This window comes from Streptomyces sp. NPDC029139 (genome assembly GCF_055564335.1).
The window spans coordinates 354,586-410,571 of sequence record NZ_JBVHWN010000002.1; the positions used below are offsets into that span (position 1 = coordinate 354,586).

Annotated in this window: 55 protein-coding genes and 1 riboswitch (1 of these 56 only partly in view); of the genes, 26 read left to right on the forward strand and 29 right to left on the reverse strand. The window is 72.3% G+C overall.

The genetic code is table 11. The features are described 5' to 3' along the window. Positions 1 to 602: 602 nt before the first annotated feature. The 3 genes from ACZ4VW_RS05715 to ACZ4VW_RS05725 all read right to left on the reverse strand — a co-directional run bounded on the left by ACZ4VW_RS05715 (position 603) and on the right by ACZ4VW_RS05725 (position 2,712). Complete coding sequence (locus tag ACZ4VW_RS05715) at positions 603 to 1,010, reverse strand: DUF3040 domain-containing protein (protein WP_467958764.1); 408 nt, start codon at positions 1,008 to 1,010, stop codon at positions 603 to 605. A 304-nt stretch (positions 1,011 to 1,314) separates the two neighbouring features. Beyond that, positions 1,315 to 2,103, reverse strand: coding sequence for a class I SAM-dependent methyltransferase (locus tag ACZ4VW_RS05720; RefSeq protein ID WP_467958766.1), 789 nt, complete (start codon positions 2,101 to 2,103; stop codon positions 1,315 to 1,317). A gap of 78 nt (positions 2,104 to 2,181) precedes the next feature. Further along, complete coding sequence (locus tag ACZ4VW_RS05725) at positions 2,182 to 2,712, reverse strand: SAV_6107 family HEPN domain-containing protein (RefSeq protein ID WP_467958768.1); 531 nt, start codon at positions 2,710 to 2,712, stop codon at positions 2,182 to 2,184. A gap of 166 nt (positions 2,713 to 2,878) precedes the next feature. On the opposite strand from ACZ4VW_RS05725, the gene ACZ4VW_RS05730 reads away from it, so the two are divergent. The 5 genes from ACZ4VW_RS05730 to ACZ4VW_RS05750 all read left to right on the forward strand — a co-directional run bounded on the left by ACZ4VW_RS05730 (position 2,879) and on the right by ACZ4VW_RS05750 (position 8,975). Then, on the forward strand, positions 2,879 to 3,868 hold the full coding sequence (locus tag ACZ4VW_RS05730; RefSeq protein ID WP_467958770.1) for an ATP-binding cassette domain-containing protein: 990 nt from the start codon (positions 2,879 to 2,881) through the stop codon (positions 3,866 to 3,868). Continuing rightward, entirely contained in the window at positions 3,840 to 5,927 is a 2,088-nt protein-coding gene (locus ACZ4VW_RS05735) for a YhgE/Pip family protein (protein ID WP_467958771.1), read from the forward strand. The genes ACZ4VW_RS05730 and ACZ4VW_RS05735 overlap by 29 nt, the downstream gene beginning before the upstream one ends. Positions 5,928 to 5,947: 20 nt before the next feature. Then, entirely contained in the window at positions 5,948 to 6,556 is a 609-nt protein-coding gene (locus tag ACZ4VW_RS05740) for a TetR/AcrR family transcriptional regulator (protein WP_355111025.1), read from the forward strand. 287 nt (positions 6,557 to 6,843) lie between these two features. After that, positions 6,844 to 7,467, forward strand: a complete 624-nt coding sequence (locus ACZ4VW_RS05745; protein WP_467958773.1) for a DUF4126 domain-containing protein — start codon at positions 6,844 to 6,846, stop codon at positions 7,465 to 7,467. Positions 7,468 to 7,541: 74 nt separating this feature from the next. Next, positions 7,542 to 8,975: a phytoene desaturase family protein gene (locus ACZ4VW_RS05750; RefSeq protein WP_467958775.1), complete on the forward strand. Its 1,434-nt coding sequence runs from the start codon at positions 7,542 to 7,544 to the stop codon at positions 8,973 to 8,975. A gap of 75 nt (positions 8,976 to 9,050) precedes the next feature. Here ACZ4VW_RS05750 and ACZ4VW_RS05755 read toward each other — a convergent pair whose 3' ends face one another. The 6 genes from ACZ4VW_RS05755 to ACZ4VW_RS05780 form a co-directional block, all read right to left on the reverse strand. Further along, a complete protein-coding gene (locus tag ACZ4VW_RS05755) occupies positions 9,051 to 9,818 on the reverse strand; it encodes a hypothetical protein (protein WP_467958777.1) in 768 nt (255 codons plus the stop codon). Positions 9,819 to 9,869: 51 nt separating this feature from the next. Then, positions 9,870 to 10,787, reverse strand: a complete 918-nt coding sequence (gene metF, locus ACZ4VW_RS05760; RefSeq protein WP_467958779.1) for a methylenetetrahydrofolate reductase [NAD(P)H] — start codon at positions 10,785 to 10,787, stop codon at positions 9,870 to 9,872. 140 nt (positions 10,788 to 10,927) lie between these two features. After that, positions 10,928 to 11,578 carry a thiamine phosphate synthase gene (gene thiE, locus ACZ4VW_RS05765; protein WP_467958781.1) on the reverse strand — a complete coding sequence of 217 codons (651 nt, stop codon included), beginning with the start codon at positions 11,576 to 11,578 and terminating at the stop codon, positions 10,928 to 10,930. 86 nt (positions 11,579 to 11,664) lie between these two features. After that, positions 11,665 to 12,030 (reverse strand): Rv2175c family DNA-binding protein, encoded by a 366-nt coding sequence (locus ACZ4VW_RS05770; RefSeq protein WP_467958783.1) that lies wholly within the window; start codon positions 12,028 to 12,030, stop codon positions 11,665 to 11,667. 115 nt (positions 12,031 to 12,145) lie between these two features. After that, positions 12,146 to 13,360 carry an NAD(P)/FAD-dependent oxidoreductase gene (locus tag ACZ4VW_RS05775; RefSeq protein ID WP_467958784.1) on the reverse strand — a complete coding sequence of 405 codons (1,215 nt, stop codon included), beginning with the start codon at positions 13,358 to 13,360 and terminating at the stop codon, positions 12,146 to 12,148. 23 nt (positions 13,361 to 13,383) lie between these two features. Then, positions 13,384 to 13,779: an avidin-fold protein gene (locus ACZ4VW_RS05780; protein ID WP_467958786.1), complete on the reverse strand. Its 396-nt coding sequence runs from the start codon at positions 13,777 to 13,779 to the stop codon at positions 13,384 to 13,386. 54 nt (positions 13,780 to 13,833) lie between these two features. Further along, a riboswitch (TPP riboswitch) is annotated at positions 13,834 to 13,946 on the forward strand. Between ACZ4VW_RS05780 and thiO the strand changes: the two genes are divergently transcribed. From thiO to ACZ4VW_RS05810, 6 genes are all read left to right on the forward strand, one after another. After that, on the forward strand, positions 13,944 to 15,116 hold the full coding sequence (gene thiO, locus ACZ4VW_RS05785; protein WP_467958788.1) for a glycine oxidase ThiO: 1,173 nt from the start codon (positions 13,944 to 13,946) through the stop codon (positions 15,114 to 15,116). (Overlaps the previous riboswitch by 3 nt.) Beyond that, a complete protein-coding gene (thiS, locus tag ACZ4VW_RS05790) occupies positions 15,113 to 15,313 on the forward strand; it encodes a sulfur carrier protein ThiS (RefSeq protein WP_467958790.1) in 201 nt (66 codons plus the stop codon). The genes thiO and thiS overlap by 4 nt, the downstream gene beginning before the upstream one ends. A 5-nt stretch (positions 15,314 to 15,318) precedes the next feature. After that, positions 15,319 to 16,113: a thiazole synthase gene (locus ACZ4VW_RS05795; protein WP_467958792.1), complete on the forward strand. Its 795-nt coding sequence runs from the start codon at positions 15,319 to 15,321 to the stop codon at positions 16,111 to 16,113. Positions 16,114 to 16,229: 116 nt separating this feature from the next. Next, a complete protein-coding gene (pknB, locus tag ACZ4VW_RS05800; RefSeq protein ID WP_467958794.1) occupies positions 16,230 to 18,155 on the forward strand; it encodes a Stk1 family PASTA domain-containing Ser/Thr kinase in 1,926 nt (641 codons plus the stop codon). A 6-nt stretch (positions 18,156 to 18,161) separates the two neighbouring features. Further along, positions 18,162 to 19,013 carry a deoxyribonuclease IV gene (locus ACZ4VW_RS05805; RefSeq protein ID WP_467958796.1) on the forward strand — a complete coding sequence of 284 codons (852 nt, stop codon included), beginning with the start codon at positions 18,162 to 18,164 and terminating at the stop codon, positions 19,011 to 19,013. Between the two features lie 78 nt (positions 19,014 to 19,091). After that, positions 19,092 to 19,640 (forward strand): DUF4396 domain-containing protein, encoded by a 549-nt coding sequence (locus ACZ4VW_RS05810; RefSeq protein WP_467958798.1) that lies wholly within the window; start codon positions 19,092 to 19,094, stop codon positions 19,638 to 19,640. 37 nt (positions 19,641 to 19,677) lie between these two features. Here the strand turns inward: ACZ4VW_RS05810 and ACZ4VW_RS05815 are convergent, their stop codons facing one another. Further along, on the reverse strand, positions 19,678 to 20,310 hold the full coding sequence (locus ACZ4VW_RS05815) for a sulfite oxidase-like oxidoreductase (protein ID WP_467958800.1): 633 nt from the start codon (positions 20,308 to 20,310) through the stop codon (positions 19,678 to 19,680). A 175-nt stretch (positions 20,311 to 20,485) separates the two neighbouring features. Between ACZ4VW_RS05815 and bfr the strand changes: the two genes are divergently transcribed. Further along, on the forward strand, positions 20,486 to 20,962 hold the full coding sequence (bfr, locus tag ACZ4VW_RS05820) for a bacterioferritin (protein WP_355109222.1): 477 nt from the start codon (positions 20,486 to 20,488) through the stop codon (positions 20,960 to 20,962). Between the two features lie 8 nt (positions 20,963 to 20,970). Here the strand turns inward: bfr and ACZ4VW_RS05825 are convergent, their stop codons facing one another. Both ACZ4VW_RS05825 and ACZ4VW_RS05830 read right to left on the reverse strand, forming a co-directional pair. After that, on the reverse strand, positions 20,971 to 21,216 hold the full coding sequence (locus tag ACZ4VW_RS05825; protein WP_355109220.1) for a (2Fe-2S)-binding protein: 246 nt from the start codon (positions 21,214 to 21,216) through the stop codon (positions 20,971 to 20,973). A gap of 137 nt (positions 21,217 to 21,353) precedes the next feature. Beyond that, on the reverse strand, positions 21,354 to 22,703 hold the full coding sequence (locus tag ACZ4VW_RS05830; RefSeq protein WP_467958803.1) for a class II 3-deoxy-7-phosphoheptulonate synthase: 1,350 nt from the start codon (positions 22,701 to 22,703) through the stop codon (positions 21,354 to 21,356). A gap of 171 nt (positions 22,704 to 22,874) precedes the next feature. Between ACZ4VW_RS05830 and ACZ4VW_RS05835 the strand changes: the two genes are divergently transcribed. From ACZ4VW_RS05835 to ACZ4VW_RS05845, 3 genes are all read left to right on the forward strand, one after another. Continuing rightward, the gene (locus tag ACZ4VW_RS05835; protein ID WP_467959577.1) at positions 22,875 to 25,676 is read left to right on the forward strand and encodes an N-acetylmuramoyl-L-alanine amidase; all 2,802 of its coding nucleotides are present in this window, start codon (positions 22,875 to 22,877) and stop codon (positions 25,674 to 25,676) included. A 99-nt stretch (positions 25,677 to 25,775) separates the two neighbouring features. Then, positions 25,776 to 25,874, forward strand: coding sequence for a trp operon leader peptide (locus tag ACZ4VW_RS05840; RefSeq protein WP_467958805.1), 99 nt, complete (start codon positions 25,776 to 25,778; stop codon positions 25,872 to 25,874). Positions 25,875 to 25,956: 82 nt separating this feature from the next. Next, positions 25,957 to 27,825, forward strand: coding sequence for an anthranilate synthase family protein (locus tag ACZ4VW_RS05845; protein WP_467958806.1), 1,869 nt, complete (start codon positions 25,957 to 25,959; stop codon positions 27,823 to 27,825). 61 nt (positions 27,826 to 27,886) lie between these two features. Here ACZ4VW_RS05845 and ACZ4VW_RS05850 read toward each other — a convergent pair whose 3' ends face one another. From ACZ4VW_RS05850 to ACZ4VW_RS05870, 5 genes are all read right to left on the reverse strand, one after another. Beyond that, positions 27,887 to 28,885 carry a 2-hydroxyacid dehydrogenase gene (locus ACZ4VW_RS05850; RefSeq protein WP_467958808.1) on the reverse strand — a complete coding sequence of 333 codons (999 nt, stop codon included), beginning with the start codon at positions 28,883 to 28,885 and terminating at the stop codon, positions 27,887 to 27,889. Between the two features lie 77 nt (positions 28,886 to 28,962). Beyond that, positions 28,963 to 29,949: an ATP-dependent 6-phosphofructokinase gene (locus tag ACZ4VW_RS05855; protein WP_467958809.1), complete on the reverse strand. Its 987-nt coding sequence runs from the start codon at positions 29,947 to 29,949 to the stop codon at positions 28,963 to 28,965. A 114-nt stretch (positions 29,950 to 30,063) separates the two neighbouring features. Further along, entirely contained in the window at positions 30,064 to 30,750 is a 687-nt protein-coding gene (locus ACZ4VW_RS05860) for a response regulator (RefSeq protein WP_467958811.1), read from the reverse strand. Further along, on the reverse strand, positions 30,747 to 31,958 hold the full coding sequence (macS, locus tag ACZ4VW_RS05865) for a MacS family sensor histidine kinase (protein WP_467958813.1): 1,212 nt from the start codon (positions 31,956 to 31,958) through the stop codon (positions 30,747 to 30,749). The genes ACZ4VW_RS05860 and macS overlap by 4 nt, the downstream gene beginning before the upstream one ends. 35 nt (positions 31,959 to 31,993) lie before the next feature. Further along, entirely contained in the window at positions 31,994 to 32,725 is a 732-nt protein-coding gene (locus ACZ4VW_RS05870; protein WP_467958815.1) for a lysophospholipid acyltransferase family protein, read from the reverse strand. A gap of 199 nt (positions 32,726 to 32,924) precedes the next feature. Here ACZ4VW_RS05870 and ACZ4VW_RS05875 point away from each other — a divergent pair, with 199 nt between their 5' ends. Beyond that, positions 32,925 to 33,707, forward strand: a complete 783-nt coding sequence (locus ACZ4VW_RS05875; protein ID WP_467958817.1) for an alpha/beta hydrolase — start codon at positions 32,925 to 32,927, stop codon at positions 33,705 to 33,707. Beyond that, positions 33,700 to 34,356, forward strand: a complete 657-nt coding sequence (locus tag ACZ4VW_RS05880) for a hypothetical protein (RefSeq protein WP_467958819.1) — start codon at positions 33,700 to 33,702, stop codon at positions 34,354 to 34,356. Before ACZ4VW_RS05875 ends, ACZ4VW_RS05880 begins: the two co-directional genes overlap by 8 nt. A gap of 238 nt (positions 34,357 to 34,594) precedes the next feature. Here the strand turns inward: ACZ4VW_RS05880 and ACZ4VW_RS05885 are convergent, their stop codons facing one another. The 6 genes from ACZ4VW_RS05885 to ACZ4VW_RS05910 all read right to left on the reverse strand — a co-directional run bounded on the left by ACZ4VW_RS05885 (position 34,595) and on the right by ACZ4VW_RS05910 (position 39,475). Next, entirely contained in the window at positions 34,595 to 35,338 is a 744-nt protein-coding gene (locus ACZ4VW_RS05885; protein ID WP_467958821.1) for an endonuclease/exonuclease/phosphatase family protein, read from the reverse strand. A 168-nt stretch (positions 35,339 to 35,506) separates the two neighbouring features. After that, a complete protein-coding gene (locus tag ACZ4VW_RS05890; protein WP_467958823.1) occupies positions 35,507 to 36,448 on the reverse strand; it encodes an ROK family glucokinase in 942 nt (313 codons plus the stop codon). 66 nt (positions 36,449 to 36,514) lie between these two features. Next, the gene (locus ACZ4VW_RS05895; RefSeq protein ID WP_467958825.1) at positions 36,515 to 36,949 is read right to left on the reverse strand and encodes a DUF5304 domain-containing protein; all 435 of its coding nucleotides are present in this window, start codon (positions 36,947 to 36,949) and stop codon (positions 36,515 to 36,517) included. 41 nt (positions 36,950 to 36,990) lie between these two features. Continuing rightward, entirely contained in the window at positions 36,991 to 38,106 is a 1,116-nt protein-coding gene (locus tag ACZ4VW_RS05900; protein WP_467958827.1) for an ArsA family ATPase, read from the reverse strand. 66 nt (positions 38,107 to 38,172) lie between these two features. Further along, the gene (locus ACZ4VW_RS05905) at positions 38,173 to 38,616 is read right to left on the reverse strand and encodes an SRPBCC family protein (protein WP_467958829.1); all 444 of its coding nucleotides are present in this window, start codon (positions 38,614 to 38,616) and stop codon (positions 38,173 to 38,175) included. 91 nt (positions 38,617 to 38,707) lie between these two features. Beyond that, positions 38,708 to 39,475 carry a metallophosphoesterase family protein gene (locus tag ACZ4VW_RS05910; RefSeq protein WP_467958831.1) on the reverse strand — a complete coding sequence of 256 codons (768 nt, stop codon included), beginning with the start codon at positions 39,473 to 39,475 and terminating at the stop codon, positions 38,708 to 38,710. A 258-nt stretch (positions 39,476 to 39,733) separates the two neighbouring features. On the opposite strand from ACZ4VW_RS05910, the gene ACZ4VW_RS05915 reads away from it, so the two are divergent. Then, positions 39,734 to 41,530, forward strand: coding sequence for an AMP-dependent synthetase/ligase (locus ACZ4VW_RS05915; protein ID WP_467958832.1), 1,797 nt, complete (start codon positions 39,734 to 39,736; stop codon positions 41,528 to 41,530). 169 nt (positions 41,531 to 41,699) lie between these two features. Here ACZ4VW_RS05915 and ACZ4VW_RS05920 read toward each other — a convergent pair whose 3' ends face one another. Then, complete coding sequence (locus ACZ4VW_RS05920; protein ID WP_467958834.1) at positions 41,700 to 42,842, reverse strand: glycosyltransferase family 4 protein; 1,143 nt, start codon at positions 42,840 to 42,842, stop codon at positions 41,700 to 41,702. Between the two features lie 89 nt (positions 42,843 to 42,931). On the opposite strand from ACZ4VW_RS05920, the gene ACZ4VW_RS05925 reads away from it, so the two are divergent. Then, a complete protein-coding gene (locus ACZ4VW_RS05925; protein WP_467958836.1) occupies positions 42,932 to 44,194 on the forward strand; it encodes a glycosyltransferase 87 family protein in 1,263 nt (420 codons plus the stop codon). A gap of 42 nt (positions 44,195 to 44,236) precedes the next feature. On the opposite strand, the gene ACZ4VW_RS05930 is transcribed toward ACZ4VW_RS05925, so the two are convergent. From ACZ4VW_RS05930 to ACZ4VW_RS05950, 5 genes are all read right to left on the reverse strand, one after another. Continuing rightward, positions 44,237 to 45,451: a hypothetical protein gene (locus ACZ4VW_RS05930; protein WP_467958838.1), complete on the reverse strand. Its 1,215-nt coding sequence runs from the start codon at positions 45,449 to 45,451 to the stop codon at positions 44,237 to 44,239. Positions 45,452 to 45,491: 40 nt separating this feature from the next. Continuing rightward, positions 45,492 to 46,520 (reverse strand): C40 family peptidase, encoded by a 1,029-nt coding sequence (locus ACZ4VW_RS05935; RefSeq protein ID WP_467958840.1) that lies wholly within the window; start codon positions 46,518 to 46,520, stop codon positions 45,492 to 45,494. A 185-nt stretch (positions 46,521 to 46,705) separates the two neighbouring features. Beyond that, complete coding sequence (locus ACZ4VW_RS05940) at positions 46,706 to 47,734, reverse strand: C40 family peptidase (RefSeq protein ID WP_467958842.1); 1,029 nt, start codon at positions 47,732 to 47,734, stop codon at positions 46,706 to 46,708. Positions 47,735 to 47,990: 256 nt separating this feature from the next. Further along, positions 47,991 to 49,355, reverse strand: a complete 1,365-nt coding sequence (locus ACZ4VW_RS05945; protein ID WP_467958844.1) for an NYN domain-containing protein — start codon at positions 49,353 to 49,355, stop codon at positions 47,991 to 47,993. Between the two features lie 34 nt (positions 49,356 to 49,389). Further along, entirely contained in the window at positions 49,390 to 49,632 is a 243-nt protein-coding gene (locus tag ACZ4VW_RS05950; protein WP_467958846.1) for a hypothetical protein, read from the reverse strand. A gap of 190 nt (positions 49,633 to 49,822) precedes the next feature. Here ACZ4VW_RS05950 and ACZ4VW_RS05955 point away from each other — a divergent pair, with 190 nt between their 5' ends. The 7 genes from ACZ4VW_RS05955 to ACZ4VW_RS05985 all read left to right on the forward strand — a co-directional run. Next, positions 49,823 to 50,572: a rhomboid family intramembrane serine protease gene (locus ACZ4VW_RS05955; protein ID WP_467958848.1), complete on the forward strand. Its 750-nt coding sequence runs from the start codon at positions 49,823 to 49,825 to the stop codon at positions 50,570 to 50,572. Further along, complete coding sequence (locus ACZ4VW_RS05960; RefSeq protein WP_017238849.1) at positions 50,569 to 50,850, forward strand: Lrp/AsnC family transcriptional regulator; 282 nt, start codon at positions 50,569 to 50,571, stop codon at positions 50,848 to 50,850. The genes ACZ4VW_RS05955 and ACZ4VW_RS05960 overlap by 4 nt, the downstream gene beginning before the upstream one ends. Positions 50,851 to 50,939: 89 nt before the next feature. Then, complete coding sequence (locus ACZ4VW_RS05965; protein ID WP_467958851.1) at positions 50,940 to 51,314, forward strand: small hydrophilic protein; 375 nt, start codon at positions 50,940 to 50,942, stop codon at positions 51,312 to 51,314. Then, complete coding sequence (locus ACZ4VW_RS05970) at positions 51,289 to 52,737, forward strand: sensor histidine kinase (protein WP_467958853.1); 1,449 nt, start codon at positions 51,289 to 51,291, stop codon at positions 52,735 to 52,737. Before ACZ4VW_RS05965 ends, ACZ4VW_RS05970 begins: the two co-directional genes overlap by 26 nt. After that, on the forward strand, positions 52,734 to 53,393 hold the full coding sequence (locus ACZ4VW_RS05975) for a response regulator transcription factor (protein WP_467958855.1): 660 nt from the start codon (positions 52,734 to 52,736) through the stop codon (positions 53,391 to 53,393). The genes ACZ4VW_RS05970 and ACZ4VW_RS05975 overlap by 4 nt, the downstream gene beginning before the upstream one ends. A gap of 77 nt (positions 53,394 to 53,470) precedes the next feature. Continuing rightward, positions 53,471 to 54,901 (forward strand): SLC13 family permease, encoded by a 1,431-nt coding sequence (locus tag ACZ4VW_RS05980; protein WP_467959579.1) that lies wholly within the window; start codon positions 53,471 to 53,473, stop codon positions 54,899 to 54,901. After that, positions 54,898 to 55,986: the 5' portion of a glycerate kinase family protein gene (locus ACZ4VW_RS05985; RefSeq protein WP_467958857.1), read on the forward strand. The gene runs 63 nt beyond the window's last position; the window shows 1,089 of its 1,152 coding nt (coding positions 1–1,089); it begins with the start codon at positions 54,898 to 54,900; the stop codon falls past the right edge of the window. The genes ACZ4VW_RS05980 and ACZ4VW_RS05985 overlap by 4 nt, the downstream gene beginning before the upstream one ends.

The window sequence follows — 55,986 nt, forward strand, 5'->3', positions numbered from 1 at the left end:
GGGGTAAAGGGGAACAGGGGGGTGGGGGGGACGGGACACCTCCCGAAGGTTCGGGGGGGGGGCCCCCCCCCCCCCCCCCCCCGGCGACGGGGGGGGGGGGGGGGGGGGGGGGCCCCCCCCCCCCCCCCCACCCCGTGGTCCGACGGTCCGGCGGGGGCGGTGCCTCCGTCCCTTCGCCGCTCGCCCGCGTGGGCAATCGTCCCGCTGGGAGTCCCCTGGGGCGAGGGACGGCCGGGCACACGGGACGGCGCCCGTGCCGGGCCCGGTCTCCCCGTGTCTGCGGTGCCCGCGGGTGCGGCGCCGTCATGGGAAGTGCCCACCCGCTCCGCACCGGCGGAACAGATGCACACCATCAGCTGAGGTACGGCGGGGTCGGCGATGGCCCCAGCGGGACAGTCATCCACAACCAGGTGGGTGGGGTCCGCGGTGCACCGCTCCGGCGGGACCGCGGTGCACCGCTCCGGCGGGATGGGGGTCGCGCCCCGGGCCGGGTGGGCGACCGGGGCAGGTGGGCGGACATACGACGAGCCCCGCGGGCGCGTGGAAGCGCGGGCCGCGGGGCTCGGGGTCGTGGAGAGAGGCCGGCGGGCCTCAGGGCGCCGTCAGTGGCCGCCGCCCTGCTGTTCGTCCCGGCGGCGCTGCCACCGTTCCTCGATCCGGGTCATCATCGAGCGGCGCTGTCGGGCCTGACGGCCACCGGCCGCCGCTCCGCCCTTCGCCTGCTGCTGCTCACCCGGCTTCGGCGCCTTGCGCCATCCGGTGACGGCCAGTACCGCGCAGCCCAGCATGACGAGAAAACCCACCACGCTGATCCAGATCTGCTGAGCGACCATTCCAGCCATGAGGAGCGCGATACCCACCAGGAAGCCGGCTACTGCCTGGTAAACCCGTCGCCGGGTGTACGTACGCAGTCCGCTTCCCTCGAGCGCTGTCGCGAACTTGGGATCTTCGGCGTACAGCGCTCGCTCCATCTGCTCGAGCATTCGCTGCTCGTGCTCCGAGAGCGGCACGGAGTCCTCCTAGTCGTCGGTCGCGGGGGCGACCGGGATGCGGCCCTTTCAGGATAGGCAGGGAATCGCCCCCGTGAAACCCGCCCTCAACGCCAAATCGCCAATCCGGGCCGCCATGCGGTTCGGTTGCTGAGGCGTTGATTCCCCAGCGCCTTCCCTGTCATGCCGGATGGTGTCCCCCGATCATACGGGGCCAACTGCCCGTTCGGGGGGCCTGTGGCGTACTCCATGTGCGGCTGCGTCGCTGATCAGCACGGTGCGGGCAGGTCCGGGGCCGGGCCCCGGGCCTGCGGCCGGGCGGGTGTCAGGCGCGCTTCTCGCCCAGGACGTGCAGCTGGGTGGCGATGGCGTGGAAGGACGGCAGCTCCGCCGCGGCGGCCTCCAGCTTGAGCAGAGCTTCCGCCGCGCCGGGCTCCGTGTCGACCAGGACACCGGGAACGAGGTCGGCGAAGACCCGCACGCCGTGCACCGCGCCGACGTCGAGGCCGGCCGCTCCGGCCAGCTCGGTCAGCTGGTCGGCGGTGAAGCGGCGGGGCACCGGGTCGCCGTCGCCCCAGCGGCCGGACGGGTCGCTCAGGGCCGTGCGGGCCTCGGTGAAGTGCCCGGCCAGCGCACGGGCCAGGATCGCCCCGCCGACACCCGCGGCGAGCAGGCTGAGCGCGCCTCCGGACCGCAGTGCCGCCACCGCGTTCCGTACGCCCTCGGCGGGGTCCTCCACGTACTCCAGGACGCCATGGCAGAGCACCACGTCGTACCCCTCCCGCCCGACGACGTCGAACAGGCCGTGGATGTCGCCCTGGACCCCGCTGACCCGGCCTGCGACGTCGGCCTCGGCGGCCCGGCGCTCCAGCGCGAACAGCGCGTTCGGGCTGGGGTCGACGACGGTGACCCGGTGGCCGAGACGGGCCACCGGCACCGCGAAGTTGCCGGAGCCGCCGCCCGTGTCGAGGACATCGAGGCTGTCCTGCCCGGTGGCCTTGACCCGGCGGTCGAGGGCGTCCTTGAGGACGTCCCACACGACGGCCGTACGAAGGGAGGCGCGCGAGGGACGCGACGACGCCTCTCGACCGAAGACAGGGGAAGGGTCCGACACGGCTGTTGACTCCTCGGTGACGGTGCACGAACGCCTCCACCCTATGGCCTCGGGCGTGTTCCCCGGCTCACACGGCGCTCACCCCGCGGCCTCCTCGGCGCCGGTCTGACGGGGCAACACGGGCTGCAGGACGAGGAGCCGCTCGACCAGGCGAAGGAACATGGCGGCGTCCCGGATCAGGTCGTCGGCGTCCCGGCGGCTCGCGGCGCCGGGTATGCCCGCCTCCGCCCTGGCCCGGCGGGGCGCACCCGAGGCGAACAGGGCGCTCCACTCGGTCAGCTCGGGCGCTATCTCGGGGAGTACCTCCCAGGCGCTCCGGATGCGTGCGCGTTTGCGCGGATTGGTCTCCGGGCGGCCCCGGGCGGCGAGCACCGCGGCGGCCGTGCGCAGGGCGGCGAGGTGGGCGGTGGCGTACCGCTCGTTGGGGACGTCGTGTCCGGCGGCCTCGTCGAGGCCGGCGCGGGCCTGGGCGAGCAGGTCGAGTGCGGCGGGCGGCGCTGAGGAGCGGCGCAGCACCGGATGGACGTCGGACGGGGGTCCGGACAGTGCGGGGGCAGGGCGGCCGGCGGCGCGGCGCCGGGATGCGGCTGCTGCGGAGGAGCTGGTCATGACGAGCCTCCTGTCGTCGTGTGACGGCTCTGTGTCCGTATGTGTCCATCGTGAAGGGCACCACTGACAATCGCGCTGACCTGCGTCTTTGCCCTCATCGCCACCCAGAGGTAAGTTTTTGCACTGACTGGTCAGTTCAAAAACTGGGGAAAGTGGGGGTGGACCGGTGGAAGCGAATCCGGTGGAGCCGCACGGCGCAGCAGTCGTCGCGGACGGATTCGGGCTGAAGGGGCCGCGCGGTTGGGCCTTCCGCGGGGTCGGCTTCCGGGCCGAGCCCGGCTCGCTCGTCGCGATCGAGGGGCCCTCCGGCTCGGGCCGTACCTGTCTGCTGCTCGCCCTGACCGGTCGGATGAAACCCCGGGAGGGCCATGCCGAGGTCGCCGGCCTCCGGCTGCCCCGCAAGATGGCCGCCGTGCGCCGCATCAGCGCGCTCGGCCCGGTTCCCGGCGTCAGCGATCTCGACCCGGCGTTCACGGTCGCCGAACATCTGCGGGAGCGCGCCCTGCTCCAGCGCCGCTACGACGGAACGATCCGCGCCCTCCTGCGCCCGCCCGCCGAGCGGGCCGCCGCCACGGAGGCCCGGATCGAGGCGGCCCTGAAGGCATCCGGGCTCGACCTGGGCACCCTGCCGAAGGCGGGGCGGACCTCCGTACGGGACCTGGAGCGGCTCGAGGCCCTGCGCCTGTCGATCGCCCTCGCCCTGATCGGCCGGCCCCGGCTGCTGGCGCTCGACGACACCGACCTCAAGCTCTCGGACGCCGACCGGACCGAGGCCTGGGCACTGCTGCGCTCGATCGCCGACGCGGGTACCACCGTGCTCGCCGTCTGCGCCGAGGCCCCGGCGGACGTCCTGAAGGTCACCACGGAACCCCGCGAGCCCGGGGACGGGACCGGGGACGGGACCGAGGGCGGGACGGACCGTACGGACGCGACCGAGGGCGCCACGGACCGTACGGACGCGACCGAGGGCGCCACGGACGGGCCCGAGGACGACGTCCAGGACGAGACCCGGGACGAGACCCAGCCCGAGACCCAGGCCGAGACCCAGCCCGACGCCCGGCACGAGACCGACACCGAGGTCGACGCCGAGATCGACACCGAGGACACCACCGAGGAGGGGGCAGCCGATGCGCTCGCCGAAACTGGCCGCGCTTGAGCTGAAGCGGTTCGGCAGGGGGAAGCTGCCGCGGGCCGCGCTCGTCGCGATCCTGCTGCTGCCGCTGCTGTACGGCGCGCTGTACCTGTGGTCCTTCTGGGACCCGTACAGCAGGCTCGACCGGATACCCGTCGCCCTGGTCAACGAGGACAGGGGCGCCACCGCCGACGGCAAGAAGATCAACGCCGGTGACGAGATCACCGAGGGTCTGCTGGACAGCAAGGTCTTCCAGTGGCACCAGGTGAGCGACGCCGAGGCGCGCAAGGGCGTGGAGGACGGGACCTACTACCTCTCGCTGACCATGCCGGGCGACTTCAGCGCGCGCATCGCCTCCAGCTCCGGCGACGCCCCCGAGACGGGCGCTCTCCGGGTCCGCACGAACGACGCCAACAACTACATCGTCGGACAGATCTCCCGGACGGTCTTCTCCGAGGTCCGCACCGCCGCCTCCACCAAGTCCTCGCGCGGTTTCCTGGACAAGATCTTCATCTCCTTCTCCGACATCCACGACGCGACCGCCGAGGCCGCCAAGGGCGCCGGGGAGCTCAAGGACGGCGTGGACAAGGCGAAGAAGGGCTCCAAGAACCTCGCCGACGGCCTGAAGGACGCCAAGAAGGGCAGCGGCGACCTCGCCACCGGTCTCAAGAAGCTCGACAAGGGCGCGGGCGATCTGGAGTCCGGCTCCCGGCAGGTCGCGAACGGCACCCAGGAACTGGCCGACAAGGTCAACGGAACGGCCTCCAAGATCCGTCCGTACCTGAAGAACAACGGCAAGACGATCGGGGACACCGCCCGGCTCGTCGCCCACTCCGCCGCCGCCGTGCGGCACGATCTCGAGGACGTCGTCCGGCGCGCCCCCCTCGCCCGGACCGCCGCGCACCTGGCCGACGACAAGCTGGACGCGCTCCACAAGAAGCAGTGCGTGGACGATCCGCTGCCCGACCCCCAGACCTGCCCGGCCCTCAAGGAGGCCAAGGTCACGGCGGACGACGTCGCGAAGATCGCCGACGATCTGCACGAGCTGGCCAAGGGCAGCGACGGCGACCTGAAGAAGCTCGACGGGCAGCTCGCCACCCTGCAGAAGCAGGCCGAGGACCTGGCGAAGGCCGCCCCGCACCTCGACGAGGACCTCGACTCCGCCGTCAAGAAGATCAACAAGCTCAACACGGGTGCCCAGAAGGTCGCCAAGGGCGCCGACGCGCTGCACACCGGCCTCACCAGCGCCAGGACCGGGTCCACCAGCCTGGACACGGGTGTCGGCAAGCTGAAGAAGGGCGCCGGGGAGCTCGACGGCGGTCTGTTCAGGCTGGCCGACGGCTCCGGCGACCTGGCCACCGGACTGCACGACGGTGTCGCCAAGATCCCCGACTACGACGAGCGGGAGCGCGACCGGCGTACGGAGGTCATGGCCGACCCGGTCGAGCTGGCCTCCCAGTCGCTCCACAAGGCGCCCAACTACGGCACCGGTTTCGCCCCGTACTTCATCCCGCTCTCCCTCTGGGTCGGCGCGATGGTGGCGTACATGCTGATCCAGCCGCTCAACCGGCGCGCCCTCGCCGCCGGCGCCTCCGCCTGGCGGATCGCGCTGGCCGGCTGGCTTCCGGTCGCGGCCATCGGGCTGCTGCAGGTCGCCGCGCTGATGTCCGTCCTGCACTGGGGTCTCGGGCTGCAGATGACCAGGGCGGCCGGGACGGTCGGCTTCCTCGCCCTGGTGACCTGTTGCTTCGCCGCGATCATCCAGTGGCTGAACGCCCGCTTCGGCGCGGCCGGCCGGATCCTGGTGCTCGCCGTGCTCATGCTCCAGCTGACGTCGGCGGGCGGCACCTACCCCGTTCAGACCAGTCCCGGTTTCTTCAACGCGATCCACCCCTTCCTGCCGATGAGCTACGTGGTCGAGTCGCTGCGCCGGCTGATCACGGGCGGCGGGATCGGGCCGGTCTGGCAGGCGGTCGCGGTGCTGACGGCGTTCACCGTGGGCGCGCTGGCGCTGACGGCCGTCTCGGCCCGGCGCAAGCAGGTGTGGACCCTGGACCGGCTCCACCCGGAACTGAGTCTCTGAGACCTGTGAGAATCGAGTCCATGGACAGCAGCAGCACCAGACGCCAGGCCACGCGCGCGAAGCTCTACGAGGCCGCCGTCACTCTCATCGCCGAGCAGGGCTTCTCGGCGACGACGGTGGACGAGATCGCCGAGCGCGCGGGCGTCGCCAAGGGGACGGTCTACTACAACTTCAAGAGCAAGACCGAGCTCTTCGAGGAGCTGCTGCGGCACGGAGTCGCCCTGCTGACCGCCTCCCTGAGGACGGCCGCCGAGGAGACGGCGGAGCGGGGCGGGAGCCGGGTCGACGCGCTGGACGCGATGATCCGGGCGGGTCTGGTCTTCATCGACCGCTATCCGGCCTTCACACAGCTGTACGTGGCCGAGCTCTGGCGCACGAACAGGGCCTGGAACGAGACCCTCCTGGTCGTCCGTCAGCAGGCGGTCGCCGTGGTGGAGGGCGTGCTGCGGGAGGGCGTCGAGGCGGGCGAGCTGAGCGAGGAGATCGACATCCAGCTCACCGCGGCCGCGCTGGTCGGCATGGTGCTGGTGGCCGCTCTGGACTGGCAGGCCTTCCAGCGGGAGCGCTCGATCGACGACGTGCACAGCGCGCTCTCGCGGCTGCTGCACGGCCGCGTGGGCGGCTGCTGACCGACCGCGTGGAAATGCGCCGGACGGCGAGGCTCGATCCCCCCGAGCCTCGCCGTCCGGCGTTTCTGCATCCCCCGTGGTCCCCCGTTCCCCCGTGGTCCCCCGTCCCCCGTGCACCCCCGTGCCGGCCGGCGCACGACCCCGTTCCGCCGCCCCGTGCCGGCGGTCCGGAGCCGCGCCCCTTCCGTTGCCCCTACTCTTCCGTCTCCGCAGGTCGAAGCCCATCCGCATCTCTACTCATCTCATGGTCTAGGTACGGGTACTCAGACGTGGATACGATCGCGGGCGTGTCCGTACTCCCCCTGGTCTTCACCAGCGGCTGGGCGAGCGGGATCAACGCGTACGCGGTGATCCTGCTGTTCGGCGTCTTCGGCGCGACCGGCCTGACCGACGAGGTCCCCGAGTCGCTGCAGCGCACCGATGTCCTGATCGTCGCCGGGGTGCTGTTCCTGTGCGAGGCGGTGGCGGACAAGATCCCCTATGTCGACTCCGTCTGGGACTCCGTCCACACGGTGATCCGGCCGGTGTCGGGCGCCGTCGTGGCCGCCCTGCTCGCCGGGCAGTCCGGTTCCCTGCCGGAGCTCGCGGCGGGCGCGGTGGGCGGCTCGACCGCCCTGATGAGCCACTTCGTGAAGGCCGGGACGAGGATGGCGATCAACACCTCGCCGGAGCCGTTCTCGAACGTCGCCATGAGCGTCGCCGAGGATCTCGCGGTCGCCGGGATCATCACGTTCGCCGTCTTCAACCCGGTGGCGGCGGCGGTCATCGCGGCCGTGCTCCTCGTGCTGGGCCTGGTGATACTGGGCTTCCTCGCCCATCGCATCCGCCGCTTCCTGCGCCGCAGGGCGCAGCGCCGGGAGGAGAAGCGGCTGGCCACCTCGGAGGCCCGGACGCGGGTCCGGCCCGACTGACCGGGCCACCGGACCGGGCCACCGGACCGGGCCACCGGACCGGGCTGTCGGTGACGGCGGATAGGGTCGCTGACATGGCACGGATTGTGGTGATCGGCGCGGGCATGGGCGCCATGGCGGCGGCCGCCCGGCTGGCCGTGGCGGGCCACCGGGTGACGGTGTACGAGCGCGGTGGGACGCACGGCGGTGCGGTGCGCCGCTTCGAGCGGGACGGGTTCGCCTTCGACACCGGTCCGGGCCTGCTGCACCTGCCCGCGGTCTACCGGGATCTGTTCGTCAAGACCGGCAAGGAGCCGTTGGAGGACCGCGTCGAGCTGACGCAGGTCGACCCGGCGAGCCGGCACGTCTTCGCCGACGGTGCGCGGGTCGACCTGCCGAACGCCTCGCGCGCCGGCACGGTCTCCGCCCTGGACGCGGCCCTCGGCGGGGGCGCGGGTGAACGCTGGGGCGACTTCATGGTCCGGGCCCGGGATGCCTGGGACCGCACGCGTCGCCCCCTCCTGGAGGAGCCGCAGCCGGCGGACCCGTCCGCTCTGGGCCGCGAGCCCTACCCGGCCCTGAAGGCGGGTCTCCTGCGGCGGCCCTCGACGACCCTCTCCCGGGTCGGCGCGCGGGAACTGCGCGACCCCCGCCTCGTCGCGCTCCTCGACTCGTACGCCTGGGCGTACGGCTTCGACCCCGCCACGGCTCCGGCGGCGGCCGCCGTCCTGCCGTACATGGAGCAGACCTTCGGCACCTGGTACGTGAGCGGCGGCATCCGGGCGCTGGCGGACGCGGTGTACGAGCGGTGCCTGAAGCGGCGGGTGGAGTTCGTCTTCGACTCCGCGGTCACCGACGTCCTCGAGAAGGACGGCAGGGCGAGCGGGATCGCGCTGGAGGGTGGCGAGGACGTCGAGGCGGACCACGTGGTGGCGGGGGCCCCCGTGCCCTCGCTCTACCGCGAGCACATCGTCGGCTGGGACGATCAGGACGAGTGGCCGCGCCATCAGCCGGCGGGGACCGGCCGGGTGACGGTCTGTCTGGCCCTGCGCGGGGCGCGGGAGGCGGACGCGGCACACCGCACCGTGGTGCACGGCTCGGGCGACCGGCCGACGGTGACGGTGCTGCGGCCGGACGATCCGGCCCTGCGGCCCGACGGCGCGCACGAGTCGGTGACCGTCACCTCGACCGTGGCGACGACGGGCACGGAGGACTGGGAGAAGACCGCCGAGCGGATGATCGCCCAGGCGGAGACCGCCGTCCCCGGGCTGCGCGAGCGCCTGCTCTGGCAGGAGGTCCGCACCCCGGACGACACGCTGCGGGAGACCGGCGCGGCGGAGGTGCCCGGGCCCGCCCTCGCGGGCGCCCGCGGCCGGTTCCTTCCGGCCGCCAACCTCTCCCCCCTCACCGGCCTCCACTTCGTCGGCGGTTGGTCCCACCCGGGTGGCGGGCTCGCCCACGCCGGGATGTCGGGCGCGCTGGTCGCCGGCCTGATCGTGGAGGGCCCGGACTTCCGCGGCTCACGCTAGCCGGACCGGCGGCGGGCCGGGTGGGGCGGGCGCGTGCCAGGCGTCGCGGGCCGGGTGAGGCCTTCGCGACACGTCCTAGTAGCGGTACTGCTGGTCGTTCCCGCCGTGGCCGTACTGGTCCTGGCCCGGCTGCTCGCCGTCCCGCTGCTGGGGGACCCACACGCCGCCGGGCGGGGTGTCGTAGCTGTACGCGGGCGCGTAGGGGTCGGCATAGGGCTGCTGGCCGACCGTGCTGTAGTCGTACGTGTACTGCTGCCCGTCGGTGCTCGGGCCGATGTACGGGTCGGAGTACGCGGCGTACTGCTGCTGCCCCGGGTCGTAGTCGTAGGCGGGCTGCTGCTCGTACCCCTGCGCGTAGCCGTCGTAGCCGCCGTACGCCGGCTGCGGTTCGGGCTGGGCGTGGGAGTGCGCGTACGAGGAGTCGTAGACGGCGTACTGGCCGGTCTCGTCCGGCATCGGCTGCGGCTCGTAGACCGCGGTGGTCTCGGCCGCCGGGGGCTCCGCGTGCTCGTAGGAGAGCTCGCTGACCTCCAGCGTCGGACCGGTCTCGGCCGGCGCGGCGGACCTGCGGCGACGGCTCGCGCCCGGGCTGCCGCCGATGGCCCAGCCGGTGGAGAAGCCACGGCGGAAGGACAGGGTCACATAGGTCTGGCCGACCGCGAAGGCGACCGCCCCCGCGATGATCACCGCGACCGAGGGCATCAGGACACCCAGGACCACGCCGAGGAAACCGCCGAAGGCCAGCAGCCGCCAGCGGAGGCGCGCCTTGTACTGCAGGAGCACCTCACCCAGCAGCCACAACGCCACCACACCGAACGCGATGTAGAGGACCGTCCACCCCATGCCCGCCCCTCTCCTACGGCCACCGCCGCGGGTCTGGGGCGGGTACGCCGGTCACGACTGCACGTGCAGTCCGAGATTCTCGTAGATCTCCAGCGTCGCGGTGGAGTTGTTCAGCGTGATGAAGTGCAGTCCGGGGACACCCTCGGAGAGCAGACGCGCGCAGAACTCCGTCGCGAACTCGATGCCAATGGAGCGTACAGCGGCCGCGTCGTCCTTGACGGCGAGGATCCGTTCTTTCACGTCCGCCGGGAAGAGCGCGTTGCTCAGCTGGGGCAGCCGGTCGAGGGTCCGCACGTTCACAACGGGCATGACTTCGGGGATGATCGGCGTCTCGCAGCCGGCCTTCGCCACGCTGTCGCGCATCCGGAGGTAGTTGTCCGGATCGAAGAACATCTGGGTGATGGCGTAGTCGGCGCCGGCCCGGCACTTGTCCACGAAGTGACGGATGTCCGTGTCCCAGTCGGTGGAGCGGGGGTGCATCTCGGGGAAGGCCGCGACGCCCACGCAGAAGTCGCCGGACTCCTTGATCAGCCGGACCAGGTCGGCGGCGTACCGCACTCCCTCGGGGTGCTCGATCCACTCGCCCAGCGGGTCGCCCGGCGGGTCGCCGCGCAGGGCCAGCATGTTCCGGATGCCCGCGTCGGCGTACTGGCCGAGGACGTTGCGCAGCTCGGCGATGGAGTGGTCGACCGCGGTGAGGTGCGCCACGGGGGTGAGCGTGGTGTCGCCGGCGATCTTCTGGGTCGCCTTGACCGTCCCGCCACGGGTCGAGCCGCCGGCGCCGTAGGTCACCGAGACGAAGCTCGGCCCGACCGCCTCGACTCTGCGCAGGGCGTTCCACAGGCTCCGCTCGCCCTTCTCGGTCCGGGGCGCGAAGAACTCGAAGGAGTACGAGGGCTTGCCGGAGGCGAGGATGTCGCGGACCGTGCGTGCACGGTCCGAGCGGGTGGAAGCGGTGCCGAGTGCCATACGGGCAGGTTAGACGCGGGTCTTCGGCCGACGAAGCGGCGTCCGAGGAATGGACATGTTTTTGGACAACGTCCAACGGGCCGCCGCGGCCTTCGGAGGTTGCGCCGAAGAGGGCCCGATCCGGGCGATGTCCTGGAAGATCACGCCGAGCGCTCGCGGACCCGCTTCGCGAGGCGGGCGGCCGCCGCGGCCGGGTCGTCGGCCTCGGTGATCGCCCGGACGACCACGATCCGGCGCGCGCCCGCGTCCAGGACCTCGTCGAGGGTGGTCTCGTCGATCCCGCCGATGGCGAACCACGGCCGGTCCTGCTCCAGGGCGGCCGTGTACCGGACGAGGTCCAGTCCGGGCGCGTACCGGCCCGGCTTGGTCGGGGTGGGCCAGCAGGGGCCCGTGCAGAAGTAGTCCACGCCCGGCTCGGCGACCGCCGCGTCCACCTCGGACTCGGCGTGGCAGGAACGGCCGATCAGCACCTCGTCGCCGAGGATCGCGCGGGCGGCGGGCACGGGCAGGTCGCCCTGGCCCAGGTGCAGCACGTCGGAGCCGATGGCGTGGGCGACGTCGGCCCGGTCGTTCACGGCGAGCAGCGTGCCGTGCCGGCGGCAGGCGTCGGCGAACACGGCGAGGTGCTCCAGCTCCTCGCCGGCCTCCATGCCCTTGTCGCGGAGCTGCACGATGTCCACGCCGGAGGAGAGCACGGCGTCGAGGAAGGCGGGCAGGTCTCCCTGGCGCCTGCGGGCGTCCGTGCACAGGTAGAGCCGGGCGTCGGCGAGCTGCTCCCGAGGCGTGGACATGGTGCTTCCCCCCGTTGGGTGCCGTGGCTTCGTGGGGCCGGGCGGACCGGTCCCCACGGAGCCACGTGAGTGGTGTCTTCGGTACGTCAGACGGCGAGCGCCTGGGCGCGGCGCTTCACCTCCGTGCCGCGATTCTCGCTGAGGGCCTGCGCGGGCGTGCCCGGCAGGGTCGGGTCGGGAGTGAAGAGCCACTCCAGCATCTCTTCGTCGCTGAAGCCGTCGTCCTTCAGGAGGGTCAGGGTCCCGGAGAGGCCCTTGACCACCTTGTCGCCGTCGATGAAGGCGGCCGGCACCTGAAGCGCCTTGTTCTCACCACGGCGTACGGCGATGAGCTGGCCCTCCTTGACCAGCTGCCGCACGCGCGTCACCTCGACATCGAGCATTTCCGCGATGTCGGGGAGGTAGAGCCAGGCGGGGACGAGAGCATCGATTCTTGCGTCAATCTCGGTCACATGGCCAAGCCTGCCATCCCGGACCGACAGTCGGTAGTCGAGCCCGCCCCGGCCCGCGGGAACCGGCTGGGGGGGGCGGGGCGAAAGCCGCCTGGCCCGCGACGCCCGGCACGACCTAGCCGACCGCCGCCTTCAGGGGGACGGAGGGGTCGGCGGCCCGCGCCGCGTCGACGCGGGCACCGGCCTCGATCAGCTTGCGGCCCTGGGCCAGGTCGCGGGGGCGCCCGACCGCGAGCAGGGCCACCAGGACGCCGTCGCGGAGCCAGAGCGCGGACCAGGAGGGTCCGGTCGGGTCGCCGCGCCGGAGCAGCTCCGTGTCGCCCGCGTGGTGGCCCGCGTACTGCACGAAGCGGCCGAACTGCTCGGACCAGAAGTACGGCACCGGGTCGTACGGCCGGGGGACCTCGCCGATGATCTCGGCGGCGACGGTGCGCGGGCCCTGCAGCGCGTTGTCCCAGTGGTGGACGAGGAGCCGCCGGCCGTAGCGGGCGGAGGGGAACGAGGCGCAGTCTCCGACGGCGTACACGTCGGGCAGGGAGGTGCGCAGCCGGTCGTCGGCGGTGACGGAGCCGTCGGCGTCGAGGGCGATGCCGGAGCCGGCGAGCCAGCCGGTGGCGGGCCGGGCGCCGATGCCGACGACGACCGCGTCGGCCGGGAGCCGCCGGCCGTCGGTGAGGACGACGGTGCCGGGTTCGACGGCGGCCACGCGCGCGTGGGTGAGGAGTTCGGCGCCGCTCTCCTCGTACCACTGCGCCATGGGGGCGGTGACCTCGGCGGGGAGCGCGCCGGCGAGCGGCCGGTCGGCGGCCTCGACGACGGTGACGGCGCACCCGGCCTCGCGCGCGGCGGTGGCGAATTCGGCGCCGATCCAGCCGGCGCCGACCACGACGATGTCGTGGCGCAGCTCCAGGACGGGCTTGAGGCGGGCGGCGTCGTCGAGGGTGCGCAGCAGATGGACGCCGGGCACGCCCTCGGTGCCGGGCAGGGTGACCGGCTCGGCGCCGGTGGCGAGGACCAGGACGTCGTACGGGACGGGTCCGGCCTCGGTGTCGAGCGCGTGGTCCCCGGCGCGCAGGCCGGTGACGTCGAGACCGAGGCGCAGCTCGATGGCGAGCGCCTCGAAGTCGACGTCGAAGGCGGAGTCCTCGGCCTTGCCGAGGAGGACCGCCTTGGAGAGGGGCGGCCGGTCGTAGGGCTGGTGCGGCTCGGCCCCGATGAGGGTGACCGGCCCGCCGAAGCCCTGTTCGCGCAGGGCGACGGCGGTCTGCACCCCTGCCATGCCGGCGCCCACGATCACGACCCGCTGCTGTGCCTGCTTCTGCTCGCTCACCCGATCACCTTACTGACGCTCCATCAGAAAGGCAGCTGCTCGACCACACTGGTGCCGGCGCCTTCCTGGGACTCCCATGCCCAGCTCTCCTCCAGCCGAACGCGCCCGTCCGCAAGCTCCACCACGGTCGAGACACAATGCCCGGAAGAAGTGGTTCCGTCCTGCTTCAACTGGACGTACCGGAAGTCGAGCCGGTCCCCCGCGCGCGTGCCGACGAGGTTCCCCCGGACCACGTCCCCGCCGGCGTACTCGGCCCAGATCCGGCCGTCCTCCTCGTGGTACGTGAACCGGGTGCGTGTGCCGACCTGGCCGGGGGCCTGGTCGGCGACGGGGGCGAGGACCAGTCCGTCGAGGGATCGACAGGACGGGGTGGAGCCCGGCGGTCGAGCGTGGTCCCGGGAGGCGGGAGGGACGGCCACTGCGGAGGCTCCCTTACTGGGCGTCGGGGGCGGGGGTTAGTCTGACCGTCAACGTAGAGCACTCGCGGGAGCCCGGACGCACCGGGCTGAGAGGGAGGCTGGCCGGCCTCCGACCGTACGAACCTGATCCGGGTCATGCCGGCGAAGGGAGGGGCTGGACGCCCATGTCGCGTACATGCAGCACTTCTGACGTCCTCGTCATCGGGGGCGGCATCATCGGTCTGGTCACGGCCTGGCGGGCCGCGCAGCGCGGACTGCGCACCGCCGTCGTGGACCCCGACCCGGGCGGCGGGGCCGCCCGCGTGGCGGCCGGGATGCTGGCCGCCGTCACCGAGCTCCACTACGGCGAGGAGACCCTGCTCGCCCTCAACCTCGCCTCCGCGCGCCGCTATCCGGACTTCGTCGCGGAGCTCCGGGACACCACGGGACAGGACGTGGGCTACCGCGCCTGCGGCACGCTCGCCGTCGCGCTCGACGCCGACGACCGGGCGCACCTGCGTGAGCTGCACGCCCTGCAGACCCGCTGCGGCCTGGAGTCGGAGTGGCTGAGCGGGCGCGAGTGCCGCCGGCTGGAGCCGATGCTGGCGCCGGGGGTGCGCGGCGGGCTGCGGGTCGACGGCGACCACCAGGTGGACCCGCGCCGGCTCGCGGCCGCGCTGGTCACCGCCTGCGAGCGGGCCGGGGTGGTCTTCCACCGGGCCTCGGCCGAGCGGCTGACGGTGGTACGGGACCGGGCGGCGGGCGCGGTGCTGGCCGACGGCCGCGAGGCGGCCGCGGACCAGGTCGTCCTGGCCGCGGGCAGCCTCAGCGGCCGGCTCGCCGGTGTACCGGCGGACGTCCTGCCGCCCGTACGCCCCGTCAAGGGGCAGGTGCTGCGGCTGACCGTGCCGCGGGCGTACGCGCCGTTCCTGTCCAGGACCGTCCGGGCCGTCGTGCGCGGCAGCCACGTCTATCTGGTGCCGCGCGAGAACGGCGAGCTGGTGGTCGGCGCGACCAGCGAGGAGCTGGGCTGGGACACCACCGTCACGGCGGGCGGGGTCTACGAGCTGCTGCGCGACGCCCACGAGCTCGTGCCGGGCATCACGGAGCTGCCGCTCACCGAGACGCTCGCGGGTCTGCGGCCGGCTTCGCCCGACAACGCCCCGCTGCTCGGCCCGACCGCGCTGCCCGGCCTCCGGCTGGCCACCGGCCACTACCGCAACGGGGTCCTGCTCACCCCCGTCACCGGCGATGTGATGGCCGAGCTCCTCACCACCGGCGCGCTGCCGGACGAGGCCCGCCCCTTCACCCCCCGCCGCTTCTCCCCCGTTCCCGTACGTCAGGAGCAGCCCGCATGAACGTCTCCGTCAACGGCGAGGCGCGCGTCCTCACCGCCCCCATGACCCTCGACGCCCTCGTCGCCACGCTCTCCGCCGCGCCGTCGGGTGTGGCCGCGGCCGTGAACGAGACCGTCGTGCCGCGCGGCCAGTGGTCCGCGACCGTCCTCGGCGAGGGCGACCGGGTCGAGGTCCTCACCGCGGTGCAGGGAGGTTGAGCGCGATGTCCGACGACACGTTTCTTCTCGGCGGTACGGAGTTCTCCTCGCGCCTGATCATGGGGACGGGCGGGGCTCCCAGCCTGGACGTGCTCGAGCGCTCGCTGATCGCCAGCGGTACGGAGCTGACGACCGTGGCGATGCGGCGTCTGGACCCGACGGTGCAGGGTTCGGTCCTCTCCGTCCTGAACCGGCTCTCCATCCGGGTGCTGCCGAACACGGCGGGCTGTTTCACGGCGGGCGAGGCCGTACTGACGGCGCGCCTCGCCCGGGAGGCGCTGGGCACCGAGTGGATCAAGCTGGAGGTGGTCGCCGACGAGCGGACCCTGCTGCCGGACCCGATCGAGCTGCTCGACGCGGCGGAGACACTGGTGGACGACGGTTTCACGGTCCTGCCCTACACCAACGACGATCCGGTCCTGGCGAGGAAGCTGGAGGACGTGGGATGCGCGGCGATCATGCCGCTCGGCTCCCCGATCGGCTCGGGGCTCGGGATCCGCAACCCGCACAACTTTCAGCTGATCGTCGAGCGGGCCGGGGTGCCGGTGATCCTGGACGCGGGGGCGGGCACGGCGTCGGACGCGGCGCTGGCGATGGAGCTGGGGTGCGCGGCGGTGATGCTGGCGTCGGCGGTGACCCGGGCGCAGGAGCCGGTGCTGATGGCGGAGGGCATGCGGCACGCGGTGGAGGCGGGCCGCCTGGCGTGGCGGGCGGGCCGCATCCCGCGCCGCCACTTCGCCGAGGCGTCCTCGCCGACGGAGGGCCGCGCGGCCCTGGATCCGGAGCGCCCGGCGTTCTGACGGGGTGATCTCCGCCACCGCCCCTTCCCCGGGCTGCGGTGCCTCGCGTCACAGGTGGGCTGCAGTCCGGGGCGACCCGGCAGAGGAGGGGTGACCGGGCTCGTAAACTCGGGCCCGTGGACACGACCCTCCAGGACCCCCTCGTCGGGCAGCTGCTCGACGACCGCTACCGCGTCGACGCGCGCATCGCCGTCGGCGGGATGGCCACGGTCTACCGGGCCGTCGACATCCGCCTCGACCGGGTGCTCGCCCTGAAGGTGATGCACCCGGCGCTCGCCGGCGACGTCACCTTCGTGGAGCGGTTCATCCGCGAGGCCAAGTCCGTGGCCCGGCTCTCCCACCCCAATGTCGTGGGGGTCTTCGACCAGGGCGCGGACGGCGCGTACGTCTACCTCGCCATGGAGTACGTCGCCGGGTGCACCCTGCGCGACGTACTGCGCGAACGCGGGGCGCTCCAGCCCCGGGCGGCGCTCGACATCCTGGAGCCGGTCCTCGCCGCGCTGGGCGCCGCGCACAGGGCCGGGTTCGTGCACCGGGACATGAAGCCGGAGAACGTCCTGATAGGGGACGACGGCCGGGTCAAGGTCGCCGACTTCGGGCTCGTACGGGCCGTCGGCTCGGCGACGAACACCACCGGCTCCGTCCTCGGCACCGTGTCGTACCTCGCCCCCGAGCAGATCGAGCACGGCACCGCGGACACCCGCGCCGACGTGTACGCCTGCGGGGTGGTGCTGTACGAGATGCTGACCGGCGGCAAGCCGCACGGCGGGGACACCCCGGCGCAGGTCCTCTACCGGCACCTGAACACCGACGTCCCGGCCCCGTCCGCCGCCGTCCCCGGCCTCGCCCTCGAACTGGACGAGCTGGTGGCGAGCGCGACGGCCCGCAACCCCGACGTCCGGCCGCACGACGCCGTCGCGCTCCTGGCCCTGACCCGGGAGGCCCGCGCGGCGCTCGGGGACGAGCAGCTGGACGCCGTACCGCCGCAGGCCCGCTCGGAGGACCGTACGGGCTCCGAGGACCTGACCAGCGTCATCCCCAGGGTTCTGCCCGCCGGGGCGGGACAGGACCGGGCGCAGCCGGTGCAGCACACGAGCCGGCTGACCGTGCCGCCGCCCGCACCCACGCCGGAGTCCCGGCGCGCCCCGCGCCGCCGCCCCCGCGGCCCCCTGCTCGTCCTCGCCGCCGTCCTGGTCGCCCTCGGGCTCGGCGCGGGTGTCTGGTACATCAACTCCGGCCAGTTCACGCGGGTGCCGGCCGTCCTCGGGCAGACCGAGGCGAAGGCGACGAAGCGGCTCGGCGACGCGGGCCTCGACGTCGGCACGACGAAGCGCGCCTTCAGCGATGTGTACGAGCGGGGCACGGTCATGGCCACGGACCCCGCCTCCGGCGAGCGGATCCGGGGGAACGGCACGGTCACGCTCACGATCTCCCGCGGTCCCGAGATCGTGAAGGTCCCGAAGCTCGAGGGGAAGCCGCTGGCGGAGGCCAAGCGGCTCCTGGCGAAGGAGGGCCTGGCCCCGGGCGTGATCACCACCGCGTTCAGCGAGGACGTCGCGCAGGGCGCCGTGATCGGTTCCGACCCGGAGCCCGGCACCGAGCGCAGCCCGGACTCGGCCGTGGCCCTCGTGGTGAGCAAGGGCGCCCCGATCGACGTCCCGGACGTGGCCGGCACGTCCGTGACCGAGGCGACGAGCACCCTGCGGGAGGCGGGGCTCACCGTGGAGATCGCGACCGAGCGGATCCACTCCCCCCAGGCGGCCGGCACGGTCGCGGCCCAGTCCCTCGCGGAGGGCAGCCGCGCCGCGAAGGGCGACCGGATCGTCCTCACCGTCTCCAAGGGCCCGCGGATGATCGAGGTTCCCGACGTCGTGGGCGAGTCCACGGCGGCCGCGCGCGCCACACTGGAGGGAGCGGGCTTCGAGGTGAAGGTCGAGAAGACCTTCCCCTTCCTCGGCGACACCGTCTCGGGCCAGTCCGTCGACGGCGGCTCCACCGCCCCCGAGGGCTCGACCGTCACCATCACGATCAAGGGACTGTAAGAACTCATGCGCAACCCCGTCGGCGGCCATGTCCCCGTGGCCGGCGGCCTCGCCACGACCGGTCTCGCCTACGCCCGCGAGCTGGGCGCGGAGACCATGCAGGTCTTCGTCGCCAACCCGCGCGGCTGGGCCACCCCCCTCGGCAACCCGGCGCAGGACGAGCTGTTCCGCGCCGCGTGCGAGGCCGAATCCCTGTCGGCCTGGGTCCACGCCCCGTACCTGATCAACTTCGGTTCCCACACCGAGGCGACCGTCGACCGGTCGGTCGATTCGCTGCGGCACTCACTGCGCCGCGGCCGGGAGATCGGGGCGAAGGGCGTGGTCGTCCACACCGGCTCGGCGACGGGTGGCCGCCCGCGGGCGGAGGCGCTGGCGCAGGTACGGGAGCGGATGCGGCCGCTGCTCGACGAGCTGACGCACCCGGACGACCCGTTCCTGCTGCTGGAGTCGACGGCCGGGCAGGGGTTCTCGCTCTGCTCGCGCGCCGAGGACTTCGGCCCGTACTTCGACGCGCTGGACCGCCATCCCAAGCTGGGCATCTGTCTGGACACCTGCCACATCTTCGCGGCGGGTCACGACCTGACCGGCCCGCACGGCATGGCACAGACCCTGGACCGGCTGGTGGAGGTCGTCGGCGAGGGGCGGCTGAGGCTGATCCACGCCAACGACTCCAAGGACGTCGTCGGCGCGCACAAGGACCGGCACGCCAACATCGGGGCGGGCCACATCGGTGAGGACCCCTTCCGGGAGCTCATGAGGCACCACGCCACCGACGGCGTACCACTGATCATCGAGACCCCGGGCGGGAAGGAGGGCCACGTCGCGGACGTGGAGCGGCTGAAGAAGCTCCGGGGGTGAGATTCCCGTTGAGGAATACCCCTGGGGGGTATACGGTTCCTGTGTAGCAGGAACCGCTACCTGACGTTGGGGGCTCCCATGCAGCACGAAGCGCACACCCATCACCACAACCACGCCGAGCACTCCGCCGACCACCACGACCAGCACGCCCACCACGACCAGCACGCCCACGAAGGGCACACCGCCGGCAAGGTCAGCTGGTCCATGGCGATGAAGGCGACACTGCACTGCCTCACCGGATGCGCCATCGGCGAGGTCCTCGGCATGATCATCGGTACGTCGCTGGGCTGGGGCAACGCCCCCACGATGGTGCTCGCCATCGTCCTGGCCTTCTTCTTCGGCTACTCGCTGACCCTGTGGGCGGTCGTCCGCGCCGGCCTCACCCTGAAGGCGGCCATCGGCGTGGCGCTCGCCGCCGACACCCTCTCCATCACCGTGATGGAGGTCGTCGACAACGGGGTCCTGCTGCTGGTGCCGGGCGCCATGGACGCGCACCTGTCGGACGCGCTCTTCTGGGGCGCCCTGGCCTTCGCCTTCCTCGTCGCCTTCCTGGTCACCACACCCGTCAACAAGTGGATGATCGGCCGCGGCAAGGGCCACGCGGTGGTCCACCAGTTCCACCACTGAGCCGGGACGGGCGGTCGGAGCACCGACCGACCGGGAGTCAGAGCTCCGGGCCGTCCCCCGGCTCCTCCTGGTACGAGTACCGCTGCTCCGTCCAGGGATCGCCGATGTTGTGATAGCCGCGCTCCTCCCAGAAGCCGCGGCGATCGGCGGTCATGTACTCCACGCCCCGGACCCACTTGGGCCCCTTCCAGGCGTACAGATGCGGCACCACGAGCCGCAGCGGGAAGCCGTGCTCGGCGGTGAGCAGCTCACCGTCCTTGTGGGTGGCGAAGATCGTGTGCTCGGAGGCGAAATCCGCGAGCCGCATGTTGGCGCTGAAGCCGTACTCGGCCCAGACCATCACATGCGTGACACCGGCGGCCGGCGGGGCCAGCTCCAGGATCGTCCGGGCGGGCACCCCACCCCATTCGGCCCCGAGCATGCTGAATTTCGTGACGCAGTGCAGATCGGCCACGACCGTCGAGAACGGGAGCGCCGAGAACTCCTCGTGGTTCCAGCACCGCTTGTCGCCGTCCGCCGTCGCCCCGAAGACCCGGAACTCCCAGCGGTCGGGCTTGAACTTGGGGACGGGGCCGTAGTGGGTGACCGGCCAGCCGCGCTGCAGCCGCTGCCCCGGCGGAAGATCCGACTGCCCTGCTTCCCGGTGTACCCCGCTCTCCGGCTGACCCATGTCATCCATGGTGACAGACCGCGAGGGGTGGTCATGACCAGCCAACCTCGCACCCGGCGCGGATCGGGGCAACTCCCACTAAGCCTGCACTTACTGGACGCCCCCCATCCGTGGTGCAAGGATGCGGCCATCCTGCCCAGTCACGACATAGACATGCGTGGAAGGAGCCTCTGCGATGCAGGGCGACCCCGAGGTCCTCGAGTTCCTCAACGAGCAGCTGACCGGCGAGCTCACGGCCATCAACCAGTACTGGCTGCACTACCGCATCCAGGACAACAAGGGTTGGACCAAGCTCGCCAAGTACACCCGCGAAGAGTCCATCGATGAGATGAAGCACGCGGACAAGCTCACCGAACGCATCCTGATGCTGGACGGTCTGCCCAACTACCAGCGGCTCTTCCACGTGCGGGTCGGCCAGACGGTCAAGGAGATGTTCGAGGCGGACCGCCAGGTGGAGGTGGAGGCGATCGACCGCCTCAAGCGCGGCATCGAGGTCATGCGCGCCAAGGGCGACATCACCTCGGCGAACCTCTTCGAGGAGATCCTGGCCGACGAGGAGCACCACATCGACTACCTCGACACGCAGCTGGACCTGATCGAGAACCTCGGCGAGGCGCTGTACCTCTCGACGCTGATCGAGCAGCCGAGCTAGTCCGCCGGTTACGCGGCCTCGGAGAGCTCATCGGGGGCCGACGCCAGCGCGGGCATCCCCTGGTCGAGCAGCTCCCGTCGCGGGCAGTTGCCGCGCCCGAGGATGGCCTGGATGCGTCGTACGCACGATCCGCAGTCGGTTCCGGCCTTGCAGGCCGAGGCGATCTGGCGAGGCGTGCAGGCGCCCGCGTCGGCATGCTCCTTGACCTGCTTCTCCGTAACGCCGAAGCACGAGCAGACGTACACGCGGTTCACCTCCCGCCGAGATCGATAAGGCTAACCTAACCTTACCCGGCGCCTACCAGGTGTAAAGCCCTGGAAATGACTGTGGGGCGCGGATCACATGGATCCGCGCCCCACAGCCGTACGAAGCTACGTACTGATCGCGTCCGCTAGTCGCGGTAGAGCTCCGCCACCAGGAACGCCAGGTCCAGCGACTGGCTGCGGTTGAGCCGCGGATCGCAGGCCGTCTCGTAGCGCTGGTGCAGGTCGTCGACGAAGATCTCGTCGCCGCCGCCCACGCACTCGGTGACGTCGTCACCGGTGAGCTCGACGTGGATGCCGCCCGGGTGCGTGCCGAGGCTCTTGTGGACCTCGAAGAAGCCCTTGACCTCGTCGAGCACGTCGTCGAAGCGCCGGGTCTTGTGACCGGAGGCCGCCTCGAAGGTGTTGCCGTGCATCGGGTCCGTCACCCAGGCCACGGTCGCGCCGGAGGCGGTGACCTTCTCGACCAGCTCCGGGAGCTTGTCCCGGACCTTGTCGGCGCCCATGCGGACGATGAAGGTCAGCCGGCCCGGCTCGCGGTCCGGGTCCAGGCGGTCGATGTACGTCAGCGCCTCGTCGACCGAGGTCGTCGGGCCCAGCTTGATGCCGATCGGGTTGGCGATCCGCGACGCGAACTCGATGTGCGCGTGGTCGAGCTGGCGGGTGCGCTCACCGATCCAGACCATGTGGCCGGAGGTGTCGTACAGCTTGCCGGTGCGCGAGTCCGTACGGGTCAGGGCGCCCTCGTAGTCGAGGAGCAGCGCCTCGTGGGAGGCGTAGAACTCGACGGCGCGGAACTCGGCCGGGTCGGTGCCACAGGCCTTCATGAAGTTCAGCGCGTTGTCGATCTCGCGCGCCAGCTGCTCGTAGCGCTGCCCGGAGGGGGACGACTTCACGAAGTCCTGGTTCCAGGCGTGCACCTGGCGCAGGTCGGCGTAGCCGCCGGTGGTGAAGGCGCGCACCAGGTTGAGCGTGGAGGCGGACGCGTTGTACATCCGCTTCAGGCGCTCGGGGTCCGGGATACGGGCCTTCTCGTTGAAGTCGAAGCCGTTGACCGAGTCGCCGCGGTACGTCGGCAGGGTCACGCCGTCGCGGGTCTCGGTCCCCTTGGAGCGGGGCTTGGAGTACTGCCCCGCGATGCGGCCGACCTTGACGACGGGCACGGAGGCCGCGTACGTCAGGACGGCGCTCATCTGGAGCAGCGTCTTGAGCTTGGCACGGATGTGGTCGGCGGACACGGCGTCGAAGGCCTCGGCGCAGTCGCCGCCCTGGAGCAGGAACGCCTCGCCCCGGGCGACGGCTCCCATGCGGGCGCGCAGCTGATCGCACTCGCCCGCGAAGACGAGCGGCGGATACGACTCGAGGTCCGCGATCACATCGCGCAGAGCCTCGGCATCGGGGTACTCGGGCTGCTGCGCCGCGGGAAGGTCTCGCCAGGTGTTGCCACCGGTAGCGGTGGTCTTAGCGTTCACGGTCACAACCACCACATTACGGGGTCCGGCGAACTGTCCAGCGCGACGACCAGGTGCTGAGACGGGTGCCCGAAATGTCTGCGGGTGAGATTCACGCGCCGCAGCGGTGTTACCCTCACGCGCGTTTCAAACATCTGAATCCTCAACCATCTGAGGCTCAACATCACAGGGGTGGGTGTGACCCAAGGGCACCGCAGGGATCGTAAGAAGAAACGGCTGCTGTACGGTGCGGCGGCGGCCGTCGTGGCCACCGCGACGATCGGCACCATCGCCGTGGCCTCGCCCGGCCTCCTGGGCGCCTCGGACGGCAAGGGCGCCGCGGACGTGTCGCTGCAGTCGCAGTTCGCGGAGGCGGCGGACGAGTTCGACGTGCCGCAGAGCGTGCTGATGGCGGTCTCGTACCGTCAGACACGGTGGGAGTCGCACGACGGCGAGCCGAGCGTGACCGGCGCGTACAACGTCATGGGGCTGACGGACGTCGACGCGGAGGACGTGAAGACGCACGTCGACGAGGAGCAGCTCTCCCATTTCAACGGGAGCGGCAAGCCGGAGATCGAGAAGGACTTCGACGCCGCCAAGGTGCGGAGCATCCTCGAGAAGGAGACCGTCGACACCGACGACCCGCGGCTGCACACCCTGGACAAGGCCGCCGAGCTGGTCGACAGCTCCGCCGAGTCCCTGAAGAACGACACCGCGGAGAGCATCCGCGCCGGTGCCGCCCTGCTCGCCGAGTACCAGAAGCAGGCGACCGGCGACCTGCCGGACGACCCGGGCCAGTGGTACCCGGCCGTCGCGCGCTACAGCCAGTCGCCCGACAAGAAGGGCGCCGACCTCTTCGCGAAGCGCGTCTTCGAGTCGATCAAGACCGGTGAGCGGGAGCTCACCCAGGACGGCGAGCAGGTCGTCCTGCCCGCCGACCCGTCGGTCGAGCCGGTCAAGCCCGCGAACGTGCCGCTGGCGGCCAGCTTCGCGAGCACGACGAACACCCCGGTGGCCGAGTGCCCCTCCGGCCTGAACTGCAACTTCGTCCCGTCCAGGACGTCGAGCGACGGCAAGCGCAACTACACCCTCGGCGACCGGCCAAACCAGGGCGTCGACATCCGCCAGATCGTCATCCACGACACCGAGGGCGGCTACGACGGCTCTCTGGCCGCGCTCACCAACCCCGCGGTCCCGGGAAGCGCCCACTATCTGATCCGCGCCTCGGACGGTCTGGTCACCCAGATGGTCGAGAACAAGCACCTGGCGTGGCACGCGGGCAACTGGACCCAGAACATGCACTCCATCGGCGTGGAGCACGAGGGCTACGCCATCAAGGAGGGCAGCTGGTACACCGAGCCGCAGTACGAGTCCTCCGCGGCCCTGGTGAAGTTCCTGGCGGCCAAGTACGGCGTCCCGCTGGACCGTGACCACATCATCGGCCACGACGAGGTGCCGCTGCAGACGGACGCCGGTGTCTCCAAGCTCCACTGGGACGCGGGCCCGTACTGGGACTGGAACCGCTACATGGCCATGCTGGGCGCTCCACAGGGCGACAAGGGCGCCGGCGGCCTGCTCCGGGCCGGCCAGGTGGTCCGCGTGGTGCCGCCGTTCACCACGGCGAACCAGCCGACGCTGACCTACTACGACAGCGCCACCAAGACCAACAAGACCGCCGCGGCCCGGCCGGCGAACTTCGGTTACCTCTACACCTCGCCGTCGACCACGGCGCCGACGCTGACCGACCCGTACTTCTCCGCCCTCTGGTCCCAGGGCTCGAACTACGCGAACAAGGTGCGCGCCGGCGGTACGTACGTCGTCGCCGAGGCCCAGTACGACTGGACCGCCATCTGGTACGCGGGCAAGAAGGCGTGGTTCTTCAACCCTGGCGGCCAGTACACCGCGGTGGTCGGCAACTCCCCCACGACCGTGAAGCTCAAGACGGGGCTGACCTCGGCCAGGATCTACGGGCGCTCCTTCCCGGAGACCGCCGCCTACACCGCGGCCGGACTGACCCCGCCCTCCGACGACGGCGCCCACCTGACGAAGTTCTCCCTCGTGCCGGGCCAGGCCTATGTGAAGGCCGGCCAGGCGGTGAAGGGCGACGACTGGTTCGGCAGCGCCCAGAAGAACGTCATCGGCACCGACCTCTACGTCCCGATCCGCTTCCACCACCGCATGGCCTGGGTGAAGCAGTCCGACATCGTCGAGGCGCCCGGCGCGGCCCCGGTCTCCGCCACCAACCGCTACAACGTCATCGCCCGTGACAGCTCCGGCGCCCTCTGGCAGTACCAGGGCACCGGCAACGCCAACTGGCAGTTCCTGCGCCGCTACAAGATGGCCACCGGGTGGCAGGTCTACAACCTCGTCGCCCCGACGACCGCGCTGCGTGCCGACGGCACCGGGGACGTGGTGGGCCGCGACTCCTCCGGGGTTCTCTGGTACCACCAGGGCAGCGGCAACCCGAACGCGGCGTTCAAGGGACGGCTCAAGGTCGGATCCGGCTGGGGCGGTTACGACAAGATCGTCGGTGTCCGCGACATGAACGGTGACGGCAAGGCCGACCTCCTCGCCCGCGAGAAGTCCGGCGCGCTGTACTTCTCCTGGGGCACCGGCAACCCGTCCGCGGCGTTCAGCGCCCCCGTCCGCGTCGGCAGCGGCTGGCACGTCTACACCATGATCGTCGGAGCCGGCGATCTGACCGGTGACGGCAAGGCCGACCTCCTGGGCCGCGACAGCTCCGGCGTCCTGTGGATGCACAAGGGCACCGGCATCGCCTCCGGGCCGTACGCCGCCCGCGTCAAGGTCGGCACCGGCTGGAACATGCACAACGTCATCCTGGGTCCGAGCGACCTGAACAGTGACGGCAAGGTCGACCTGATGGCCCGGGACACCACGGGCGTCGCGTATCTGTACCTGGGCACGGGCGACCCCACGTCCCCGATCGGCACGCGCGTCAAGATGGGCCCCGGCTGGCAGATATACAACATGATCTTCTGATCCATCGGATCGGATCGATCGTGAGAAGGGGCCCGGCTCGCACCGTCCACGGTGCGGACCGGGCCCCGTTTCCGTGTCCGGCTGGGCTAGAGTGCAGCCATGTTCGCGCAGACGATCCAGAACTGGTGGTGGACCGCTCATCCGGCGGCCCGTCCCGAAGCTCTTCGAGCTGGGGGACACCCCAGTTCGCGCGACTAGTCGAACGCGAAGGCCGCCCCGAGGGGCGGCCTCCTTCGTTTCACGGGCCGTTCCTCTCCCTCACCCGGAAGGAACACGCACCATGGACCTCTCCCGACTCCTGGACCCCTCCTGCCCGCCCTTCGCCCTGCTCCGCAGGCGCACGCCGGGCCGCGATCACGACACCGTCGAGGTGCTGATCGGGGCGGTCCACGAGGCCGAACACCTCGCCGATCTGCCCGTCGGCCCGCTGCCGACGCTCGCCCTCGTGCCGTTCCGGCAGATCCGCGAGCGCGGTTTCGACGTCCGCGACGACGGCACCCCGCTCTCCGTGCTCGTCGCCGAGGAGGCGTACGAACTGCCGCTCGCGGACGCGCTCGCGCAGCTTCCGACGCACGCCGTCCGGGTCGAGGACGGTGGCTTCGACGTGCCGGACGAGGCGTACGCCGAGACCGTGCGGCGGGTCATCGACGAGGAGATCGGCTCCGGCGAGGGCGCCAACTTCGTCATCCGCCGCACCTACACCGGCCGGATCCCGGGCTTCGGACGCGCCGACGCCCTCGCTCTGTTCCGCCGTCTCCTCGCGGGCGAGCGGGGCGCGTACTGGACCTTCGTCGTCCACACCGGGAACCGCACGCTGGTCGGGGCGAGCCCCGAGGTGCATGTGCGGATGTCCGCGGGGACGGTCGTGATGAACCCGATCAGCGGCACGTACCGTTACCCCTCCGGCGCGGCGCCGACCCCCGAGGACCTGCTGACCTTCCTCGCCGACCGCAAGGAGACCGAGGAGCTCTCCATGGTGGTCGACGAGGAGCTGAAGATGATGTGCACGGTCGGCGACATGGGCGGGGTGGTGATCGGTCCGCGGCTCAAGGAGATGGCGCATCTCGCCCACACCGAGTACGAGTTGCGCGGCCGTTCGTCCCTCGACGTACGGGAGGTGCTGCGCGAGACGATGTTCGCGGCCACGGTCACCGGCTCCCCCGTGCAGAACGCCTGCCGGGTCATCGAACGCCATGAGACGGGCGGCCGCGGGTACTACGCGGGCGCGCTGGCCCTGCTCGGCGCGGACGAGGGCGGGGTCCAGACACTGGACTCCCCGATCCTGATCCGGACGGCCGACATCTCCGCCGACGGCGGGCTGCGCGTTCCGGTGGGCGCGACCCTGGTGCGTCACTCCGACCCCGCGGGCGAGGTCGCCGAGACCCATGCCAAGGCGGCGGGGGTGCTGACGGCCCTGGGCGTACGGGAGGGGCGGCCGCGCGAGGCGTCCCCGCGGGCGGCCCGGCTCGCGGACGACCCGCGGGTACGGGCGGCGCTGGACGCACGCCGGGCGGACCTGGCGCCGTTCTGGCTGAAGATGCAGGTACGGTCGGCCGAGCTGACCGGCCACGCGCTGGTGATCGACGCGGAGGACACCTTCACCGCGATGCTCGCGCACCTGCTGCGCTCCTCCGGCCTGGAGGTGTCGGTCGTCCGCTACGACGAGCCGGGTCTGCGGGAACGCGCGCTCGGCCACGACGGCCCGGTGGTGCTCGGCCCCGGGCCGGGTGATCCGGGGGACGCGGCCGATCCCAAGATGCGCTTCCTGCGCGGCCTCACGGCGGAGCTCGTACGGGATCACCGGCACGGTCTTCTCGGCGTCTGCCTCGGCCATGAGCTCATCGCGGCCGAGCTGGGCCTGGAGATCGTCCGCAAGCGCACGCCCTTCCAGGGGGCGCAGGTGCGGATCGACCTCTTCGGGCAGCGGCGGACGGTCGGCTTCTACAACAGCTTCACGGCCCGCTGCGACGAGCGGACCGCCACCGAACTGGCGCTGCACCGGATCGAGGTGAGCCGCGACGAGGAGACGGACGAGGTCCACGCCCTGCGCGGGCCGGGTTTCGCGGGGGTCCAGTTCCACCCGGAGTCGGTCCTGACGATGGACGGCGCGGCCCTGACGGCGGCCCTGCTCGCGGGGGTGCTGGTCTAGGGCGTGTGGCGAAAGGAGCGCCGTCCGCCCGCAGGGCCAGGCGGGACTTTCCGGACATGGCCTAGGGGACGGCCGGCACCAGGACGTTCTCGCTGCGCCGCCCGGCGGTGTAGTCGAGAACGTTCCGGACGGTGGTGTCGATGATCTGGCCGACCGCGTCGACCGTGTAGTACGCCTGGTGGGAGGTGACCACCACGTTGGGGAAGGTCACCAGGCGGGCCAGGGTGTCGTCCTCGACGACCTCCAGGGACTTGTCGAGGAAGAAGAGCCCGGCCTCCGCCTCGTACACGTCGAGGCCGACACCGGTGAAACGGCCGGAGCGGAGCTCGACGACCAGCGCCTCGGTGTCGACGAGGCCGCCGCGGCTGGTGTTCACCAGGATCGCGTCGTCCTTCATCGCCCTGAGGGCGGCGGCGTCGATGAGGTGCCGGGTGGTGGGCAGCAGCGGTACGTGCAGGGTGACCAGGTCGGACTCGGCGAGAAGCTGCTCCTTCTCGACGTACTTCATGCCGAGTCCGACGCAGACGGGGTTCTCGGCGATGTCCCAGCCGAGAAGGTTCATGCCGAAGCCGTGGGCGATCCGGGTGAAGGCCTCGCCGATCTTGCCGGTGCCCAGGACGCCGACGGTGCGGCCGCGCAGGTCGCGTCCCATCAGCCCGTCGAGCCGGAAGTCGAAGTCCCGGGTCCGGTTGGAGGCGCGGACGATCCGCCGGTTGACCGCCGTCGCCAGGGTCCAGGCGAACTCGGCGACGGAGTACGGGGAGTAGGACGAGACCCTGGCGACGGTGAGGCCGAGCCGTGCGGCGACATCGAGGTCGATGTTGTTGAAGCCGGTGGAACGCTGGGCGATCAGCTTCGTGCCGCCGGCGGCGAGGCTTCCCAGGACCTCTCCGCCGAGGTCGGCGTTGACGCTCGTGGAGACGATCTCGTAGCCGGCCGCGATGGGGGCGGTGTCCTCGGTGAGGAACACGTCCAGGCAGCGGACGTCGTGGTGTCCTGCGAAGGCCTTCTCGATCAGCGGCTTCTCGTCGGCCTGCACACCGAATGCCAGGATCTCCACGACGTTCCTCTCGAAAAGGCTCGGAAGAGCGATGCGCCCCGATACGCGCGAATATACGACTCACGCCGTCGGCGTGCTCAGCCGAAGAAGACGCCCGCCTCCGCGTACAGCGCCGGATCGACCGTCTTGAGCCGGGCCGTGGCCTCGGAGATCGGGACACGGACGATGTCGGTGCCGCGCAGGGCGACCATCTTGCCGTGGTCGCCGTCGCGGACGGCGTCGATGGCGTGCAGCCCGAAGCGGGTGGCGAGCCAGCGGTCGAAGGCGCTGGGGGTGCCGCCGCGCTGCACATGGCCGAGGACGGTGGTCCTGGCCTCCTTGCCGGTCCGCCGCTCGATCTCCTGGGCGAGCCACTCCCCCACGCCGCTCACCGCGGCGCCGTCCCGGGGCCTCGCCCCCTCGGCGACCACCACTATCGGGGCGTACGTGGACCGGAAGCGGGAGGTGACCCAGGCGCAGACCTGGTCGAGGTCGAAGCGCTGCTCGGGGACGAGGATGACGTTGGCACCGCCCGCGAGGCCCGAGTGCAGGGCGACCCAGCCGGTGTGGCGGCCCATCACCTCCACCACCAGGACCCGCCGGTGCGACTCGGCCGTCGTGTGGAGCCGGTCGATGGCCTCGGTCGCGATCCCGACGGCGGTGTCGAAGCCGAAGGTCCAGTCGGTGGCGGAGAGGTCGTTGTCGATGGTCTTGGGTACGCCGACACAGGGCACGCCGTACTCCTCGACGAGCCTGGCCGCCGTCCGCAGCGTGTCCGCGCCGCCGATGACGATCAGCGCGTCGAGTTCGTACTTGGCGAGGCTCTCCCTGATCCGGCGGACCCCGTCGGGCGCCGCGAACGGGTCGGTGCGGGAGGAGCCGAGGATGGTGCCGCCGCGCGGCAGGATGCCGCGGACGGCGGGGATGTCGAGGGTCATCGCGTCACCGTCCAGCGGGCCGCGCCAGCCGTCGCGGAAGCCGGTGAACTCGTAGCCGTACTCCTGGACGCCCTTGCGGACGAGGGCGCGGATGACCGCGTTGAGACCGGGGCAGTCACCGCCCCCGGTCAGTACGCCGACGCGCATGGAGCTCTCCTTCGCCGTGGCCGGGATGCGTGACCCACGCTAGTGGGGGCGTGGGCCACTCCGACACGTCAAGGAGAGTGAATCGCCGGGTGTTGCACGGTACGTGAGGAGCCGTCAGGCGTCGTCGAGGCCGCGCTCGATGGCGTACCGGACGAGCTCCACGCGGTTGTGCAGCTGGAGCTTGCCGAGGGTGTTCTGGACGTGGTTCTGCACCGTGCGGTGGGAGATGACCAGGCGCTCGGCGATCTGCTTGTAGCTCAGGCCCTTGGCGACCAGCCGCAGGACCTCGGTCTCGCGCTCGGTCAGCTGCGGGGCCTTGGGCTCGTCGGCGCCGGCCGCCGGGGCGGGCTCGGAGGCGAGCCGGCGGTACTCGCCGAGGACCAGGCCGGCGAGGCCGGGCGTGAAGACGGCGTCGCCGACGGCCGTGCGGCGCACCGCGTCGATCAGCTCGGCCGTGCTGGCGGACTTCAGCAGATAGCCGGTGGCGCCGGACTTGACCGCCTCCAGGACGTCGGCGTGCTCGCCGCTCGCGGAGAGCACCAGGACCCGCAGCCGGGGGTTGGCGCCGACCAGCTCCTTGCAGACCTGGACGCCCGGCTTGGCGGGCAGGTTGAGGTCCAGGACGAGGACGTCCGGGCCGGCGGCCCCGGCACGGCGCACGGCCTGTTCGCCGTCGCCCGCCGTGGCCACCACGTCGAAGCCCGCCTCGGCGAGGTCGCGGGCGACCGCGTCCCGCCACATCGGATGGTCGTCGACGACCATCACCTTGATCTGCTGGTCGGTCCGCTGCTGCTCGCTCATCTCGTTCCTGCCTTCCCCCGTGCGTCCCGCGGGACTTTCAGTTCGACTTCCGTGCCCTGGCCCGGGACCGAGATCAGCTCGGCCGTGCCCCCCAGATCCCGCAGTCTCCCCCGGATGGACAGGGCGACGCCCATCCGGCCCTCGCCCTCCGCCTGGGCGAGCCGCCCCTCCGGGATGCCCGGGCCGTCGTCCCGTACCGTCACGACGACCTCGTCCGGCCAGTCCTCGACGAGGATCCACGCCTGGGCGTCCCCGCCCGCGTGCACCCGGACGTTGTCCAGGGCCGCGCCGACGGCGGCCGCCAGCTCGCGGGCGGCGGCGGGTGCCAGCAGGACCGGGGCGCCCGGGTCCGCGAGCGTGACCTTCGCCCCGGCGCGCGGGGCGAGCAGGGCCCGCAGGTCGACCGGGCAGTCGTCGTCCGGCTCCTCGACGAAGCGGACCACGGCCCCTTCCGACTCGTCCTCGGAGACCAGCGAGGGCCGGGTCATCCCGCCGGCGACCAGGGTGCGGAGGGCGACCTCCTGTTCCCCGGCCATCCGGCCCAGTTCGGCGGCCTCGCCGCCGAGCGCCGTGCCGCGCCGCTGCACCATCGCCAGGACCTGCAGCACGCTGTCGTGGATGTCCCGGGCGAGGCGCTCCCGTTCGCGGGTCGCGGCCTCGATCTCCAGGGCCCGGGCGAGGGTCCGCTCGGAGGCACGGGCGACCTCGACGACGTATCCGATGGCGATGGAGGCCACCCACACCAGCAGGACGTTGTGCAGGGTGTCCCGGGTGGGATGGCCGCGCTCGATGATGTTGGCCACCGCGACCAGCGAGGAGGCGAAGCCGGCCCAGCGCCAGCCGCCCTTGATCGCGTACGCGAGGACTGCTCCGGCGGTCCATATGGTCGGCAGCGTGGGCCCGTCGAACGACTGGGCCTGCTCGTCCGCGAGCGGGGTGAGCAGGATGCCGGTCAGCGCGATCGTCAGGTCGGCGATCAGGAAGCGCTTGGTGCAGCTCGCCGCGTTCGCCACCTTGGGCAGCGTGGCGAGGGTCCAGACGCAGATGAAGGCGAGGAAGACGATGGCCACCCAGGGCCGCTCGTAGCGCTCCCGGCCGGAGACGAAGATCAGGACGGCGTAGATCATCGTTCCGACGCGGTACGCGGTGAGCGCGCGCCACAGCGGCTGCTCGACCGACATCCGCACGACACGCTCGCGCTTGGCCATCTCCCCCACCCCTGGGCGCCTCCTCCGCGAGAGGGTCAGGCGCCGGATTCTTCCCGTGCCGCGATCTCGGCCTTGACGGCCTCCTTGGCGGCCTTCTCGGCCTCCGCGATCTGACGCTTGGCGGCCGTCGCGTAGATGTCGACGTACTCCTGGCCGGACAGCTTCATGATCTCGTACATGACCTCGTCGGTCACCGAGCGCAGGATGAAGCGGTCCCCCTCCATGCCCTGGTAGCGGGTGAAGTCCAGCGGCTTGCCGATCCGGATCCCCGGTCGCATCAGCTTGGGGACGACCTTGCCGGGCGGCTGGATCTTCTCGGTGTCGATCATGGCGACGGGGATGACGGGCGCGCCGGTGGCCAGGGCCACGCGCGCGAGGCCGCCGGGCTTGCCCCGGTAGAGACGGCCGTCGGGCGAACGCGTGCCCTCGGGGTAGATCCCGAAGAGCCCGCCCTTCTCGATGACGTCGATACCGGCCTTGATCGCCGCCTCGCCGGCACCACGGGCACCGGAGCGGTCCACCGGCAGCTGGCCGACGCCCTTGAAGAAGGCGGCGGTGAGCTTGCCCTTCACGCCGGGCGACGTGAAGTACTCGGCCTTGGCGATGAAGGTGACCTTGCGGTCGAGGACGGCGGGCAGGAAGAACGAGTCCGAGAAGGACAGGTGGTTGCTCGCGAGGATCGCCGGCCCCTCGGCGGGAATGTTCTCGAGGCCCTCCACCCAGGGCCTGAAGGCGAGCTTCAGTGACCCTCCGATGGAGAACTTCATTGCGCCGTAGATCAACTCGAATGCCTTCCGTGTGCCGTCGGACAGACCTTATCCCGCCTTTTCGCGCCCGCCGTCGCGGGTGTGGCCGTGTGTGAGGCACCTTCGTGCGAACGGCCCTGGTCGGTGTCGGTCCGGTCGCGTACGGTGAAGGTCCTTCCCCTTGTCGTCGCTTCGTCGAACCCACGAACAGGAGACCCCGGTGCCGGTCCTTCCTGGAGCTGAGCCGTACCGCCACGAGGGCGGAAAGGTCGGCGTCCTTCTCTGTCACGGATTCACCGGTTCCCCGCAGTCGCTGCGCCCCTGGGCCGAGTATCTGGCCGAGCGCGGACTGACGGTGTCGCTGCCACTGCTGCCCGGGCACGGCACGCGCTGGGAGGACATGCAGCTCACGAGCTGGCAGGACTGGTACGCGGAGGTGGACCGGGCTCTGCGGGACCTGCTGGCCACCTGTGAGGACGTCTTCGTCTTCGGTCTGTCGATGGGCGGGGCGCTGTCGCTCCGGCTCGCGGCCCAGCACGGGGACGCGGTGAAGGGCCTCGTCCTGGTGAACCCGGGCAACAAGGTGCACGGCGTCGCCGCCCACGCGCTGCCGGTGGTCCGCCATTTCGTGCGCACGACGAACGGCATCGCCAGCGACATCGCCAAGGAGGGCGTGGCGGAGATCGGCTACGACAAGGTGCCGCTGCACGCGGCGCACTCGCTGCGGCAGTTCTTCCGGGTCGTGGACGCGCAGCTGCCCCAGGTCACGCAGCCGGTGGTCCTGCTGCACAGCCCGCAGGACCACGTCGTCCCGCCGGCCGACTCGGCACGGATCCTGAGCCGGATCTCCTCCACGGACGTGCGGGAGATCCTGCTGGAACAGAGCTACCACGTGGCGACGTTGGACCACGACGCGGAGCGGATCTTCGAGGAGAGCTGGGCGTTCATCGGCCGGCTCGCTCCGGAAGGCGTCGGGGAGAAGGGGAGTACGAGCGGTGGCTGAGCAGCACGACGGGGAGCGCGAGCCGCAGCCCATCGACGAGGAGGCCGCGTGGGCGGCGATCGTCGCGGGGTACGGCGAGGAGCCGGTGGATCCTCCGGGGGCGAGACCCTTCCGGTCGGTGGAGGACCTGGCGCTGCCGGAGCCCGTCGGCGACGACGCGGGGGACGACGACGGTGACGACGACGAGGGTGACGAAGAGGAGGAGGACGAGGACGAAGGGGACGCCGAGGGCGAGGCTCCCCGGAAGCCCGTCCTCGGCGGCTCGGTCGTCTTCGCGCCCGGGGTGAGCGTGGGCGGTGGCCCGCGTGACTACGAGCTGGCGGACCCGGACGCGGAGACGGAGACGACGGAGGCGGGCGCGAAGAAGCCCGGCAAGAAGGCCGAGGACGGCGACGAGGGCCATTTCGTCCCGCCGGAGCCGCCTCCGCTGCCGGAGGCCGACGCGACCACGAAGTTCGCGTGGCTGGGCGTCGTGGGCGGCCCGGTGCTGATGCTCCTCGCGGTGCTGCTCCAGTGGGACATGACCTGGTGGATGACGACGCTGTGCGTGGGCGGCTTCCTCGGCGGCTTCGCGACGCTCGTGGGCCGGATGAAGCACGACGACGACGATGACGGTTTCGACGACCCGGGCCGCGGCGCGGTGGTCTAGGGCGTGTGGCGCAAGGAGCGCCGTCCGTCCGCAGGGCGGGGCCCGCGGCGTCTGGTGCGTGCCCTCGCAAGGCGGAGGATCATCCTCGTACTGGACGTCCTCGGATGACTCCGACAACGCAGCGAGGGGGCGTACCAGGCGTCGCGGGCCAGGCGGGACTTTCGCCACACGCCCCAGGGGCGTCCTGCCGGGCTCGCCGGGGAGGCGAGCCGTGGGGCCGGTCGGCGGACCGGGCCGGTCAGGCCGCCGGGATCCGTACCGCCGCGAGCACGGGCAGATGGTCCGTCGCCGCCCGGAGGTCCGCCGGGTCCAGGTCCGTGGGGACCCCGCAGCCCAGGAACTCGACGCCCTTCGTCGCCAGGACGGCGTCGATGCGCTGGTGCGGGTCGGTGGGGGTCGAGGTGTACTCGCCGCCCCAGGGGCTGACCGCCCAGCCGTCCTGGAGCTCCTTGGTCAGCCGGGTGAAGCTCCGGCCGCCGGGCCGTTCGTTGAGGTCCCCCGCCACGATGGCGTGCGGGGCGTCCATGGCCGCGACCCGGTCGAGGAGCATCCCGGCCTGGGCGTACCGTTCGTCCGCTTGCAAGCTCAGATGGCAGCTGACCAGTCCCACGCGGGCACCCGCGAACCGTACGACGGCGGTCGCGAAGCCGCGCCGGTGCAGCCCGGGGGTGAGCGGCAGGAGGACGTCCTCGGTCCGTTCCACGGTGGCCCTCAGCGAACACATCAGCAGGGGCCCGGCGGCCGTGGCGCCGCCGCTGAGGAGGACCAGCTCGCTCTTGGCGGCGAGCCGGGCGGCGTGCTTGCGCCAGCGGAAGAAGCGCGGGGCTTCCTGGACGAAGACGATGTCGGGGGCGCAGGCCCGGATGACCCGGGCGAGGGCGTCCTCGTCGTCCCGCATCGAGCGGACGTTGTAGGACAGCACCCGGACGACGGCCGAACCGTCCGCCTCGGAGCGTGAGTTGGGCAGCGCGGTGATCGCCATGTCCAGCAAGATACGACAAACCGCCCGCCGGGCCCCAGAGACGCGACGGGCGGACGGAGAACGGTACGGCCGAAGGCCCCGTGAGCCCCGCTCGGGACGGCCCGGACGGACGGAACGCCGTCCCGCGCGCGGGACGGCGTTCGTGTCGTACGGAAAGAGGCGCGGGCGTCAGCCCTGGCGGGCCAGGTCCGCCGCGCCGACCAGACCGGCCTTCCCGCCGAGCTGGGCCGCGAGGACCTGGGCGTGCGGTCGGTACTGGCCGCCGATGAGCCAGCGGCGGAAAGACTTCCGGATCGGGTCGAGCACCAGCTCGCCCTCGTCCGAGACGCCGCCGCCCACGATGAACGCCGAGGGGTCGAAGAGCGACGCCAGGTCCGCGAGGCCGGCGCCCGCCCAGCGGGCCAGCTCGCGGAAGGAGTCCACGGCCACCGGGCAGCCCTGGCGGGCCGCCGCGCTGACGTGCTTGCCCTCGATGCCCCCGGGGGTACCATCGCCGAGAGCGAGGAGGATCTTGGCGTTCTCCGGGGCCGCGTTGGCGCGCTGCTTGGCGTACCGGACGAGGGCGCGCCCGGAGGCGTACTGCTCCCAGCAGCCCTGGCTGCCGCAGCCGCACAGCAGGCCGTCCGGGACGACCCGGATGTGGCCGAACTCGGCCGCGACGCCGAAGCGTCCGCGGCGCAGCTTGTTGCCGATGATGATGCCGCCGCCGAGACCGGTGCCGAGCGTGATGCAGATGACGTCCTCGTGGCCCTGCCCGGCGCCGAACCGGTACTCGCCCCAGGCCGCCGCGTTGGCGTCGTTCTCGACGACGACCGGCAGGCCGACCCGCTGCTCGACCTTGTCCTTCAGCGGCTCGTGCCGCCAGTCGATGTTCGGCGCGAAGAGGACCGTGGCGCGCTTGTCGTCGACGTAGCCCGCGGCACCGATGCCCACGGCCTCGATCTGGTGACCCTTGCCGGCCTCGGACACCGCGGCGCAGATCGCGTCGACGATGCCTTCGGGGGTCGGCGGGGTGGGCACCTTGTGCGTGTCGAGGATGTTGCCCTCCTCGTCGACCACGCCGGCCGCGATCTTCGTGCCGCCGATGTCGACGCCGATGGTGAGTCCCATGTGTCCCTCAGTTTTCGGTCGAGCCCCGCTAGGCCCAACCGTACCCGAGGGGGGCGCCCCTCCCGGTCAGTCCAGGTCGATGTGCTGCCCCGTACCGGGGCCTTCGTCGTCGCGCTTGGGTTCCGGACCCGGTTCCTCGCGGCGGGGGTCCTGGGGCTCGTCCCGGGTCCAGCGCGTCTCGTGGCCCTCGACCGCCGAGCGGTAGGCGGCCAGCAGCTCGTTGCCGGCCGCGGCGAGGTGGTCGAAGACCTGCGGGTTGCGTTCGACGACCGGCTCGACGGCCGCCTTCGCCTGGTTGACGAACTGCTGCAGGGTGCTCTGCGCCGCCATGCCGATCAGCGGGTTGCGCAGGGTGGAGACCTTGTCGGCGACGGCGTCGAAGAGCTTGCGGAACTCCTCGGCGGCCGAGCCGGGCTCCGCGCCGGCGGCGGCGCGACGGCGGGCCTTCTCGGCCTCCAGGTCCTCGGCGCAGGCCTTGGCCCAGGCGTCCGAATCGCTCATGGCGTACTCCTCACGGCTTCTACCGTCGACGGTACACGCCGTCACGGGGTCTTCGGCCAGAGACCGGCGTCCGGGGTGAAGCGGACCCTCAGATCGCCGTCGACGAGCCCGGCGCCGGCGACCGTGCAGCGGCGCAGGGCGGGCGGCAGCGGGACGTTGCGGCGGAACGGGCCGACGGCGAGGAGAAGTTCGTCCCCGCGGCGGACGAGGGAGAGCTCGTCCTTGACGGCGCCGGGCAGGGGGATGTGCCAGACGAGGATGCCGTCGTCGTCCCTGCGGTCCTCGACGGTCCACTCGGGGACCGGCGCGGGACGCGCGTCGACCGCGAGCAGGGCGAGGTCCTCGGGGCCGCGCGGGTCCCGGCCGAGGTGCGGGAGGGCGTGCACGGCCCCGTCGTAGGCGCCGCGGAGCCGGGCGAGGTGCTCGTGCTGCTGGGCGGTGAGCCCGGCGAGCCAGGGGTCGGGAGAGTCGGCGGGGAGCAGCTTGTTGGCGACCACGGTGTCGAGGGAGAGGCGGTGGAGCGCGAGGCCGAGGCGGGCGGTGCGCAGGGCCTCGGTGGCGGCCGGGCCGGGTTCGACGACGAGCCGGACGGTGGTGGTGGGGGCGTCGACGACGGCCTGGACGGCGGCGAGCTCGGCCTCCCAGCGGGCTGTCGTCGCGTACAGCCACTGGGCGGGCATGGGTACGCCGGCGAGCTGGGCCAGCATGGGGCGCAGGGCGCGGGCCGCCTGGCGTTCGGGCGGCAGGAGGCGGCGGAGGTAGCGGCGCAGCTGCTCGGGCAGGGCGAGGAGGGCGAGGGCGTCGGGCAGCGGGGGCAGGTCGACGACGACGAGGTCCCGGTCGTCTGCGGCGGCGTCGCGCAGCGCGCGGAGCAGGGCGAACTGGTGGCTGCCGGGGAGTTCGGTGAGCTCGGCGTCCTCGAAGGGCGCGGCGCCGAGGAGGTCGAGGGCGGCGCCGGAGCGGGCCTGGAGGGCGAGGAACTCGCGGCGGAAGTCGGCGGCGGGGGCGGGGCGGAGGAGGTCCACGCCGGGTGGCCGGTCGGCCTCGCCGGACACGAGGAGGACGCGTCGGCCGGCCTGCGCCTCGGCGAGCGCGGTGGCGGCCGCGACGGTGGTGCGGCCGGCGCCGCCGGTCCCGGTGACGAGCATGATCCCCATGGGCGGGAACGTTACCGCTCCCCCCGGGGCCGAGCCCCGGGCCCTCACCCCGAAGGCCGGGGACCCTTACAGGCCCGACTCCACACGCTTCTTCAGGCCCGCCAGCGCGCGGTCGATGATGACCTTCTCCGCCTTGCGCTTGATCATGCCCAGCATGGGGATCTTGACGTCGACCGTCAGCTGGTACGTCACCTCGGTGCGCTCGCCGCCGCCCGCCGGGGCCAGCCGGTAGGAGCCGTCCAGGGCGCGGAGCATCTGCGACTTGACCAGCGTCCAGCTGACCTCGTTGTCGCCGGTCCAGGTGTACGCGAGGGTGTGGTCGTCCTTGATGGCGCCCGCGTCGAGCAGCAGCCGCACCTTCTCCGCGCGGCCGGCCTCGTCCTTCTCCAGGACCTCGGCCTCCTTCACCTCGCCCGTCCACTCGGGGTAGCGGGCGAAGTCGGCGATCACGCTCATGACGTCGGCCGGCGCTGCCTCGATGGTGATGCTCGAGCTGGTGTGTTCGGCCATCGCTGTGGCTCCTCCACTGTGCGGTCCGGCGAGAACTCGAAAGGCACGAACCGTGCCGACCGAAGGCTATCGCGCCGTCACCGGGGCCCTGTCACCACTCCAGCGCCCAGGGCCGTCCCGTCGCCGCGAAGTGCCCCACGTTCACGCACTCGGTCGCCCCGACCCGCATCCGGCGGGCCAGCGGCTGGTGGACGTGGCCGAAGAGGGCGTAGCGCGGCCGGGTGCGCCGGATGGCGTCGAGCAGGGCGCGGCTGCCGCGCTCGAAGCGGCGCGCGACCGTGTCGTAGGTGAGTTCCGGTACGTCGGGCGGTATGTGGCTGCACAGCACGTCGACCTCGCCGACGGCCTCCACCTTGGCCGCGTACTCCTCGTCGGAGATCTCGTACGGCGTGCGCATGGGGGTGCGCAGGCCGCCGCCGACGAAGCCGAACACCAGCCCGCCGATCTCGATCCGCTCACCGTCCAGGACGGTCGTCCCCGGGCGCGCGTACTCGCCCCACAGTCCCGGGATGTCGACGTTCCCGTACGTCGCGTACGTCGGGGTCGGGAAGGCGGCGAACAGCTCCTCGTACTGGCGGCGCACGGCGGTCTCGATGGCCGTGTCGCGGTCGACGGGCAGCTCGGACCAGAGCCGTCGTCCCAGGTCACGGGCCTCGTCGAAGCGGCGCGCGGTGCGCAGTTCGACGATCAGGTCGGCGTTCTCGACGCCGAAGAGGTCGGGGAAGATGCCGCGGCTGTGGTCGGCGTAGTCGAGGAAGAGCACCAGGTCACCGAGGCAGACCAGGGCGTCCGCGCCGTCCCCCGCCTTGGCGAGGGCGCCGGCGTTCCCGTGCACGTCGCTGACCACGTTGATCCTCATGCGGCTCAGCCTAGGGCGTCGGACCTGCGGTTACTTCCGAGTCCGGAAAGCTGTGGATTACTGTGCGCGAAGCACCGCCACAGCTGTGTGATGCACCGAACATCTGGCCAGGACCCCCTATCGGGAACCGAGTACTGATGGGTAACGTCCGGGCAGTCCAGTTGTGCTCACCCCCCACTGAGCACCTGCCCGATCTTGGACCGCACCGGTGCGTTCACACAGAGCCGTGGCGCCGGCGCCCGATGAGGAGCAGCAGTCTTGCGCGAGTTCAGCCTTCCGGCCCTGTACGAGGTCCCCTCGGACGGCAATCTGACGGATCTCATCCGTCGCAACGCGTCTCAGCACCCAGATGTCGCCGTGATGGGGCGCAAGGTGGCCGGCGTCTGGACGGACGTCACCGCCCAGCAGTTCCTCGCCGAGGTCCGCGGGGCCGCGAAGGGTCTGATCGCCGCCGGGGTGGAGCCGGGTGACCGGGTGGCGCTGCTGTCCAGAACGCGGTACGAGTGGGTGCTCCTCGACTTCGCGATCTGGAGCGCGGGCGCCGTGACGGTGCCGGTGTACGAGACGAGTTCGCCGGAGCAGATCCAGTGGATCCTCGGCGACTCGGGCGCCTCGCTCGTCCTCGTCGAGTCCGCGGCCCACCAGGAGTCGGTGGAGTCGGTACGGGCGAACCTGCCGGCCCTGAAGGGCGTCTGGCAGATCGAGGCCGACGCGGTCGCGCAGCTCACCGCCACGGGCGCGGACGTCTCCGACGACCTGCTCGACGAGCGGATGTCGAGCGCGCACGCCGACGACCCGGCGACGATCGTCTACACCTCGGGCACCACCGGCCGCCCCAAGGGCTGTGTCCTGACGCACCGCGCCTTCTTCGCGGAGTGCGGCAACGTGGTGGAGCGCCTGAAGCCGCTCTTCCGGACCGGCGAGTGCTCGGTCCTGCTCTTCCTGCCCGCCGCCCACGTCTTCGGGCGTCTGGTCGAGGTCGCCTCGGTGATGGCCCCGATCAAGCTGGGCTGTGTGCCGGACATCAAGAACCTCACGGACGAGCTCGCCGCCTTCCGGCCGACGCTGATCCTCGGTGTGCCGAGGGTCTTCGAGAAGGTCTACAACTCGGCCCGCGCGAAGGCGCAGGCGGACGGCAAGGGCAAGATCTTCGACAAGGCGGCGCACACGGCGATCGCGTACAGCCGCGCGATCGGCACGCCGCAGGGCCCGTCCCTGGGCCTGAAGCTCAAGCACAAGGTCTTCGACAAGCTGGTCTTCTCCAAGCTGCGGGCGGTGCTCGGCGGGCGCGGGGAGTTCGCGATCTCGGGCGGCGCGCCGCTGGGTGAGCGCCTCGGTCACTTCTTCCGGGGCATCGGTTTCACGGTCCTGGAGGGCTACGGCCTGACGGAGTCGTGCGCGGCGACCGCGTTCAACCCGTGGGACCGGCAGAAGATCGGCACGGTCGGGCAGCCGCTGCCGGGCTCGGTGGTGCGGATCGCCGACGACGGCGAGGTGCTGCTGCACGGCGAGCACATCTTCACGGGTTACTGGCAGAACGAGACGGCGACCGCGGAGGCGCTGGCCGACGGCTGGTTCCACACCGGCGACATCGGCACGCTGGACGAGGACGGCTACCTCGCCATCACCGGCCGCAAGAAGGAGATCCTGGTGACGGCGGGCGGCAAGAACGTCGCCCCGGCGGTCATCGAGGACCGGATCCGCGCCCACGCGCTGGTCGCGGAGTGCATGGTGGTGGGCGACGGGCGTCCGTTCGTGGGCGCGCTGGTCACCCTGGACGAGGAGTTCCTGGGCCGCTGGGCGAGCGAGCACGGCAAGCCCGCGGGCTCGACGGCGGCGTCGCTGCGCGAGGACGCGGAGCTGCTCGCCGAGGTGCAGCGCGCGGTGGACGACGGCAACGCGGCGGTGTCCAAGGCGGAGTCGGTACGGAAGTTCCGCGTCCTGCCGGCCCAGTTCACCGAGGAGGCGGGCCACATCACGCCGTCGCTGAAGCTGAAGCGCAACGTGGTGGCGAAGGACTTCGCGGACGAGATCGAGGCGATCTACCGCCCGTAGGGCGGTGGGGGCCGCGATCCCCACGACCACCGAGCCGGCCCCGCGGGCGCACACGCCGCCCGCGGGGCCGGCTCGCGTCGCACCCGTGAATCACATGCCACGGCCCCCCGAGGGGGGCGGCCCTGCCCCTCCCCGGCTTCCGGGAAGGGCGGGGGCGGCCGGGGTGGGGCTACAGCAGGTCCTTCAGGCGTTCCGCGAGCAGGTCCCAGCGCCAGCGCTCCTCGACCCAGGCACGGCCGCGCTCGCCCATGCGGGCGCGCAGTTCCGGGTCGAGCAGCAGGGTCGCGATGCGGTCGGCGGACTCTCCCGGGGCGTCGCCGCGCACGACCCAGCCGGTCTCGCCGTCCAGGACCGCGTCCGGCGCGCCGCCCGAGTCGCCCGCGACGACCGGAAGGCCGGTGGCCGAGGCCTCCAGGTAGACGATGCCGAGGCCCTCGACGTCGAGGCCGCCGCGCCGGGTGCGGCAGGGCATGGCGAAGACGTCCCCGGCGCCGTAGTGGGCCGGCAGTTCCTCCCACGGCACCGCGCCGGTGAACCGTACGGAATCGGCCACGCCGGTCGTCGCCGCGAGGCCACGCAGGTCCTTCTCGTAGGGGCCGCCCCCGACGATCAGCAGCACCGCGTCCGGCACCCGCCGCAGGATCTCCGGCATGGCCCTGATCAGGGTGTCCTGGCCCTTGCGCGGGACGAGGCGCGAGACGCACACGACCACGGGGCGGTCGCTGAGCCCGAGCCGTTCCCGTACGGCCTCGCCGCCCGAGCCCGGGTGGAAGGTCTTCTCGTCCACGCCCGGCGGGAGCTGCACCATCCGCCCGGCCGCCGCCGGTGTCAGCGCCGTCGCGATCCGGGAGCGGGTGTACTCGCCGAGGTAGGTGAGGGTGTCGGTGCCCTCGCCGATGCGGCGGAGGAGCTGTCGGGCGGCCGGCAGCTGTGCCCAGCCCGCCTCGTGCCCGTGCGTCGTCGCGACGATCCGCCGCGCGCCCGCCCGGCGCAGCGCCGGGCCCATCAGGCCGAGCGGCGCCGCCGCCCCGAACCACACCGAGGAGCAGTCGTGCTCACGCAGCAGCGCGGTCGCCCGCGCGGTGACCCGAGGAGTGGGCAGCAGCATGGTGGTGCTGTCCCGCACCACCGTGAAAGGCTGCTCCGCGTCGAACGCGGCGGTCGCCTCGATCCCCTCGCGGCTGCGCTTCCAGGTGGAGGCGTAGACCACGATCCGTCCGGGATCGAGACGCAGCGCCATGTTGTGCAGGAACGCCTGGATTCCACCGGGGCGAGGCGGGAAGTCGTTGGTTACGATCAGGGTCTTGTGCATCGACGCCGAATGTACGTGACCTCACCCCCCGCCCGGCAACACACCCTCCGCAGGCGCGGACCGGACCGACAGAATTGGACGAGGTAGGAATGACGGGCGTACTGGGTACGGCTGCCGAGCGCGCGAGAAGAAACCCCGTCCTCCTCTGGGGACTCACCCGGGTCGTCCTGCTCCTCTGTGTCTTCAAGGTCGTCACCGTCCCCGGTCCGGACGTCACGAGCGACATAGAGCACATCTACCAGGGCTGGTTCGAGGTCCTGAAGACCGGCACGTACCCGCTGGACGACGTGACCTGGCAGTACCCGCCGCTGGCCGCCGTGGCCATCCTCTCCCCCGCGCTGCTGCCGTTCCTGGAGTACTCCGCCGCCTTCTTCGTGCTCGCCTTCCTGTGCGACGCGCTCGTCTTCGGGCTGCTGATGTACGCGGGGAAGCGGCGGGGCCGCAGCCCGCACGGCGCGTGGATCTGGCTCGCGGGCGTGCCCCTGCTCGGTCCGACCGCCTATGCCCGGTACGACCTGATGGTCACCGCCGTCGCCGTGGCCGCGCTCCTCGCCGGGCTGTCCCGCCCGCGGGTGCTCGGCGCGCTGGCCGGTCTCGGCGCGATGCTGAAGGTCTGGCCGGCGCTGCTGCTCGTCGGCACCCCGCGCGGCCGTGCCACCTTCCGCTCGTGGTCGACGGCGGCGGGCGCGGCGGCCGGGCTGCTGCTCCTGTGCGTGCTCGCCGCGCCGGGAGCGCTGGCGTTCCTGACGTTCCAGCGCGAGCGGGGACTGGAGCTCGAGTCGCTGGGCGCGATGCTCTTCCATGTGGCGCGGCACCTCGGCTGGGACGGCGAGGCGCGGATGAACTACGGCTCGATCGAGTTCCTGGGCCCGTACGTCTCCACCGTCGCGGGCGCGGCCATGGCCCTGACGATCGCGTCCTTCTGCTGGCTGCTGGTCTGGCGGTTCAAGGCCCGCGTGTTCTCGACCTCGACCCCGGCGGACGCGGCGTTCGTGGCGGTGCTGCTGTTCACCGCGACGAGTCGGGTGATCAGCCCCCAGTACATGATCTGGCTGGTCGGTCTGGCCGCCGTGTGCATGGTCTACCGGTCGAGCAGGATGCGCCGGCCCGCGCATCTGGTGGTGTGGGCGACGGCGGTGACGCAGTTCGAGTTCCCGGTGTGGTTCTCGCACGTGACCGACAGCGATCCGCTGGGCATCGCACTGCTGCTGGTACGGAACGGCCTGCTGGTCGCCGCCTCGGTGTCGGCCTGCCGCGTCCTGTGGCAGCAGACGGTGACGGAGCCGGGGCTCGCTCCGGTGGTGACCCCGGTGCAGCAGCCGGAGCGGGCGAGGAGCCTGCCGGTCGCCTGAGGGCGCGGGCGCCGGTGACGGGTGGTGGCGGCCGGCCCGGTGTCATCCCAGCCGCTCCCCCAGGAAGACGCGCCAGTCCGCCGTGAAGGACTCCGGGGTCGTGCCCAGCACGTCGTGGAGGGCCTTCTCCACCGCGCCCTCACGGCCCGGGTGGGCGCCGACCGCGCGGTAGAAGGCGGTCAGCTTCGCCTCCCCCCAGCGTTCGGCGATCAGCGTGCAGGCCAGCCATCCGCTCTCGTACGCGCGCGCCAGGGCGTCCGCGTCGCCGCCGAAGGTGAAGGCCCGGTCGTCCGGCAGGGCGGCCGGGAGGTCGCCGGCGCGGACCGCTCGGCGCAGTTCGGGGGCCGCCTGGGCGGCCGTGCGGCCGGTCCCCCGGTACGCGACCCAGTCGGCGAAGCCCTCGGACAGCCACACGGGCGTGGCCGCCGAGGTGGCGGCGCGGGTGGCCACGTGCGTCACCTCGTGGGTGAGAACGATCTGGCGGCCGAAGTCGCCGAGGACGCCGTACGCCTCGGGGTTCACGATCACCCGGTCCGCGGGGGCCTTCGGGCCGCCGCCGACCTCGCCCGTGGTGACGGCCGCGATGCCCCGGTACGAGGCCGCCGGGGAGCCGAGGAGCCCTCCCATGGCGTCCAGCGAGGCCGGGACGAGGACGACGACCCGACGGGCCCAGGGCGAGGTCCAGGCCGCCGAGACCGCGGGCACCGCCCGGTCGGCCGCCGCCGCGATCGCCCGGAGGCTCTGCTCCGACTGCCCCACGCCGAGGACGAGACTGCGCCGGCCCCGTACCGCCTCCACCGGGCCCTGCTGCCACAGCTGCTGGGCGGCGTCCTCACCGGGCCGGTCGGCGGTCACGTACCACCGGCCGTCCCGTTCGGTCACGTCCAGCACGCGTCGTGTGGTGACGGGGCCGGGGTCGTAGCCCTCGACCCGGTACGTCAGCTCGGCGCGCACGGTCGCCCGGGCATCGCCCCGCCGCTCGACGGAGGTGACGCGGTAGCCCCAGGAGGCCAGCGGCACCTCGGCCAGCTGGTCGAACTCCTTCAGGGCGGTGGAGGCCAGTGCGGGGTCGAGCGCGACCGCGAAGGCCGCCTCGTCCCGCGTCAGGATCGCCCGGGCCTGCCGGTCGAGCAGCGTCTGGATCTCGCGGGCCGCGGGGTCGGGCGGCTCAGGGGCCGCGCACCCGGTGAAGGCCAGCAGGGCGGCGAGCAGACAGGCCGCGGCCCCGCGCGTCGCTCCCCACCCCTGACCTGCCACGCTCCCGATCGTACGGGCAGACGTGCGGGTGGCCGTACGGTCACACCCGCGTCACCGTCGCGTGGGACATCATCCCGACCGGGTCGTAGCGCACCCGGGCCCCCGGGTAGGGGGCGTGGATCACCTGCCCGTTGCCCGCGTAGATCCCGACGTGGCTGGCGTCGCTGCGGTACGTCACGAGGTCGCCGGGCTGCGCCTGCGAGAGCGGCACCTGCCGTCCCGCGTACCGCTGCGCCGAGGAGGTCCGCGGCAGGCTGATGCCGGCCTGCCGGTACGACCACACCATCAGGCCGGAACAGTCGAAGGCGCGCGGGCCGGTCGCACCCCACACGTAGGGCATGCCGATGGCGCTGCGCGCCGCGACGACCGCCGCGGCGGCGCGGGAGGAGGACGGGTCCAGGTCGGCGGGCGGCGGCGCCTCCTCGTCCAGTCCGCTCCTGCCGGAGCGGGAGGCCCGGGCGTCCCGGTCGAACTCCGCCCGGTCCTGGGCGCTCAGGGACTCCAGCACGCGGCGTGCCTCGGCGAGCTTCCGCTCGACGGTGCGCTTGTGCCGGGCCACCAGCGTCCGGCTGCGCTCCAGTTCGGCGAGGAGGCGGCCCGCCTCGGTCCGCTTCTGGTCCAGCCGGCGCTGCTCGCCCAGGAGCTGCCCGAGCGCCGCGCTCTGCCGGGCGGCCGCCCGGTCGAGGACGGAGGCCCGGTCCAGGTAGGAGTCGGGGTCGGAGGAGAGCAGCAGCGCGAGGGCGGGGTCGATGCCGCCGGAGCGGTACTGGGCGCCGGCGACCGAACCGAGCGCGCCCCGCATGCGGTTGACGCGCTCCTGGCCGCGGGCCAGCCCGTCCTGTGCCTGGGAGACCGACCGGCGCAGGACGTCCGCCCGCTCGTCGGCCTCGTTGTAGCCCTCGGTGGCCCGTTCGGCCTCTTCGAAGAGCCGGTCGACCGTCGCCCTGGTGGCGGCCGCGGGGGCGCCGCCGGGGTCGGCGTTGGCGGGGACGGCGCCGAAGGCCGTGGCGGCGGTGGCCGCGGCGGCGGTCAGGACGGTGACCCTCGCAGGTCGTCGGTGGGACGCCACGTATCGCGCTCCGTTCGGCTGTTACCCAGACTGGCGCGGCAGACAGTAGCCGTTGATCACCGTGGGTCCAACGAAGGCGATGGGCACGCAAAGTGACGCCCCGCCGGAGACCACAGGTCACCGGCGGGGCGTCACCTCAGCGAAGGATGCGACGAACCACCCGATTGGGCGTCACGTCGGCTGCGTCAGATGCGCACACCGAACTGGAAGGTGCCCATGTAGCTCATCGACTCGTAGCGCACCGAGGCACCGGGCTTGGGGGCGTGGAGGATCGTGCCGTTGCCCGCGTACAGGCCCACGTGCGACAGGCTGTTGAAGAAGACCAGATCGCCCGGCTTGAGCTGGCTGCGGCCGATCTTCACGCCGTCGTTCTGCTGGGTGTAGGTGGTGCGCGAGATGCCGACGCCCGCCTGGCGGTAGGCCCACTGTGTCAGACCGGAGCAGTCGTACGAGTTGGGGCCCTCGGCGCCGGAGACGTACGGCTTGCCGATCTGGGTGGCGGCCGCGCTGAGCGCGGCCGCGCCGCGCTGCGACGCCGGCACCTCGTTGCCGAGGTCGACGCGGTCGCCCGCGGCGCGGCTGGCGCGCTGCTCCTCGGCCTGCATCTTGGCGCGCTCGGCGGCGGTGAGGGTGTTGAGCAGCTTCTGGGCCTCGGCGAGCTTGCCCTGGAATGCCTTCTTCTTCTCGCCGAGCGTCTTGCGGACGTCCTCGAGGTCGGCGAGCTTCGTCGTCGCCTCGGCGCGCTGCTGGGCGAGGGTGCGCTGCTTGGCCTGGATCGACTGGAGCACGTCGGCCTGCTTGGCGCCGAGCTGGTCGATCGCGGACGCCTTGTCGAGGTAGGTGTCCGGGTCGGAGGAGAGGAAGAGCTGGATGGCCGGGTCGATGCCACCGGAGCGGTACTGCGCGCTGGCGACCGAACCGATGTTGTCGCGCAGGGTGTTGAGCTCCTGCTGACCGCGGGCCACCTTGTCCTGGAGGGCGCCGATCTCCTTCTGCAGCTTGCCCCGGCGCTCCTCGGCCAGGTTGTACTGCTCCGTGGCCTCCTCGGCCTCGTGGTGCAGCTTGTCGACCTTCGACTTCACGTCGTCGATCTTCGGCTTCGGGGCCGCCTGGGCACCGGTCTGGGTGGAGAGCGCGACGGCCGCGGCGGCGGTCGCGGTGAGCACGGTCACACGGGTGCGGCTCGGCTGCTTGGGACGACGGTGGGACGCCACGAAGGCGAGCTCCTTCTTCCTCGAGCCGCCCAACCAGGCTGCGGCAGGCGGTTCCTCCGCTGTCATCCCCGATGGATGACCAACCGCGCGAAGGTTCGAGGCCTGACCCTAGTGACCAGGTTGTGATCAGTTCAAATCCTCATGAGGAAAATCTCGCCCACGCGGCACTTTATTTACACACACCACACGGGCAGTAGTGGCCACTTGACCGTGCGCCCTCCAGAATTCGGGCATTAAGCGCAGGAGTTACGACTCATTACGAGCTACGCGAAAGCCGCTTGAGCAACAAGGCGGACGTAACCGGGCGCGCCCCCGCCTTGGCCACTCCGTCGGCGACCTCACGGTCGGTGGAGACCACCACGACCGGCCGCCCCGGCGGCTCGGCGCGCACCAGCTGACGGATCAACTCGTCGGCGGTGACGCCCGCCTTGGAGAACAGCACGCGCACCCCGCGCGGCGGGGCGAGCAGGACCGGGGCCGCGAGCTCGGCCCCGTCGAAGACACAGGTGATCTCGGCGCCCGAGCGGGCGGCGAGCGCGGAGAGCCCGCCGAGCAGCCGCAGCCGCTGCTTCTCCAGGGGCATCGTCGGATAGCCGGTCTTGGTGACGTTGTAGCCGTCCACGACGAGATGCGCCTGCGGCAGGGCCAGGAGCTGGTCGAGGAGCGCGGGGTCGGTCTCGGAGAGCGCGCGGGCCGCGATGTCCTTCGGCGACATCCGGCCGGGCTCCACCGCGTCGACGGTGTCGGCGGGACGGACGGAGACGGGCGGCAGGGCCAGTTCGCGGCGCAGCCCGGCCGCGGCGTCCAGGACGGTGTCGAGCAGCAGGCGCAGCCGCATGTCCTCCACGGAGCGCCCCTCGCGGGCGGCCCGGCGGCTTGCCTCCAGGGCCGTCTCGGCCTCGGCGAGCCGGGCCCTGAGCCGCCGGGTCTCGCTCTCGGCGGACGAGACCTGCGCGGCCGACTCGGCCTTGACGGTGTCGATCTCGGCCTGGGCGCGGCGCAGGGCGGCCTCACCGCGCTTCACATCGCTCTGGGCGCTGCGCAGCTTGCGGTGAAGCGATTCGGCTTCCTTGCGGGCCGCCTCCAGATCGGTGCGCAGCTGCTCGGTCTCCGCGCGGCCGCGCTCCTTGGCGGTGGCGATCTCCTCGCGCAGCCGCTCCAGCTCGCGCCGGCCGGCCTCGTCGGCCCGCTCGGCGTCCGCGCGCTGGGCCTCCTCGCCGGCGGCGGCGACCAGCTTGACCCAGCCGGTGGGGCGCAGGACGTAGGCGGCGGCGGCCACGTCGACGGGGTCGGCCGCGGCGGGCGGGGCACCGGACTCCACGGCCCCGGCCAGCACGGGCTGGGCCTCCTTGAACCGTTCGCCGATCCGCTGCCGGAAGAGCGGATCGCTCTCCAGGGCGGCGGCCATGGCATTGCCCGCGAACTTGGCCCGCCGGCTCGCGGTGAACCGCGCGTACTGCCGCAGGGGGGCCGGAAGCTCCGCGACGGTCAGTCCGCCGAAGGCGTCCGAGACCAGCGCGACGACCCGCCGCCGTACACCGTCCGGCAGCGGGCGGTCGAACGTCTCGGCAGCGTCACCTGCCGCGCCGGCCGGTTCATCACCGTGCGCGGGCTGCTCCACGATCCGTCACCCCATTGTCATTCGCACCGCTCCGTCAGGAGTCGGCGCCGGGCCTGTCCACCAGTTCGATCTGGTCCACCGCGTTGCACCAGCGGCAGCGGACCGACTCGATGGTCTCACTGACCACCTCGCGCTCCTCGACCTTCGGTTCGCCCGCGAGGTCCAGATGGACGTACTCGACGACCTTGGAGGAGCGGGTCACGTCGAACCGGGTCAGATTGCCGCAGAGCGTGCAGCGCCAGCGGGTCTCGGCGGTCGGCAGGGGAACCGTCGTCATCGTGCCGTCCTCTTTCATGTGCGTGATGCGAGTGCGGGTGCCGCGGTGCGCCGTCGAACTGCGGAGTACTGCCCGTACCCTACGGCCACGGGGGCACCCCCTGCTCGGGCGGAGCCGAGGTCGGGACGGGCCTCCGGTGTCACGGCGAGGCACTCTGTCCAGTTGAGCCCTGTTACGCCATGATATGTCCATGATCGACGTGCGGCGGATCCACTGGCGGAAGTCGGCCCGGGGTGCGTGGCGGGGCGCGCGGAGCGGACCGGCGGTGACGTACGGCCTGATCGCCGCGTGCTGCTTCACGTTCCTGATCAGCCCGGTCTCCGGCCTCAATCCGGTGTACGGGACCGGGGACGCGGCCCTGGCGGCGCAGAGCGCGTACTTCCACCGCTGGGGAGTCGTACCGGCGGAGCTGATGAGCGGCGAGCCGCACACCCTGCTCACCCCGCTCACCGCCCTCTTCGTCCACGGCAGCTGGCTCCACCTGCTGGGGAACATGCTCTTCCTGTACGTCTTCGGCGCGATGGCCGAGGAGCGGATGGGGGTGGCCGGGTTCGCCCTCTTCTATCTGGGCTGCGGCTACCTGGCCCTGCTCGGCTACGCGGCGGTGCACGCCGACAGCGCACAGACGCTGGTGGGCGCCTCGGGCGCGATCTCGGGGGTCCTGGGGGCGTTCCTGTACCTCTTCCCCCGCTCCCGGGTGACCAGCCTGTTCCCGTTCCTCTTCTTCCTGCCGCTGCGCTTCCCGGCCTGGATCGTGCTCCTCTTCTGGTTCGTGCTCCAGTGGCTGGCCGCCCGCTCGGCGGGGCCCGGCCCGGGGGTCGCCTACCTCGCGCACGTGGTGGGCTTCGCCGTCGGCTTCCTCTACGCCTGGGGCCGCTACCACCATGGGGATAAGGTGAAGGCCCCAGCCGCGGCGACCGAGGGAGAAAGCCAGCCGTGATCACCGCGATCGTGCTCATCAAGACCAGCGTGGACCGCATCCCCGAGATCGCGGAGTCGATCGCCGCGCTCGACAGCGTCAGCGAGGTCTTCTCGGTGACCGGCACGTACGACCTGATCGCCATGGTCCGGGTGCCCCGGCACGACGACCTCGCGGACGTGATCCCCGGCCGGATCAGCAAGATTCCCGGCGTCGAGGCGACGGACACCCACGTCGCGTTCCGTACGTACTCCCAGCACGACCTCGAAGCGGCCTTCGCCATCGGCCTGGAGTCCTGACTCCGCGGCGGAGACGTCCGCGGCGAAGATGAAGGAATCCTCATCCGGGCCTCATCCCGGCGGGCGCCCGCGCCCGTCAGCCTGATCCCATGTCCTTCACCCATCGCATGGCCACGCTCGCCGCCGTCGTCGCCATCCCGCTGGGGATCGCCGCCACGAGCTACGCGCTGACCGACGAGCCCGAGGCACCCCGGGTGCCGCCCGCCGTGGAACTCGGTACGCCCCCGGCCCGCTCCTCTCCCGGCGGTTCCTCTCCGGGCGGCTCCTCTCCCAGCGGCGGGGCCACCCCCGGCGGTTCTCCCACCGGCGCTTCTCCCACCGGCGAGGCCACTCCCAGCGATGCCACTCCGAGCCGTTCGGCCCCGAGCCCCGGTGCCACTCCCCCGGCTCCGCCCTCCGACGCGGTCGTGCCCGGGCCCTCGGCCACCGGCGACGACGATGACGACCTCCGTGAAGAGGGCTGACCACCGCGTCTCCGCACGCGTCCGCATCCTGCTGTGGCTGCTGCTCGTGATGGCCGTGGCCCTGGCCGCCGTCGCCGTGGCCACCCGCTCGATCCTGCTGCGGGACGTGGACCACCGCATCAACCAGCTGCTGACCCAGGAGACCGGCGAGTTCGCCAACTTCGTGGAGCAGGGCGTCGACCCCGCGACCGGGCTCCCGTTCACCGACCCCGACACGCTCCTGCGGATCTTCCTCCAGCGCCAGTACTCCGACCCGGACGAGGAGCTTCTGGGTCTCGTGAGCACGCGGGGTCCGGGGCTGCGGGTCATCCGGCAGTCCCGCGACATCCCGGACTCCGTGGCGCTGCACCGCGACCGCGGTTCCCTCGACGCCATCGCCGCGAGCGACGCGCGCTCGGGACGCATCGACCGTGCCCGGGGCGAGGTCCGCTGGGCGAAGGTGCCCATCAGGACCCCCGGCGACGCCGCACCGGACGCGGCCTTCGTCGTGGCCTTCCACGCGGACCCCGAGCGGGCCGTCGCCGACGAGGCGTTCCGCGCCCTGCTCGCCATATCCGGGGTGGCGCTGCTGATGACGACCGGTATCGGCTGGGCCGTCGCGGGCCGCATCCTTGCACCCGTACGAGTGGTGCGCGCGACGGCCGCCGAGCTGACCGAGCGCGATCTGACCCAGCGGATCCCCGTGCAGGGCCGGGACGACATCGCCGCGCTCGCCGAGACCTTCAACGCGATGCTGGACCGTCTGGAACAGGCGTTCGCCGGGCAACGCCAGTTCGTCGACGACGCCGGGCACGAACTGCGCACCCCCATCACCATCGTGCGCGGCCATCTGGAGCTGATGGGCGACGACCCGGCCGAGCAGCGCGAGACCATCCGGCTGGTGACCGACGAACTCGACCGGATGAGCCGGATCGTGGAGGACCTGCTGCTGCTCGCCAAGGCCGAACGCCCCGACTTCGTGCGCACCGAACCGGTCCAGCTCGCGGAACTGACCGCCGACGTCTTCGTCAAGGCGCGGGCGCTGGGCGAACGGGAGTGGGTCCTCGACGGGGTCGCCGACCGCGAGGCCGTGCTCGACCCCCAGCGGATCACCCAGGCCATGGTGCAGCTCGCCCAGAACGCCGTCCAGCACACCGTGCCGGGCCAGCGGATAGCCATCGGCTCGCGTGCGGCCGAGGGCCGGATCGAGCTGTACGTGGCCGACCGCGGCCCGGGCGTCCAGGAGCAGGACGCCGAGGTCATCTTCGAACGGTTCCGGCGGGGCACCGCCCGCCGCGGCGCCCGGACCAGCGGCGCCGGCCTGGGTCTCTCCATCGTCCGGGCCATCGCCGAAGGCCACCGGGGCGGCCGGGTCGACCTGCGTCCGACCGAGGGCGGCGGCGCCACCTTCGTACTCGCACTCGCCCTCGAGGAGTCACCGTGAACCGCATTCTGATCGCCGAGGACGAGGAACGCATCGCCTCCTTCGTGGAGAAGGGACTGCGCGCCAACGGCTTCACGACCACGGTCGCCGCCGACGGGGACACCGCCCTCGACCGGGCGGTCACGGGCGGCTTCGACCTGATGGTCCTGGACATCGGGCTGCCCGGCCGGGACGGCTTCACCGTGCTGCGGGAGCTGCGCGAGGCCCGGGTGACGCTGCCGGTCATCGTGTTGACGGCCCGTGATTCGGTACGGGACACGGTGGCCGGCCTGGAGGGCGGCGCGGACGACTGGATGACCAAGCCGTTCCGCTTCGAGGAACTGCTGGCGCGGGTACGGCTGCGGCTGCGCACCGCCGCCCGTACGCCCGAGGTCACGGTGTTGCGCAGCGGCGATCTGAGCCTGGACCTGCGCACCCGGCGGGCGCGGTCCGGGGAGCGGACCGTGGACCTGACCGCCCGTGAGTTCGTGCTGCTGGAGCTCTTCCTGCGCCACCCGGGGCAGGTGCTCTCGCGGGAGCAGATCCTCTCCCACGTCTGGGGATACGACTTCGATCCCGGCTCCAACATCGTGGACGTGTACGTCCGGGCACTGCGCAGGAAGCTGGGGGCGGAGCGTCTGGAGACGGTACGGGGCATGGGCTACCGCATGCCGTGACCGGGGCTTCGCGCGCATGAACCCTCCTTCATGGAGGGCTCATGGGTGGCTCACTCCCCGCCCGGAGAGTGGAGCGCGTGGACCTCTCCCTGCGTCAGGCGGTGTGGCTCTGTCTCGCCCTGAGCCTCTGCGCCCCGCTCGCCGTCCCGGGCATCGCCCCGGGACTCGGCGGCGAGGCCCGGCTCACCCTGGCCGTCTTCGTCCTCGCCACCTGCGCGTGGATCGCCGCACCGGTCGACGACACCCATGTCGCGCTCGGAGCGGGTCTCGCGCTGACCGCGACCGGGGTGATCAGCGCCGACACCCTGTTCGGCACCCTCGGGGACGCGACGATCTGGCTGCTGATCTGCGCTTTCGTGCTGGCCGCCGCGGTGACCCGGACGGGGCTCGCCGGGCGGGCCGCGGCCTTCCTGGTCAGCGGGGCCCGCACCGTACGCCGGCTGGTCCATCTGACCACCGCCGCGCTGGTGGTGACCGCCTTCGCCGTCCCGGCGACCTCGGGCCGGGCCGCGCTCGCGCTGCCGGTCTTCGTCGCGCTGGCCAAGGCCCTGTCCGAGCGGCGCCGGCTGGTGGTGATGCTGGCGCTGCTCTTCCCCACCGTCGTGCTGCTGTCGGCGGTGGCCACACTGATCGGCGCCGGCGCTCACCTCATCACGGTCGGCCTGCTCCTGGAACGGACGGGCGAGCGGATCGGCTTCGTGGAGTGGCTGGTGCTCGGGCTGCCGCTCGCGGTGGTCTCCTCCCATCTGGCCGCGGAGACCGTGCTGTTGACGACCACCCGCCGCGCGGACCGGCGAGAGCCGGTACGGATCACCGTCGCGCAGCTCCAGGAGCACTCCCCGACCGCCGTCTCGGGTCCGCTCACCACGGAGGAGGCCCGGTGTCTGACGCTGCTCGGCACGGTGGTCGCCCTGTGGTGCTCGGAACCCATGCACGGGGTGTCGCCCGCGGTGGTGGCGCTGATCGGCGCGGTGGTCGCCTCCTCGCCACTGCTGGGGACCGTACGGCTCAGGGACGCGCTGGGGGCGGTGCCGTGGCCGATGCTCCTGTTCATGGCGGCGACCACCGCGATGGGCCTCGCGCTGGTCGACTCGGGCGCTGCGGGATGGCTCGTCGGCGGGCTGCCGGCCGGGGTACCGGCCTGGGCCTTCCTCGCCGGAGTCGTGGTGGTCGGCACGGCCGCGCATCTGGTGCTCCAGTCGCGATCCGCCCGCTCGTCCGTCCTGGTGCCCCTGGTGATCGCCGCGGCGGCCGGGGCCGGGGTCAATCCGGTCGCCGCCGCGCTCGCCTCCACGGCCGCCGCCGGTTTCTGCCAGACCCTGCCCGCGTCCGCCAAACCGGTCGCGCTGTTCTCCGAACCGCCCGACGGCGTGCCCGGATTCACTCCGCGTCAGCTACTGCGGCTGTCCGCCGTGCTCGCCCCGCTCAGCGCCGCCCTGGTGCTGTGCTTCGCCCTCGCCGTCTGGCCGCTGCTCGGCGTGCCCGTTCTCCTGGAGACCCAGCCATGACCCTTCGCATCGCCGTCGCCCCCAGCGGCTTCAAGGAGTCCCTGTCCGCCACCGAGGCCGCCGAGGCCATCGCCGAGGGGCTGGCCAGGGCCCGCCCGGACGCGGTGCTCGATCTGATCCCGCTGGTCGACGGCGGGGAGGGTACGGCCCGGGCGCTGGCGGCCGCGACCGGGGGCACGCTGGTGTCCCGGGTCGCGACCGGCCCGCTGGGCGCACCCGTACGCACCCACTTCGCGCTTCTCGACCACTCCTCCGCGATGGTCGAGATGGCGGCCGTCGCGGGCCTCTCCCTCGTACCGGCCGGGCGGCGGGACCCGACCGCCACCACCACCTTCGGGGTCGGTGAACTGATCCGGGCGGCGCTGGACTCCGGCGCCCGCCGCATCCTGGTCGGCTGTGGCGACTCCGGCACATCGGACGGCGGGGCGGGTGCGCTCCAGGCCCTCGGCGCCCGGCTCCTGGACGCCGAGGGAGACGAACTCCCCTGTGGGGGCGGTGCGTTGCACCGGCTGGAGCGGATCGACACGGACGGCCTCGATCCGCGCCTCGCCGGTGCCGAGCTGCTCGTGGCCTGCAATCCGTACAACGTGCTGTGCGGGAGGCGGGGCGTGGCGCGGGTGTTCGGTCCGCAGAAGGGCGCGAGCCCGGAGCAGGTCGAGGCGCTGTCGGCGGCCCTGGAGCGCTGGGCCGTCGTCCTCGGGCGCGCTCTCCCCGGGCCCGTGGACCTGCGGGCCGCCCCCGGCACGGGAGCCTCGGGCGGGCTCGGGGCCGGGCTCGCCGCCCTGGGCGCCCGGCTACTGCCCCGCTTCGAGGTGCTGCTCGACCACATCGACCTGGACGCCCGGCTGGCCCGCGCGGACCTCGTCATCACGGCCGAGGGCGCCCTGGACGGGCAGACCGTCCGGGGAAAGATCCCCGCGGAGGTCGCCCGCCGGGCCAAGGCCCACGGCGTCCCGGTCCTCGCGCTGGCCGGCACGCTCGGCCACGGCGCCCACCGTGTCAGGGCGGTGGGGGTGGACGCCTACGGTTCGATCCTGCCCGCGCCGGTGGCCCTGCCCGAGGCGCTCGACCGGGGCGCCGAGTTC

Bases quoted from the DNA above. Each gene is read 5' to 3' on its own strand.
- ACZ4VW_RS05725 (WP_467958768.1), bottom strand. From the start codon at position 2,712: ATGACCAGCTCCTCCGCAGCAGCCGCATCCCGGCGCCGCGCCGCCGGC.
- ACZ4VW_RS05735 (WP_467958771.1), top strand. From the start codon at position 3,840: ATGCGCTCGCCGAAACTGGCCGCGCTTGAGCTGAAGCGGTTCGGCAGG.
- ACZ4VW_RS05740 (WP_355111025.1), top strand. From the start codon at position 5,948: ATGGACAGCAGCAGCACCAGACGCCAGGCCACGCGCGCGAAGCTCTAC.
- ACZ4VW_RS05750 (WP_467958775.1), top strand. From the start codon at position 7,542: ATGGCACGGATTGTGGTGATCGGCGCGGGCATGGGCGCCATGGCGGCG.
- ACZ4VW_RS05755 (WP_467958777.1), bottom strand. From the start codon at position 9,818: ATGGGGTGGACGGTCCTCTACATCGCGTTCGGTGTGGTGGCGTTGTGG.
- metF (WP_467958779.1), bottom strand. From the start codon at position 10,787: ATGGCACTCGGCACCGCTTCCACCCGCTCGGACCGTGCACGCACGGTC.
- thiE (WP_467958781.1), bottom strand. From the start codon at position 11,578: ATGTCCACGCCTCGGGAGCAGCTCGCCGACGCCCGGCTCTACCTGTGC.
- thiO (WP_467958788.1), top strand. From the start codon at position 13,944: ATGTCGCGTACATGCAGCACTTCTGACGTCCTCGTCATCGGGGGCGGC.
- thiS (WP_467958790.1), top strand. From the start codon at position 15,113: ATGAACGTCTCCGTCAACGGCGAGGCGCGCGTCCTCACCGCCCCCATG.
- ACZ4VW_RS05795 (WP_467958792.1), top strand. From the start codon at position 15,319: ATGTCCGACGACACGTTTCTTCTCGGCGGTACGGAGTTCTCCTCGCGC.
- ACZ4VW_RS05805 (WP_467958796.1), top strand. From the start codon at position 18,162: ATGCGCAACCCCGTCGGCGGCCATGTCCCCGTGGCCGGCGGCCTCGCC.
- ACZ4VW_RS05810 (WP_467958798.1), top strand. From the start codon at position 19,092: ATGCAGCACGAAGCGCACACCCATCACCACAACCACGCCGAGCACTCC.
- ACZ4VW_RS05815 (WP_467958800.1), bottom strand. From the start codon at position 20,310: ATGGGTCAGCCGGAGAGCGGGGTACACCGGGAAGCAGGGCAGTCGGAT.
- bfr (WP_355109222.1), top strand. From the start codon at position 20,486: ATGCAGGGCGACCCCGAGGTCCTCGAGTTCCTCAACGAGCAGCTGACC.
- ACZ4VW_RS05840 (WP_467958805.1), top strand. From the start codon at position 25,776: ATGTTCGCGCAGACGATCCAGAACTGGTGGTGGACCGCTCATCCGGCG.
- ACZ4VW_RS05845 (WP_467958806.1), top strand. From the start codon at position 25,957: ATGGACCTCTCCCGACTCCTGGACCCCTCCTGCCCGCCCTTCGCCCTG.
- ACZ4VW_RS05855 (WP_467958809.1), bottom strand. From the start codon at position 29,949: ATGCGCGTCGGCGTACTGACCGGGGGCGGTGACTGCCCCGGTCTCAAC.
- ACZ4VW_RS05860 (WP_467958811.1), bottom strand. From the start codon at position 30,750: ATGAGCGAGCAGCAGCGGACCGACCAGCAGATCAAGGTGATGGTCGTC.
- macS (WP_467958813.1), bottom strand. From the start codon at position 31,958: ATGGCCAAGCGCGAGCGTGTCGTGCGGATGTCGGTCGAGCAGCCGCTG.
- ACZ4VW_RS05870 (WP_467958815.1), bottom strand. From the start codon at position 32,725: ATGAAGTTCTCCATCGGAGGGTCACTGAAGCTCGCCTTCAGGCCCTGG.
- ACZ4VW_RS05885 (WP_467958821.1), bottom strand. From the start codon at position 35,338: ATGGCGATCACCGCGCTGCCCAACTCACGCTCCGAGGCGGACGGTTCG.
- ACZ4VW_RS05890 (WP_467958823.1), bottom strand. From the start codon at position 36,448: ATGGGACTCACCATCGGCGTCGACATCGGCGGCACGAAGATCGCGGCC.
- ACZ4VW_RS05895 (WP_467958825.1), bottom strand. From the start codon at position 36,949: ATGAGCGATTCGGACGCCTGGGCCAAGGCCTGCGCCGAGGACCTGGAG.
- ACZ4VW_RS05900 (WP_467958827.1), bottom strand. From the start codon at position 38,106: ATGGGGATCATGCTCGTCACCGGGACCGGCGGCGCCGGCCGCACCACC.
- ACZ4VW_RS05905 (WP_467958829.1), bottom strand. From the start codon at position 38,616: ATGGCCGAACACACCAGCTCGAGCATCACCATCGAGGCAGCGCCGGCC.
- ACZ4VW_RS05910 (WP_467958831.1), bottom strand. From the start codon at position 39,475: ATGAGGATCAACGTGGTCAGCGACGTGCACGGGAACGCCGGCGCCCTC.
- ACZ4VW_RS05920 (WP_467958834.1), bottom strand. From the start codon at position 42,842: ATGCACAAGACCCTGATCGTAACCAACGACTTCCCGCCTCGCCCCGGT.
- ACZ4VW_RS05925 (WP_467958836.1), top strand. From the start codon at position 42,932: ATGACGGGCGTACTGGGTACGGCTGCCGAGCGCGCGAGAAGAAACCCC.
- ACZ4VW_RS05950 (WP_467958846.1), bottom strand. From the start codon at position 49,632: ATGACGACGGTTCCCCTGCCGACCGCCGAGACCCGCTGGCGCTGCACG.
- ACZ4VW_RS05955 (WP_467958848.1), top strand. From the start codon at position 49,823: ATGATCGACGTGCGGCGGATCCACTGGCGGAAGTCGGCCCGGGGTGCG.
- ACZ4VW_RS05965 (WP_467958851.1), top strand. From the start codon at position 50,940: ATGTCCTTCACCCATCGCATGGCCACGCTCGCCGCCGTCGTCGCCATC.
- ACZ4VW_RS05970 (WP_467958853.1), top strand. From the start codon at position 51,289: ATGACGACCTCCGTGAAGAGGGCTGACCACCGCGTCTCCGCACGCGTC.